Annotated in this window: 49 protein-coding genes and 1 tRNA gene (1 of these 50 only partly in view); 29 read left to right on the top strand and 21 right to left on the bottom strand. The window is 66.6% G+C overall.

What is annotated here, in order from left to right; translation table 11 throughout:
• Nucleotides 1-39: 39 nt before the first annotated feature.
• A complete protein-coding gene (locus tag BLS52_RS00475; RefSeq protein ID WP_051470441.1) occupies nucleotides 40-660 on the bottom strand; it encodes a TetR/AcrR family transcriptional regulator in 621 nt (206 codons plus the stop codon).
• Between the two features lie 168 nt (nucleotides 661-828).
• Here BLS52_RS00475 and moeB point away from each other — a divergent pair, with 168 nt between their 5' ends.
• The gene (gene moeB, locus BLS52_RS00470) at nucleotides 829-2019 is read left to right on the top strand and encodes a molybdopterin-synthase adenylyltransferase MoeB (protein ID WP_090584123.1); all 1191 of its coding nucleotides are present in this window, start codon (nucleotides 829-831) and stop codon (nucleotides 2017-2019) included.
• Between the two features lie 129 nt (nucleotides 2020-2148).
• On the opposite strand, the gene BLS52_RS00465 is transcribed toward moeB, so the two are convergent.
• Nucleotides 2149-3474: a glutamyl-tRNA reductase gene (locus BLS52_RS00465; protein WP_090584473.1), complete on the bottom strand. Its 1326-nt coding sequence runs from the start codon at nucleotides 3472-3474 to the stop codon at nucleotides 2149-2151.
• A 205-nt stretch (nucleotides 3475-3679) separates the two neighbouring features.
• Here BLS52_RS00465 and hemE point away from each other — a divergent pair, with 205 nt between their 5' ends.
• The 8 genes from hemE (at nucleotide 3680) to hemL (ending at nucleotide 12312) form a co-directional block, all read left to right on the top strand.
• A complete protein-coding gene (gene hemE, locus BLS52_RS00460) occupies nucleotides 3680-4747 on the top strand; it encodes a uroporphyrinogen decarboxylase (protein WP_026544179.1) in 1068 nt (355 codons plus the stop codon).
• Nucleotides 4744-6186, top strand: a complete 1443-nt coding sequence (gene hemG / locus BLS52_RS00455) for a protoporphyrinogen oxidase (RefSeq protein ID WP_090584122.1) — start codon at nucleotides 4744-4746, stop codon at nucleotides 6184-6186. The genes hemE and hemG overlap by 4 nt, the downstream gene beginning before the upstream one ends.
• Before the next feature lie 87 nt (nucleotides 6187-6273).
• Nucleotides 6274-6999, top strand: coding sequence for a hydrogen peroxide-dependent heme synthase (gene hemQ, locus BLS52_RS00450; RefSeq protein WP_026544177.1), 726 nt, complete (start codon nucleotides 6274-6276; stop codon nucleotides 6997-6999).
• Entirely contained in the window at nucleotides 6996-8198 is a 1203-nt protein-coding gene (locus BLS52_RS00445; RefSeq protein ID WP_026544176.1) for a ferrochelatase, read from the top strand. Before hemQ ends, BLS52_RS00445 begins: the two co-directional genes overlap by 4 nt.
• The gene (gene hemC / locus BLS52_RS00440; protein WP_026544175.1) at nucleotides 8195-9151 is read left to right on the top strand and encodes a hydroxymethylbilane synthase; all 957 of its coding nucleotides are present in this window, start codon (nucleotides 8195-8197) and stop codon (nucleotides 9149-9151) included. The genes BLS52_RS00445 and hemC overlap by 4 nt, the downstream gene beginning before the upstream one ends.
• Nucleotides 9148-10002 (top strand): uroporphyrinogen-III synthase, encoded by an 855-nt coding sequence (locus BLS52_RS00435; RefSeq protein WP_090584121.1) that lies wholly within the window; start codon nucleotides 9148-9150, stop codon nucleotides 10000-10002. Before hemC ends, BLS52_RS00435 begins: the two co-directional genes overlap by 4 nt.
• Before the next feature lie 3 nt (nucleotides 10003-10005).
• Complete coding sequence (hemB, locus tag BLS52_RS00430) at nucleotides 10006-10989, top strand: porphobilinogen synthase (protein WP_026544174.1); 984 nt, start codon at nucleotides 10006-10008, stop codon at nucleotides 10987-10989.
• Nucleotides 10990-12312 (top strand): glutamate-1-semialdehyde 2,1-aminomutase, encoded by a 1323-nt coding sequence (hemL, locus tag BLS52_RS00425; RefSeq protein WP_026544173.1) that lies wholly within the window; start codon nucleotides 10990-10992, stop codon nucleotides 12310-12312.
• A gap of 135 nt (nucleotides 12313-12447) precedes the next feature.
• Here hemL and BLS52_RS00420 read toward each other — a convergent pair whose 3' ends face one another.
• The 4 genes from BLS52_RS00420 to BLS52_RS00405 all read right to left on the bottom strand — a co-directional run bounded on the left by BLS52_RS00420 (nucleotide 12448) and on the right by BLS52_RS00405 (nucleotide 16135).
• Complete coding sequence (locus tag BLS52_RS00420) at nucleotides 12448-13290, bottom strand: MetQ/NlpA family ABC transporter substrate-binding protein (RefSeq protein ID WP_026544172.1); 843 nt, start codon at nucleotides 13288-13290, stop codon at nucleotides 12448-12450.
• Nucleotides 13291-13406: 116 nt separating this feature from the next.
• Nucleotides 13407-14162 (bottom strand): methionine ABC transporter permease, encoded by a 756-nt coding sequence (locus BLS52_RS00415; protein ID WP_035777897.1) that lies wholly within the window; start codon nucleotides 14160-14162, stop codon nucleotides 13407-13409.
• On the bottom strand, nucleotides 14159-15139 hold the full coding sequence (locus BLS52_RS00410) for a methionine ABC transporter ATP-binding protein (protein ID WP_026544171.1): 981 nt from the start codon (nucleotides 15137-15139) through the stop codon (nucleotides 14159-14161). Before BLS52_RS00410 ends, BLS52_RS00415 begins: the two co-directional genes overlap by 4 nt.
• 309 nt (nucleotides 15140-15448) lie before the next feature.
• A complete protein-coding gene (locus BLS52_RS00405) occupies nucleotides 15449-16135 on the bottom strand; it encodes a 3'-5' exonuclease (protein ID WP_090584472.1) in 687 nt (228 codons plus the stop codon).
• A 93-nt stretch (nucleotides 16136-16228) separates the two neighbouring features.
• On the opposite strand from BLS52_RS00405, the gene BLS52_RS00400 reads away from it, so the two are divergent.
• From BLS52_RS00400 to BLS52_RS00390, 3 genes are read left to right on the top strand one after another with little or no spacing between them, the layout of a single operon-like run.
• Entirely contained in the window at nucleotides 16229-16666 is a 438-nt protein-coding gene (locus BLS52_RS00400) for an MGMT family protein (RefSeq protein ID WP_216699025.1), read from the top strand.
• Complete coding sequence (locus BLS52_RS00395; protein ID WP_090584120.1) at nucleotides 16663-19977, top strand: ATP-dependent helicase; 3315 nt, start codon at nucleotides 16663-16665, stop codon at nucleotides 19975-19977. Before BLS52_RS00400 ends, BLS52_RS00395 begins: the two co-directional genes overlap by 4 nt.
• Nucleotides 19974-23453, top strand: coding sequence for an ATP-dependent helicase (locus BLS52_RS00390; protein ID WP_090584119.1), 3480 nt, complete (start codon nucleotides 19974-19976; stop codon nucleotides 23451-23453). Before BLS52_RS00395 ends, BLS52_RS00390 begins: the two co-directional genes overlap by 4 nt.
• Before the next feature lie 105 nt (nucleotides 23454-23558).
• On the opposite strand, the gene BLS52_RS00385 is transcribed toward BLS52_RS00390, so the two are convergent.
• Nucleotides 23559-24713: a macrolide 2'-phosphotransferase gene (locus BLS52_RS00385; protein ID WP_090584118.1), complete on the bottom strand. Its 1155-nt coding sequence runs from the start codon at nucleotides 24711-24713 to the stop codon at nucleotides 23559-23561.
• A gap of 131 nt (nucleotides 24714-24844) precedes the next feature.
• Between BLS52_RS00385 and nudC the strand changes: the two genes are divergently transcribed.
• The 3 genes from nudC to BLS52_RS00370 are packed head-to-tail and all read left to right on the top strand — an operon-like array spanning nucleotide 24845 to nucleotide 28494.
• Nucleotides 24845-25822, top strand: a complete 978-nt coding sequence (gene nudC, locus BLS52_RS00380; protein WP_245702635.1) for an NAD(+) diphosphatase — start codon at nucleotides 24845-24847, stop codon at nucleotides 25820-25822.
• On the top strand, nucleotides 25822-27927 hold the full coding sequence (locus BLS52_RS00375; protein WP_090584117.1) for an ATP-dependent DNA helicase UvrD2: 2106 nt from the start codon (nucleotides 25822-25824) through the stop codon (nucleotides 27925-27927). Before nudC ends, BLS52_RS00375 begins: the two co-directional genes overlap by 1 nt.
• A gap of 27 nt (nucleotides 27928-27954) precedes the next feature.
• Nucleotides 27955-28494, top strand: a complete 540-nt coding sequence (locus BLS52_RS00370) for a M48 metallopeptidase family protein (RefSeq protein WP_090584116.1) — start codon at nucleotides 27955-27957, stop codon at nucleotides 28492-28494.
• A gap of 10 nt (nucleotides 28495-28504) precedes the next feature.
• Here the strand turns inward: BLS52_RS00370 and BLS52_RS00365 are convergent, their stop codons facing one another.
• Nucleotides 28505-29926 (bottom strand): zinc-dependent metalloprotease, encoded by a 1422-nt coding sequence (locus BLS52_RS00365; protein ID WP_090584115.1) that lies wholly within the window; start codon nucleotides 29924-29926, stop codon nucleotides 28505-28507.
• Between the two features lie 294 nt (nucleotides 29927-30220).
• On the opposite strand from BLS52_RS00365, the gene BLS52_RS00360 reads away from it, so the two are divergent.
• The 4 genes from BLS52_RS00360 to BLS52_RS00345 all read left to right on the top strand — a co-directional run bounded on the left by BLS52_RS00360 (nucleotide 30221) and on the right by BLS52_RS00345 (nucleotide 35342).
• Nucleotides 30221-31333, top strand: coding sequence for a YlbL family protein (locus BLS52_RS00360; protein WP_400582296.1), 1113 nt, complete (start codon nucleotides 30221-30223; stop codon nucleotides 31331-31333).
• Between the two features lie 267 nt (nucleotides 31334-31600).
• A complete protein-coding gene (locus BLS52_RS00355) occupies nucleotides 31601-34546 on the top strand; it encodes a UPF0182 family membrane protein (protein ID WP_175460073.1) in 2946 nt (981 codons plus the stop codon).
• 57 nt (nucleotides 34547-34603) lie between these two features.
• Nucleotides 34604-34677, top strand: a tRNA-Met gene (locus tag BLS52_RS00350).
• Nucleotides 34678-34763: 86 nt separating this feature from the next.
• Nucleotides 34764-35342, top strand: a complete 579-nt coding sequence (locus BLS52_RS00345) for a DUF6328 family protein (RefSeq protein ID WP_139186208.1) — start codon at nucleotides 34764-34766, stop codon at nucleotides 35340-35342.
• Here BLS52_RS00345 and BLS52_RS00340 read toward each other — a convergent pair.
• From BLS52_RS00340 to BLS52_RS00330, 3 genes are all read right to left on the bottom strand, one after another.
• Entirely contained in the window at nucleotides 35257-36645 is a 1389-nt protein-coding gene (locus tag BLS52_RS00340) for a cryptochrome/photolyase family protein (protein ID WP_026544162.1), read from the bottom strand. The genes BLS52_RS00345 and BLS52_RS00340 overlap by 86 nt on opposite strands.
• A 200-nt stretch (nucleotides 36646-36845) precedes the next feature.
• Nucleotides 36846-37613, bottom strand: coding sequence for a PspA/IM30 family protein (locus BLS52_RS00335; RefSeq protein WP_026544161.1), 768 nt, complete (start codon nucleotides 37611-37613; stop codon nucleotides 36846-36848).
• 50 nt (nucleotides 37614-37663) lie between these two features.
• The gene (locus BLS52_RS00330; RefSeq protein WP_090584114.1) at nucleotides 37664-39772 is read right to left on the bottom strand and encodes a TPM domain-containing protein; all 2109 of its coding nucleotides are present in this window, start codon (nucleotides 39770-39772) and stop codon (nucleotides 37664-37666) included.
• Nucleotides 39773-40062: 290 nt separating this feature from the next.
• Between BLS52_RS00330 and BLS52_RS00325 the strand changes: the two genes are divergently transcribed.
• From BLS52_RS00325 to BLS52_RS00310, 4 genes are all read left to right on the top strand, one after another.
• The gene (locus BLS52_RS00325) at nucleotides 40063-41535 is read left to right on the top strand and encodes a S1C family serine protease (protein ID WP_035777895.1); all 1473 of its coding nucleotides are present in this window, start codon (nucleotides 40063-40065) and stop codon (nucleotides 41533-41535) included.
• Nucleotides 41536-41673: 138 nt separating this feature from the next.
• A complete protein-coding gene (locus BLS52_RS00320) occupies nucleotides 41674-42498 on the top strand; it encodes an electron transfer flavoprotein subunit beta/FixA family protein (protein WP_026544159.1) in 825 nt (274 codons plus the stop codon).
• Between the two features lie 41 nt (nucleotides 42499-42539).
• The gene (locus BLS52_RS00315; RefSeq protein ID WP_026544158.1) at nucleotides 42540-43484 is read left to right on the top strand and encodes an electron transfer flavoprotein subunit alpha/FixB family protein; all 945 of its coding nucleotides are present in this window, start codon (nucleotides 42540-42542) and stop codon (nucleotides 43482-43484) included.
• Nucleotides 43481-44245, top strand: coding sequence for a PIG-L deacetylase family protein (locus BLS52_RS00310; protein ID WP_090584113.1), 765 nt, complete (start codon nucleotides 43481-43483; stop codon nucleotides 44243-44245). Before BLS52_RS00315 ends, BLS52_RS00310 begins: the two co-directional genes overlap by 4 nt.
• Here BLS52_RS00310 and BLS52_RS00305 read toward each other — a convergent pair whose 3' ends face one another.
• The 5 genes from BLS52_RS00305 to BLS52_RS00285 all read right to left on the bottom strand — a co-directional run bounded on the left by BLS52_RS00305 (nucleotide 44246) and on the right by BLS52_RS00285 (nucleotide 48105).
• Nucleotides 44246-45046, bottom strand: coding sequence for an anti-sigma factor (locus BLS52_RS00305; protein WP_245702633.1), 801 nt, complete (start codon nucleotides 45044-45046; stop codon nucleotides 44246-44248).
• Between the two features lie 16 nt (nucleotides 45047-45062).
• Complete coding sequence (gene sigK, locus BLS52_RS00300) at nucleotides 45063-45683, bottom strand: ECF RNA polymerase sigma factor SigK (RefSeq protein ID WP_090584111.1); 621 nt, start codon at nucleotides 45681-45683, stop codon at nucleotides 45063-45065.
• A gap of 197 nt (nucleotides 45684-45880) precedes the next feature.
• On the bottom strand, nucleotides 45881-46678 hold the full coding sequence (locus tag BLS52_RS00295; RefSeq protein WP_090584110.1) for a methyltransferase domain-containing protein: 798 nt from the start codon (nucleotides 46676-46678) through the stop codon (nucleotides 45881-45883).
• Entirely contained in the window at nucleotides 46675-47169 is a 495-nt protein-coding gene (locus BLS52_RS00290) for a tRNA (cytidine(34)-2'-O)-methyltransferase (RefSeq protein WP_090584109.1), read from the bottom strand. Before BLS52_RS00290 ends, BLS52_RS00295 begins: the two co-directional genes overlap by 4 nt.
• Before the next feature lie 9 nt (nucleotides 47170-47178).
• Nucleotides 47179-48105, bottom strand: coding sequence for a J domain-containing protein (locus BLS52_RS00285; RefSeq protein ID WP_090584108.1), 927 nt, complete (start codon nucleotides 48103-48105; stop codon nucleotides 47179-47181).
• 106 nt (nucleotides 48106-48211) lie between these two features.
• Between BLS52_RS00285 and BLS52_RS00280 the strand changes: the two genes are divergently transcribed.
• Nucleotides 48212-48799: a pentapeptide repeat-containing protein gene (locus tag BLS52_RS00280; protein WP_175460048.1), complete on the top strand. Its 588-nt coding sequence runs from the start codon at nucleotides 48212-48214 to the stop codon at nucleotides 48797-48799.
• A gap of 75 nt (nucleotides 48800-48874) precedes the next feature.
• Complete coding sequence (locus tag BLS52_RS00275; RefSeq protein WP_090584106.1) at nucleotides 48875-49600, top strand: hypothetical protein; 726 nt, start codon at nucleotides 48875-48877, stop codon at nucleotides 49598-49600.
• Here the strand turns inward: BLS52_RS00275 and BLS52_RS00270 are convergent.
• Both BLS52_RS00270 and folP read right to left on the bottom strand, forming a co-directional pair.
• Entirely contained in the window at nucleotides 49597-50343 is a 747-nt protein-coding gene (locus BLS52_RS00270; RefSeq protein ID WP_090584105.1) for a pyrimidine reductase family protein, read from the bottom strand. The two genes, BLS52_RS00275 and BLS52_RS00270, sit on opposite strands and share 4 nt — an antisense overlap.
• Nucleotides 50340-51272 (bottom strand): dihydropteroate synthase, encoded by a 933-nt coding sequence (folP, locus tag BLS52_RS00265; RefSeq protein ID WP_245702632.1) that lies wholly within the window; start codon nucleotides 51270-51272, stop codon nucleotides 50340-50342. Before folP ends, BLS52_RS00270 begins: the two co-directional genes overlap by 4 nt.
• Before the next feature lie 147 nt (nucleotides 51273-51419).
• Here folP and BLS52_RS00260 point away from each other — a divergent pair, with 147 nt between their 5' ends.
• From BLS52_RS00260 to BLS52_RS00245, 4 genes are all read left to right on the top strand, one after another.
• A complete protein-coding gene (locus tag BLS52_RS00260; protein ID WP_090584104.1) occupies nucleotides 51420-52628 on the top strand; it encodes a cysteine desulfurase family protein in 1209 nt (402 codons plus the stop codon).
• A 16-nt stretch (nucleotides 52629-52644) separates the two neighbouring features.
• Entirely contained in the window at nucleotides 52645-53784 is a 1140-nt protein-coding gene (gene mnmA, locus BLS52_RS00255) for a tRNA 2-thiouridine(34) synthase MnmA (protein ID WP_090584103.1), read from the top strand.
• Nucleotides 53785-53844: 60 nt separating this feature from the next.
• Entirely contained in the window at nucleotides 53845-54207 is a 363-nt protein-coding gene (locus tag BLS52_RS00250; protein WP_090584102.1) for a chorismate mutase, read from the top strand.
• 73 nt (nucleotides 54208-54280) lie between these two features.
• Nucleotides 54281-55315: a uroporphyrinogen decarboxylase/cobalamine-independent methonine synthase family protein gene (locus BLS52_RS00245; RefSeq protein ID WP_245702631.1), complete on the top strand. Its 1035-nt coding sequence runs from the start codon at nucleotides 54281-54283 to the stop codon at nucleotides 55313-55315.
• A 30-nt stretch (nucleotides 55316-55345) separates the two neighbouring features.
• Here BLS52_RS00245 and BLS52_RS00240 read toward each other — a convergent pair whose 3' ends face one another.
• The 3 genes in view from BLS52_RS00240 to BLS52_RS00230 are tightly spaced (at most 49 nt apart) and all read right to left on the bottom strand, a layout consistent with a single transcriptional unit that may run on beyond the window.
• Nucleotides 55346-56020, bottom strand: a complete 675-nt coding sequence (locus BLS52_RS00240) for a DUF4166 domain-containing protein (protein WP_090584100.1) — start codon at nucleotides 56018-56020, stop codon at nucleotides 55346-55348.
• A 49-nt stretch (nucleotides 56021-56069) separates the two neighbouring features.
• Complete coding sequence (locus BLS52_RS00235; protein ID WP_090584099.1) at nucleotides 56070-57362, bottom strand: DUF58 domain-containing protein; 1293 nt, start codon at nucleotides 57360-57362, stop codon at nucleotides 56070-56072.
• Nucleotides 57363-57378: 16 nt separating this feature from the next.
• Nucleotides 57379-57671, bottom strand: partial view of an AAA family ATPase gene (locus tag BLS52_RS00230; protein WP_090584098.1) — the 3' portion only. The gene runs 757 nt beyond the window's last position; the window shows 293 of its 1050 coding nt (coding positions 758-1050); the start codon falls outside the window, past its right edge; its stop codon occupies nucleotides 57379-57381.

Here is a 57671-nt window from a genome sequence, read left to right as displayed (position 1 = left end):
CGCCCGTTGTCAGCGCCGCCAAACTAAGGGAAATGTAACTCAGATTTCCTTGGGGAATCGACTGATTCCGCGCCAAGCTAAACGGTAGATGAGCTCGCTTGCGGTATCGATGTCCAGGCCGCCGTCGGTTTCAAGCCAGTAGCGCGCGCTCACCTGGGCCATGCCGGCCATCGCGCGTCCAAGGAGGGTGGCTTCCAGATGGGAGAGCCTGGTGTCTCCCGAAATGACCCCCGCAATCTGGTCCGCAAAGTGCGCATTGAACGCCTCGAGGCGGCGGCTGACATCCGGATCGTTATTCAGGTCCGATTCGAACACGATCCGGTGCGCCTGGCTGTCCTGGGCAATGAACTGGAAGTACGCGCGCATGGTGGCGTGCACCCGCAGCTTGTTGTCGGACGTGGACTGCAGCGCCTCGACGAGCAGCTCCGTCAGCGAAGCCAGATGGCTCTCCAGGAGGGCAAGGTACAACTCCCTCTTGCCCGGGAAATGCTGGTAGAGCACAGGCTTGCTGACGTGCGCCACTTCGGCGATTTCATCCATGGCAGCACCGTGGTAGCCGTTGGCAACGAACACCTCATGGGCCGCGTTCAACAGCTGGCGTCGCCGCTCGTCTCGCGGCAGCCGAACGGCCTTTCCGCTCGCCGGTGCCTCTGAAGTCACGTGTCTGGGCCTTCGGTCGTGTGTCTGGTACTGAATCAGGTTGTCCCCGCCCCTACAACGGGGTTCCCAGTCTACCCGCGCAGCCCCGCACCGGGAGGCCACGCGCGCGGAGATTGCGGCTGAACCCGTGCATTGCGCAGTACCGCACTGCTGGGCATACATTGAAGCATGAGTGTTTTGACTCCTGCCCCCGGTCCGCTGGTGGAGCCGCACGCTGCTCTCAGCAGGGAAGAAACAGAGCGGTACTCCCGGCACCTCATTCTTCCCGAGTTCGGCGTCGATGCCCAGAAACGGCTCAAGAACGCGAAGGTGCTGGTGATCGGCGCCGGCGGGCTCGGTTCACCCGCGCTCCTGTATCTGGCGGCTGCCGGCGTGGGGACGCTGGGCATCGTGGATGACGACGTCGTCGACGTTTCCAATCTGCAGCGGCAGGTGATTCATGGGGTCAGCAATGTCGGCCAGACCAAGGCGGCCTCCGCGGAGCAAAGCATTGCGGACCTCAATCCGCACGTGTCTGTCGTGCGGCACGAGGTACGGCTGGACACCAGCAATGTCCTCGAGATCTTCGCCGGGTATGACCTCGTTCTGGACGGGACGGACAACTTCGCCACCCGGTACCTGGTCAGTGACGCCGCTGAAATCCTGGGCAAACCGTACGTCTGGGGTTCCATCCTGCGCTTCGACGGGCAGGTGAGCGTTTTCTGGGCCAAGCCCTCCGTCGGCGGACCCAGCTACCGCGACCTGTATCCGGAGGCCCCACCGCCCGGCGCTGTTCCCTCCTGCGCTGAGGGGGGAGTGTTGGGGGTGCTGTGCGCCCAGATCGGTTCGGTCATGGTCAACGAGGCGATCAAACTCATCACGGGGATTGGCACTACCCTGTTGGGGCGGGTGCTCATCTTCAACGCGCTGGACATGACCTGGCGGGAACTTCGGGTGCGGCGGGACCCTTCCGCTGCTCCGATCACCGAATTGTCGGACTACGAGGCATTCTGCGGTCTCAAGCCGGCTGAGGGCGGGGCTTTAGGCGAGCTTCCCTCGATCACCGCTGCGCAACTGGAGGAACTACTGCAGGAGCGTGCCTCAGGGGCCCGGGACTTCGATCTGATCGATGTGCGGGAACCCGGGGAATACGAGATTGTCCGGATCGACGGCGCCACCCTGATACCCCAGAACCGGATCCTCAGCGGAGAGACGCAGCTCGACGCGAAACGTGAGATCTACGTCCACTGCAAGGCAGGCAGCCGCTCAGCCAATGTTGTCCGTTATCTGCGGGAACAGGGTGCGCGGCAGGTGTACAACGTGGACGGCGGGATCCTGCAGTGGGTTCGTGACGTGGAGCCCGACAAGCCGGTGTACTGAGCGGGATCTACACCGAACGGGATCCAGTCGGAGCGAATCCCTGGTGAGCGGCATCCACACCGCGCGGATGCTTACTGAGCAGAATCCAGCGGTGCCCTGTCAGCGAGCTGGAAGTCCGAGAGCCCGCAGTCAGGCCGTCTCAGCGCGGGCCTGGGCACCATCGCTGACGGGACAGGACTGCTGGGGCGCGGCTTCGGCGGTGTCCTCGGGCTCGATCCCGTAGAGTGCCTCAAGCGCCGCAGTGTAGTCATCCTGGCGGCCCTCGGCGGCGAGCTGCCGGGCGCGGACGGTGGGCACGTGAAGCAGTTGCCGCACCATCCGCCGCAGCGCGAACTCGACTTCCTCGGCGGCGGCCGTGCAGCCGTGCTGGGCACGGACCCTTGCCATCTCCGCATCCAGAACCTGCTGGGTGTGCTTGCGCAGCGCGACGATGGAGGCGTCAACGGAGCGGGAAGCAATCCGTTCCTGGAAGGAAGCGGCTGCCGTGGAAACCAGTTCTCCAGCCTGCCGCAATGACTCCGCCTGTTCCTCGGGCGCGGCAAGGCGTACCGATTCCAGGGTGATGAGCTCGACGTTGTCCACGGAATCAACCGCGGGATCGAAGTCGTGGCTCAGGGCCAGATCGACGATCACCAGCGAGCGATCAACGCCCTCGCGGAGCTTGCGGATGTCATCGGCGCTCACCCGTTGCTCGCTGCCGCTGCAGCCAATGACGATGTCCGCGCGCGTGAGTGCAGCCGGAAGCATTTCACCGGTGAGCGCCGTTCCGCCCCGTGTGGCAACGAAACTCTCAGCGCGTCCGGACGGCGAGTAGACGGAAATATCAGTGCAGCCCCGCTCGCGGAGCAGCGCCATGGTGGCACCGGCATAGGCGCCCGTACCGAAGACAACCACTGACTTCTCCGCGAGGTCGCCTGTGCTCGAAAGGTCCGCAGCAAGATCGAGTGCAACCGAGACGATTGAGCGCCCGCGCGCGCCGAGGGCGGTCTGGGCTCCGACATCACGGGCGGTCCGGGAAGCCGCCTGGAACAGGCGGACAAGGCCGCCGCTTGCCGTGCCGACCCCCTGCGATTCAATGAGGGCCCGCCGCACCTGTCCTGCGATCTCCCGCTCACCGACGACGGCGGAATCCAGGCCCGCGCTGACGCTGAAGAGGTGACGCGGAACTTCATGGCCGGTCATGGTGGTGAAGGAATCCGACACCTTGCTCTTGGGCAATCCGGACTGGGCGCTGATGGCGGAGATGATGGAGGCGCGTGCCGCTTCAATGTCCGCCTCGGAAGCCGCTTCGCCGTAGATCTCGAACCGGTTGCAGGTTGCCAGCGCCACTGCTCCGGTGAGCGCTGGACTGTCCTGAAGCGCGGACGAAGCGACCTGGGACGCCCCGACGCTTAGGCGGGCCACGGTCTCCAGGTCGATATCCGAGTGGGTCGCAACCAGGGAAAAGTAGTTCACAGCCATCCCAGCATAGCCAACAGCGGCATCCAGACCCTAATAGGTAAACCTAAGTTCCAAGGTTCTTCCAGCGTCGAAAATCCGCGCCGTTAAGCCGAATTAGCGGCTGGGCCGTGAGTGCTGAGGGATCCCCGGCAGAGGTGATTTCTCCCACCCATGGACCGCCCGGTTATCCAAGCGGGTGGAACTTCGGCAGAATCGAGTCATGACCCTCAGCGAAACGCATCCCCTGACGGACGGTAGGACGTCGGAGTCTCCGCTCATTCAGGCCTACCGCGGGCGTACTCCCTCCCGCCGTCCGGTCTGGTTCATGCGGCAGGCAGGGCGTTCCCTTCCCGAGTACCGTGCGCTCCGCGAAGGCACCGCCATGCTTGATGCGTGCCTCGACCCCGCGATGGCCGCTGAGATTACCCTTCAGCCGGTGAGGCGCCATGACGTCGACGCCGCGATCTTCTTCTCCGACATCGTGATTCCGCTCAAGCTCGCCGGAGTTGACGTGGACATCGTGCCCGGCGTGGGCCCGGTTCTGGGCAGCCCTATCCGAAGCGCGTCCGATGTTGCCGCGCTTCCCGAGCTGACGGACGCCGCGCTGGAGCCGATCCGGGAGGCCGTGGCACGCACTGTCGCCGAGCTGGGAAGCACACCCCTGATCGGGTTCGCGGGAGCGCCGTTCACCCTCGCCGCCTACATGGTCGAGGGAAGGCCGTCCCGGGACCACCTCGGCCCCCGCACCATGATGCACGCGGATCCGCATACCTGGCGGGCGCTCACCGAGTGGGCAGCGGATGCTTCCGGGCTCTTCCTCCGTGCGCAGCTGGAAGCCGGCGCGAGTGCAGGCCAGCTCTTCGATTCCTGGGCTGGATCGCTGGGCCTTGCCGACTATGTGGAGCACGTGGCGCCGGCGTCGTCCCGTGCCCTGGACCATGTCCGCGACCTGGGCGCGCCCCTGGTGCACTTCGGAACGGGAACCTCGGAACTGCTGGTCGCAATGCGCGACGTCGGCGTGGACGTGGTGGGCGTCGACTACCGCCTCCCGCTGGATGAGGCGAACAAGCGGCTCGGAGGAACAGTTCCGTTGCAGGGCAACATCGACCCGGCGCTGCTCTCGGCTCCCTGGGAGGTACTGGAAGCCCATGTGCGGGCCGTTCTGGACGCCGGCTCATCGGCACCCGGGCACGTCGTCAACCTCGGTCACGGGGTCCCCCCGGAAGCGGATCCCGACGTGCTGACGCGCGTGGTCTCCCTCATCCATTCGGTGCCGCCGGGCCGATGAGCCGCGGCAAGCAGGTCGATCCGGCTCCCGCCGTCGTCGTTCTCGGCGGCGGCATTGCGGGACTGTGCGCAGCCCGGGAACTCACTGCCGCCGGTCGCCGCGTGACCGTGCTGGAGGCCTCCGCCACTTTCGGCGGATCGGTGGCCGGCCATGAACTGGCCGGCCTGACGCTCGACGCCGGCGCGGAATCGTTCTCCACCCGCTCCGACACTGTGCCCGCCCTGGCCCGCGAGCTGGGACTGGGGGCGCTGGTCCGCACCCCGAACCCCACCGGTGCCTGGCTGTATCTGCCCGGGCAGGATGGCCGGGGGCAAGCGTTCCCGCTGCCCGCATCGGGGCTTCTCGGCATTCCGGCCGACGTTCGTGATCCCGGCCTGACCGCGCTGATCGGCCGCGCGGCGACTGTGCGCGCCGGCCTCGACCGCGCGCTGCCCCTGGGCGGGCTGCTGAACCAGGAGCAGCTCAGCCTGGGTGCCGTGGTGCGGGCCCGCATGGGCGCGGAGGTGCTGAAACGGCTCGTTGCGCCGGTGGTCGGAGGTGTCCTGTCCGCTGACCCCGATGACCTGGACGTCGACGCCGCCGTTCCCGGTCTGCGCGCCATGATGCGCCGGCACAGATCCCTCGGCGCAGCCGTCGGCGCCATGCGGGCAGCCGCGCCGGCGGGAACCGCCGTAGCCGGCCTCGAGGGCGGCATGCACCAGCTGACCAGTGCGCTGACGCAGCGGCTGGAGCGCGACGGCGCTGCGCTGCATCCTTCGGAAGCTGCACGGAATCTCGCCCGGACACCCGAGGGCTGGAGCATCACCACATCGTCGCGGACGCTGACGGCCGATGCGGTGGTAGTTGCAACGGACGGTCCCACCGCCGTCGACCTGCTGGCTTCCACGGTGCCCCGGATCCAGGAGGACAGGCCGGCCGTGGTGCCGGCAGTGGCGCTGGTGAGCCTGGTGGTGGATGTTCCGCAGCTCGATGCGGCGCCGCGGGGGACCGGCGTCCTGGTGGCACGGAACGTCGCCGATGTACGGGCCAAGGCACTCACGCATGCCACCGCAAAGTGGCCATGGCTGGCAGCAGCGGCGGGCCCGGGAAACCATGTGCTCCGCCTTTCCTTCGGGCGGGGGGCAGACGGCGACGACACGGCCCGGCTTCCCGACGACGAGCTTCAGTCGATCGCACTGCATGATGCGTCGGTACTGCTGGGGGTCGATATCAGCCCATCGGACGTCGTCGACTGGGATGTGGTGCGGTGGACCAACGCGCTTCCGCACGCCACCCTGGGCCACCGGGACCGGGTGGCACGCATCCGCGCTGCAGCCGCGAATGAGCGCGGACTGGAAATCACCGGTGCCTGGCTTGCGGGCACCGGCCTGGTGTCGGTGATCGACAACGCGCGTGACCGTGGGGCGGCGCTCGCGAGACGGCTTCTCGCCGGGCGCTAACACTCTCCGCCCGAACGTTGATAATCTTCTACCAGCTGTAGAACCCACCAATTTTCATTTGCCTGTTGACAGGAGCAGACTGGATCCATGAGCGAGAATACGGGTTACGAACACGCGCAGGGCACTTCCACCGGCAGCACCCTTCAGGACGGCGACGACGCCGGGGCCGGCCAGTTCTACACGCTCTGGACCGTTTTCAAGCGGTCCGCCGGTGCGCCCGACGACGGCGGTGCACTGGACGCCGCAACCGCCGAACTCGCTGCGGCCGGGGTCACCGTCCGCGGTTTCTATGATGTTTCCGCCATGCGTGCCGAGGCCGACATCATGGTGTGGCTCCACGGCACCCGTCCGGAAGACCTCCAGGCCGCTGTGCGCACCCTTCGCCGGACGGCAACGCTGGCCGGGACGGACATCGTGTGGTCTGCGATGGGCGTGCACCGCGACGCGGAGTTCTCCAAGAGCCACTCGCCTGCCTTTTCACGGGGCGTCGCACCGGCTGAATGGGTATGCGTGTACCCGTTCGTCCGCTCGTACGAGTGGTACATCCTGCCCACCGAGGAACGCCGTGAAATGCTCTACGACCACGGCATGAAGGGCCGTGAGTTCCCGCAGGTCATCTCCAACACGGTGTCCTCCTTTGCCCTCGGTGACTGGGAGTGGATCCTGGCCCTTGAGGCGCCCGAACTCGTGGATCTGGTTGACCTCATGCGCTACCTCCGCGAGACCGAGGCCCGTCGGCATGTCCGCGAGGAAGTTCCGTTCTACACAGGCCGGCGGATCACCGCCCAGGAAGCAGCAGAGGTACTCCGATGACCACTCCAACCTTCCACCCCCTCGACGGAGTCAGTGACAACGGACGCATGGAGCCGAAGAAGTACGACGCCATTGTCCTGGCATCCTTCGGCGGACCGGAAGGCCAGGATGACGTCATTCCCTTCCTGCGCAACGTGACCCGCGGCCGTGGGATCCCTGACGAACGCCTCGAAGAGGTCTCGCACCACTACCGCGCCTTCGGCGGCATCAGTCCCATCAACCAGCAGAACCGGGAACTGAGGGCGGCCATGGAGGCCGAACTCGCCCGCCGCGGCATCGACCTACCGGTGCTCTGGGGCAACCGGAACTGGGCACCGTTCATCGCGGACACACTGAAGGACGCGTACGACGCCGGTCACCGCCGCATCCTCGCCGTCACCACCAGTGCCTACTCCTGCTATTCCAGCTGCCGGCAGTACCGCGAAGACCTCGGAATGGCGCTGGTGGAGACAGGCCTTGACGGCCGGCTCGAGGTGGACAAGGTCCGCCAGTACTTCGACCACCCGGGGTTCGTGGAGCCCTTCGTCGAAGGAGTCACCAAAGGTCTGAAGTCGGTGCGGGAACGCCTGGCTGCCGACGGTGAGTCCAACGCCCCGGTCCACATCATGTTCGCCACCCACTCGATCCCCACCGCCGATGCCGAAGCCGCGGGCCCACGGAACGAGGACGGCGGGCCTGCCCTGGAGGACGGCGCGTACGTGGCCCAGCACCTCGCCACAGCGCAGGCGGTGCTTGACCGGGTGCCGGAGGCCGCTGATGCCCAGTGGTCCCTGGTGTACCAGTCCCGCTCCGGCGCCCCGCACATCCCGTGGCTCGAGCCCGACATCAACGACGCGCTGGCTGATCTCGCGGCCACCGGAGTCAAGGGCGTGGTCATTGTGCCGCTCGGCTTCGTGAGCGACCACATGGAGGTTGTCTGGGACCTGGATACCGAGGCGATGGAAACCTGCGCCGAACTGGGCCTGGTCGCCGAGCGGGTCCCCACCCCGGGCACCCACGCCAAGTTCGTTGCCGGGCTCATCGACCTGGTCAGTGAGCGCACAGCGGACAACACCATCATCGAGCGCCCTTCGACCACCGACCTGGGCCCCTGGTATGACGTGTGCCGGCCCAATTGCTGTGCAAACCGCCGCGGCGAGAAGCCCACCATCGCGGGCGCCGATTCCACCGTCGGGCTTCCGGAGACAGAACAGGCATGAGCGGGACCGTCCGCGTCGGCACCCGCGCCAGCGCACTGGCGCTGACCCAGACCACAACGGTCGCGGAGTCGCTTGCCCGCCTGGGCGGAGTGGGGTACGAGCTGGTGCGGGTCAGCACCACCGGAGACGTCAACCGGGCGTCCCTGTCCCAGATCGGCGGAACCGGCGTCTTCGTCGCCGCGCTCCGGGATGCCCTGCTCGAGAACGCCTGCGACGTCGCGGTCCATTCCCTGAAGGACCTCCCGACCGGTGACGCAGACGGGCTGACCGTCGCGGCAATCCCGGAACGGGCTGATATCCGGGACGCCCTGTGCGCCAGGGACGGACTGAAACTCGCGGATCTGCCTGCCGGCGCCAGCGTCGGCACCGGGTCGCCACGCCGGGCAGCGCAACTGAAGGCCGCACGCCCGGACCTGTCAGTCATCGACATCCGCGGGAACGTCGACACCCGGCTGGCCCGCGTGGCCGGACTGGTCGAGGGCGGACCGGGTGACCTCGACGCCGTAGTGCTCGCCGCGGCCGGCCTGTCCCGCCTTGGCCGCCAGGAGCTGATCACCGAGTACCTCGAACCGAGTTTCATGCTGCCTGCGCCGGGGCAGGGAGCACTCGCTGTGGAGTGTCGGAGCGCCGACGCCGGATCCTCGCCTTTCGCCGAAGCACTCCGCCGGTATGACCACGCGCCCACCCGGCTGGCGGTCACCGCCGAGCGGGCCGTCCTGCGCCGGCTCGAAGCCGGCTGCACCGCGCCCATCGGTGCGCTTGCAACCGTCGACGGTGGCCTGCTGACCCTCGAAGCGGTGGTCTGCAGCCCCGATGGAAGTGCCCTGCTGCGGCGGACGCAGACGACGAGGGAGCTCACCGTGGACGGTGCTGCGTCGGTTGGTGTTGTGCTGGCCGAGGAGCTTCTTGCCGGCGGGGCAGCGGAGATAGCCGGGCTCGCAGTCACGTCATGACTGCCGATGCGGCCGCCGGAGACCTCTCCGGGATCACCGTTGCACTGCTGCGGAGTCCGGAGCGCGCGGCAGCGACGGCGGCAGTGCTGACCGCCCGCGGGGCCAACCCCCTGGTGGTGCCGCTGATTGACTGGGAGCTGCCGGCGGATACCCGGGAACTGGACCGGTTCTTGGGCGCCGCGTCCTCCTACGACTGGCTGGTGCTCACCAGTGTGACCACGGTGGCGGTCCTCGCACAGCGTGCCGAAGCCCGGAACGTGTCCCTGAGGTCGTTGGTGGGCAGCGCCAGGGTGGCCGCCGTCGGATCCGCTACCCGCGCCGCACTTGAGGCACTCGGCCTTGCAGTTGACCTCACTCCTGCAGAGGACCAGTCGGCGGAGGGCCTGCTGGCCTGCCTTCCGATTACGGAAGGAAGGCCCGCGCGGGCCTTCCTTCCGCAATCGGACCTTGCCGCTGACACGCTTCAGACCGGCCTGACCGGACACGGGTGGACCGTTGATGCCGTCACCGCCTACCTGACCGTCGACTACCCCGCCGCCGCAGGGCGGCGGGTAGGCGGGGACGTTCCCGGAACACCCGCAGGGACGTGCGGGCGGAAGGAACTGTCGGCGGCCATCCGGCAGGGGAGGGTTGACGCCGTCGTCGTCACCTCGCCCAGCATCGCGGTCCGCCTGCATGCCATGATGGGAGCGCTGCCTGAGTCCGTAGCGACTGTCGCCATCGGGCGGCGGACCGCGCGGGAAGCGTCCGCACTCGGGATGAGGATCGACGCAACGGCCGCGTCCCCCAGCCCGTCAGGCATCGCCGATGCGGTGCGCACCGCCGTCGTCAATCATCGGAAGAGGAACTAACACATGAGCTTTCCCCAGCACCGGCCCCGCCGGCTGCGCTCAACTCCGGCGATCCGCAGGCTGACCGCGGAGAACCGGGTCAACGCCGCAGAGCTGATCCTGCCCGCGTTCATCCGTGAGGGACTGAGCGAGCCGGTGTCCATCAGCTCGATGCCCGGAGTCGTCCAGCACAGCACGGATACGCTGCGGCGGGCGGCAGCGGAAGCCGCTGAACTGGGCGTCGGCGGCATCATGCTGTTCGGCATTCCTGCGCACCGCGACGCGACCGGCAGCGCCGGAATCGATCCCGACGGGGTCCTCAACCGGGCGATCGCGGACGTGCGCGCCGAAGTGGGGGATGCGCTCGTCGTGATGAGCGATGTGTGCCTCGACGAATTCACCGACCACGGACACTGCGGCGTGGTGGCTGATGACGGGTCGGTGGACAATGACGCCACCCTGGGCCTTTACGCGCAGATGGCCGTGGCCCAGGCCGACGCCGGTGCCCACATGCTCGGTCCATCCGGCATGATGGACGGCCAGGTGGCGGTGATCCGCCGAGCCCTGGACGACGCCGGCCACCAGGAGACCGCCGTCCTGGCCTACGCGGCGAAGTACGCCTCCGCGTTCTACGGACCCTTCCGCGAGGCTGTGGACTCCCAGCTGACCGGAGACCGCCGGACCTACCAGATGGACGCCGCCAACCGCCGGGAAGCACTCCTTGAGGTCCAGCTGGATCTGGAGGAAGGTGCGGATCTGGTAATGGTCAAGCCGGCAATGAGCTACCTCGACATCGTGGCGGACGTCGCCGCGATGTCGCCTGTCCCGGTGGCCGCGTACCAGATCTCGGGGGAGTACGCCATGATCGAGGCCGCCGCCGCGAACGGCTGGATCGACCGCCGCCGTGCCATCGAGGAGTCGGTACTGGGTATCAAACGTGCCGGTGCGCAGATCATCCTCACGTACTGGGCAACTGAACTGGCCACCTGGCTGAAGGAGAGCAACTAAATGACACGGTCCGAGGACCTTTTTGCCCGCGCACAGACCCTCATGCCCGGCGGCGTCAATTCGCCGGTACGGGCCTTCGGCTCCGTGGGCGGCACTCCCCGGTTCGTGGTTTCGGCGCAGGGACCGTATGTGACCGACGCCGACGGACGCCGGTACGTCGACCTAGTGTGCTCGTGGGGGCCGGCACTGCTGGGACACGCACATCCGGCGGTTCTCGATGCCGTGCACCAGGCAGCCGATCGCGGTCTCTCCTTCGGAGCGTCCACCCCGGCTGAAGCGGAACTGGCGCAGCTGGTGCAGGACCGGGTTTCCGCCGTCGAACGCCTTCGGATGGTTTCCACCGGCACCGAGGCGACCATGACGGCGGTGCGCCTTGCCCGCGGCTACACGGGCCGGAACCTGATTGTGAAGTTCGCAGGCTGCTACCACGGGCACCTCGACGGACTGCTCGCCGCCGCCGGGTCAGGCGTGGCGACGCTCGCCCTGCCCGGTTCCGCCGGCGTCACCGACGCCACGGCCGCAGAAACCCTGGTGCTCCCGTACAACGATCTTGAGGCAGTGGAAGCGGCCTTCGCCGAGCACGGCTCCTCGATCGCGGCGGTCATCACCGAAGCAGCTCCCGCGAATATGGGGGTGGTGGAGCCCGCCCCAGGATTCAACGCGGGGCTGTCCCGGATCACCTCGGACCACGGCGCGCTGCTGATCGTGGACGAGGTGCTGACCGGGTTCCGGGTGGGTCCGGGCGGTTACTGGGGACTGACCGGTAAGGGTGAAGGCTGGGCGCCGGACCTGCTGACCTTCGGCAAGGTGATCGGCGGCGGTCTTCCCGCAGCTGCGCTCGGCGGACGGGCGGACGTCATGGAGTATCTGGCGCCGCTGGGCCCCGTCTACCAGGCGGGCACGCTCTCCGGTAATCCGCTGGCCATGGCGGCGGGCGTGGCCCAGCTGACCCATGCCACGGACGAGGTGTACCGCTTCATCGATGCGCGTTCGCTGGAGCTCTCTGCAGCGGTGTCGGAGGAATTGGACCGGGCGGGCGTCGATCATTCCGTTCAGCGCGCCGGGAACCTCTTCAGCATCGCCTTCGGAACCTCCGAACGGGGCGTTTCGAACTACGCGGATGCCCAGGCACAGGAAACGTTCCGCTATGCGCCCTTCTTCCACTCGATGCTGGACTCGGGTGTCTATCTGCCGCCGTCGGTCTTCGAAGCGTGGTTCCTTTCCTCCGCGCACGACGACGCCGCGATGGAACACATCCTGGCCGCGCTGCCTGCCGCCGCGCGGGCCGCTGCATCGGCGGGGGCAACGCCACCGGGCGTCTGAGCGTTCCTTCGGGTTCTACCGGGAACACAGGAACGGCCGGCAGGACCCGTGGGTCTGCCGGCCGTTCCGGTGTGAGTGCGGTCTGCGTCCGCGGTTTCTCGTGGTCCGCCGCGGTTTCTTCGGAGTCCGCCGGTCCTAGAACGCGGGGGAGACGTCGCCGTTGGGCCAGGTCTCCTCGATGTACTGCTTGACCTCAGGGGAGTGCAGCAGTTCCTCGAGCTTGGCGATGCGTGCATCACCCTCGGACGAGGTGTTCCAGGCGAGGAAGTTGGCGTACGGGTTGCCCTCGACGGACTCAACCACCAGGGCATCGTCCGTGCTGAGACCGGCGTCGAGGATGTAGTTGCCATTGATGATCGCTAGGTCCACCGTGGGGTCCTGCAGATCATTGAGCAGCAGCTCCGGCTGGTTCTCGACGAACTCAAGACCCAACGGGTTCTGCTCATCGGTCAGGGACAGCACCGAAGCGTCCGCTTCGATGTTCTCGAGCAGGCCTGCTTCCTGCAGGAGGGTGAGCGCACGCGCCTGGTTCGACGGGTCGTTGGTGATCGCCACGCGACCGCCCTCGGGGATGGCCGAGGCGTCGTCGTGCTTCTCCGAGAAGGCTGCGTAGGGCTCGATGTGCACGCCCTCACCGTGGGCGAATTCGTACCCCTGGTTCTCGACCTGGCTCTCGAAGTAGGGCAGGTGCTGGAAGTAGTTGGCGTCCAGGTCGCCCTCGCTCAGCGCGATATTGGGGGTGGTGTAATCGTCGAACTCCTGGATCTCGAGCTCAATCCCGGTGCCCTCGGTGAGGTTGTCGCGGACAAACTCCAGAATCTGTGCGTGGGGCACGGGGCTGGCACCCACGGAAACCGTTGCGGGGCTCGCCGGATCGAGGGTCTCGACGGCGGCGGGAGCGCTGTCGCCTGCCCCGCAGGCGGAGAGGGTGAGAAGAGTGGCCAGGCCGGCTGCTGCCAGCGAGAACTGCTTACGCATGGAAATCGTGCGTTCCTTTCGTAGAACCGGGCCCTGAACGGATCAGGGGCACCGGGGAAGTGACAGCTGGCTGCTACCGGCTGTTGTGGCCCCGACTGAAGGCGGGGGAAGAATTTTTAGACGCCGACGACGTCGTTCGCTGCTGCCTGCCGACGGACGCGCCTGCTGCGGCCGGCTCCCGCGGTGGCGGCAGTGCGGTGGTCCACACGCTGTGCGAGCCGGTCGCCGACGATCTGGATGACCTGCACGATGGCGACGATGATCACGATGATCACCACCATGACCATGGTGTCGAACCGCTGCAGGCCGTAGTTGTAGGCGAGCCTGCCCAGTCCGCCGCCGCCGATGATTCCGGCCATTGCCGAATAGCCCACGAGGGTGACGAGCGTGGTGGTGAAGGCTGAGATGAGGGAAGGCAGTGCCTCCGGGATCAGGACCTTGGTGATGACCTGCAGCCGGGTTGAACCCATGACCAGGGCAGCATCGATCTTGCCTGATGAGACATCACGCAGGCTCGTCTCCACGAGGCGGGCGAAAAAGGGGATGGCACCGATGCTGAGCGAAACCGAGGCGGCCACGGGCCCGATCGATGAACCGGTCAGCAGGCGGGCGAGTGGGATCAGCGACACCATGAGGATGGCGAAGGGGATGGATCTCGTGATATTCACGACGACGTCGCTCACGATCCGGTTGGTGACAGGCATCGGCCGCAGCCCGCCCGGGCTGCTGGCATGGAGGAAGATCCCCAGCGGGAGACCGACCAGCAGGGTGAAGAAACCCGATATCCCGATCATCTGAAGGGTTGCGAGGAACTCCTCAGGCAGGGCCTCGGTGATTCCGGGATTCTGGAACAGGTCGTCGAACAGGCTCATGCTGCCACCTCCACATGGACGCCGGCGCCTTCAAGGTAGGCGGTGATTTCACTCAGCGGACGGGGGGAATCGACTTCGACACGGAGCCGGCCGAACCGTGACCCGCCGAGAGTCTCGACGGTTCCGGCAATCACGTTGACGTTGGCATCGAAGCGACGGGTCAGCTCGGACAGGACGGGCGCTGACGCGGTATCTCCGACCAGGAGCAGTTCCAGCTCGGGCAGACCCTCGCCGACGGTGCCGGCGGGCAGCGGCATCAGCGATCTCCCGAGGGATCCACCCCGCTGGCTGACCACCTCGCGGAGGGGTCCGTGTTCAATGATCCGGCCGCGCTCCAGCAGGGACACGGAGTCGCAGATGCGCTTCACGACGTGCATTTCGTGGGTGATGACCAGGACCGTCAGATTCAGCGTATGCGTGAGGCTGCGGATGAGGGTGAGAATGTCTTCGGTGGTGGCGGGGTCCAATGCTGACGTCGGTTCATCGCATAGGAGTACATCGGGATCGGATGCCAGAGCCCGCGCGATGCCTACCCGCTGTTTCTGTCCGCCGGAGAGCTGCGAAGGGTAGGCATCGGCGAATTCGGTCAGGCCCACCAGCGAGAGCAGCTCTGCCACCTTGCGGTTGACGTCAGTCTTCGGGGTCTTCACCAGTTCGAGCGGATGCGCAACGTTCTGCGCTGCCGTGCGTGAGTCCATGAGATTGGCGTGCTGGAACACCATGCCGATGCGGCGCCGCGCAGTGCGCACCTCCGAGTCCCGAACGGCGGTCAGCTCCCGGCCGTCGATGACGACGGCGCCCGAGGTGGGACGGTCCAGGAGGGTGAGGCAGCGGACAAGGGTGGACTTGCCGGCGCCGGAGTGCCCGACAATGCCGTGGATCGACCCCTTGGGTACCGAAAGGGTGACGTCGTCGAGGGCTGTGACGGTACGTTCACCCTGACGGTAGGTCTTGCGCAGGTTCGTGACTGTGATCATTTGGTCCTCAGGCTGTCCGGGGTTGCAGGATCTCTGCGAACTCCGCTGCTCAGGCGAGCAGGAAAGAAGTATCTTTGGACGCGCTGCCCGGGATATCCGTGGGTCCCAGCCGCCCGGGAAACCGGTGCGACGGGCGCGTCATGATGCCCATTAAGTGTGGCACGGGCGAAAGATTCGACTGAAGTTTAGTGCCCGGAATCACGTACAGGGCCCTGGCTCGGCCCTTTCAGGCCCCTGTGTCGAAGAATCTGCGATTCCGAGGGGTGGCTGCCGCTGCTTTTCGGACTGATGGATGATCCCGGCCGCACATCAGGAAGCGATTGCGGGCCAGCTGCCTTCCACTACCGCGTCGGGGTCCTGGCGGCGGAGGTACGCCTCAAAGCTCTGAGCCTGGCGAAGGGCCCAGGTCACCTGATGTTCGTGCAGCTCAGGTGCCGGACGGCGGAGCTGCTGAAACCGCTCGGCCAGCACTGCAGCGACTCCGAGGGTTGCCATCACGTCCGCGGCGGAAGTGTGCGCATTCTCCAGGAGAACGCCGTAGTGCCCGCACATGGCAGTAAGCGTGCGCTTTCCCGGACGGTACCGGTCCGCGTGCTTGTCCATCACATAGGGATCGAGAACGGGAAATGGGTTGGGAGTGAGCACGCCGTGCCGGAGGCCCTCCTGTGCGAGGACTGTGAAATCATAACGGGCGTTGAAAGCCAGTACAGGGATCTTTCCGCGGAAGTACCCGCCGAGAACCCCGGCGATCTGGTGCACCACCTGTGCCGCAGGGGCACCGTGCGTCCTGGCGGTGCCGGTCGCAATTCCGTGGACAGCCGTTGCTTCCGCGGGGATGTCCACCCCCGGGTCAGCAAGCCACTCGTGATGTTCCAGAATTCCACCGCGACCGTCAACCAGGATGATGGAGGCGGTGACAATCCGTGCGGTGAGCGGGTCCCGGCCCGTTGTCTCGAGATCAAAGGCTGCCCTGGGATGCATGTGCCAGCTGTTCATGGTCAGGACGCTATCGGCCGGCTGTGACATTTTTCCCTATTGCCGGATCCGGGCGCGGCGCGGCGGCCGGGTTCCCTTCGCTAGTCTTGGGTGGTGCGCGAGCGGGTTCTGGACTATGAGGAGGCGGTCCTGAGCATCGTCAACCTCATTCCGGCGGGAAAGGTGCTCACGTACGGCGACATCGCTGAAATTCTCGAGCGGGGCGGTCCACGCCAGGTGGGCGCGGTGATGTCCAAAGGAAGCGCGGACGTGCCGTGGTGGCGTGTGCTTCGCGCGGACGGCAGGCTGCCGCAGGGACTTGAGTCCACCGCCGTCGGGCACTACCGCGAGGAGTCAACCGCCCTGCGAACCGCCGGTCGTTCCGCGGGCGCCGACGGCACGCGCGTCGACCTCCGCGTCTCCCGGTGGAACCCGAATCCTGCCCAGCAGCGGGACCTGCAGCGTATCCGCGCGGCACTGGCGGCTGGGACCGCGGGTAATTCCTTCTCCCCGGCGGGACTGTCAGAGGCAGATGATGGGGTAGGACCATGAACCGTTCCCCGGCTGTTGCCCCTGCGTCTCCCTACGCCGGCCTGCGCCTGTCCTCCGGCATGGCAGAAGGCCCGCAGCGCCCTGTGCTGAGTGCGGAACAAGCGGAGATCGTGTCGCTCGGGGCAGGCTCCGGCCCGGTGCTTGTGCTCGGCGGACCGGGAAGCGGCAAGACACAGGTTCTCGTTGAGCTGGCGGTCAGGCGGATCCTGAACGGTGATACGGGACCGGACCGCATGCTCATCGTGGCACCCACCAGGCTGGCGGCGGCGCGTCTCCGCGATTCCATCACTGCCCGCCTCGAGCGCAGCCTGAGCGCTCCGCCGGCCCGGACCTGGTCGTCCTACGCCTTCGACCTCATCCGGAGGGCACGCGTAGCTGGACTGCTGCCCGAGCTGGCACGGTCCCCGCGGCTTCTCTCCGGTGCGGAACAGGATCTGATCATCAGGGAGCTTCTGGACGGACACCGCAGGCTCGGTCTGCTCGAGTCCCGTTGGCCGGACGGTCTGCGCCTCGCCCTCGGGACCAGGGGCTTCCGGCAGGAGGTCCGCGAACTCTTCGACCGCGTCAGTGAGTACAGCCTCCATGCGGATGACCTGACCGATCTGGGCCTCAGGTTCGACCGCCCCGACTGGGTGGCCGCGGCAGCGCTCTACAGCGAGTACCGGGATGTGCTGGATCTCCGCATGCCCGAGGCATTCGACCCCGCCGGTATTCTGACTGCCGCCCGGGGCATTCTCGAGACCGACCCCGGTTTCTGCGCAGAGGAGAGAAGCAGATATGAGCTGATCCTGATCGACGACTACCAGGAGTCCAACACCGCCATGCATGCTCTGTGCGGTGTCCTTGCGGAAGGAAAGGACGCCTTCATCACGGCCTGCCCGGACACCGCGGTCCAGGGTTTCCGCGGCGCACGCCCCGACCTCGCTGGACGCCTGCCCGAAGAACTCGGCCAGGTTCGCATGGCCCAGCTCACCGGATCACACCGTCTGACCGGGAGGCTTGCGACGGGGTGGGTGTCCGTGGCGGCGAGGACACCGGTGAGCGGAACACCAGTGGGCTACCGCAGGCTGGCGGAACCTGGCGGAGGTTCCGGTCAGGGTGAGCTCTCCGGAGGTTCCAGTCAGGGTGAATGCGGGCCCAGCCGGCCGGCAGGTGCGGAATTATCGGTCCACGTGGTGGACTCCGGCTATCACGAGCAGCGCTACGTTGCGCAGCGGATACTCGAAGCCCATGTGGAACAGGGTCGAAGTTTCAGTGACATCGCGGTCATCACCCGGACCGGTGCACAGGTGGCGGAGCTCCAGCGGTATCTTGCCGGCCAGGACATCCCGGTCAGTGTGCCGCCGGCTGAACGTGCAATCCGCGACGAACCCGCCGTGCGGCCGCTGCTGGACATTCTCGCCGTCGTCACCGGGGTCAGGGAGCTGGACGCCGAACTGGCTGTGTCGATCATGACCTCCAGGGTGGGGGGTGCGGGCCCGCTTGAGATCAGGCGCCTGCGCCAGTTGCTCAGGCAGGAGGAACGGCTCGCCGGTGGAGTCAGGGACTCCGATCAGCTGATCGTCGATCTGTTCAGCGGGAAGACCGTCGATGACTACAGGCCGCAACTCCGGCCGGTCCGGCGGCTTTCCCTGATGCTGAACGCCGGACGGGAAGCGATCGAGGATGACGCAAGCACTCCCGAGACGGTTCTGTGGGCAGTCTGGTCAGCCTCCGGGCTCTCACCGCGGTGGGAGGAAGCCGCGCTCCGGCAGGGGCCCCCGTCGGCACGCGCTGACCGTGACCTGGACGCCGTCGTCGCCCTGTTCCAGACGGCGGAGCGGTACGTCGACCAGATGCCGGGCGCTCCGGCGGCGGGCTTCCTGGAATACCTGCTCAGCCAGGAGCTCCCGATGGACACCCTCGCCGCCCGGGCGCAGAAGGGAGCCGCCGTCGAAATCCTGACGCCGGCTGCTGCGGCAGGGCGTGAGTGGCCCGTGGTACTGGTGGCCGGCGTACAGGAGGGCACCTGGCCGAATCTCCGGATCCGGGGTGAGCTGCTCGGTTCGGGGGACCTCGTCGCTCTGCTCGAGCATGGGAGTCAGTTCCGGCACCACCGTGATCCGCTGTCCCTCATGCAGCTGACCCGGGCTGATGAGCTGCGCACCTTTTCCGCTGCGGTCAGCCGTGCCTCCGAGGAGCTGGTGTGTATCGCGGTGTCATCCGAGGACCAGCAGCCCTCATCCTTCCTCGACATCCTTGATCCACTCCCTCCGGGCAGGTATGAGCGTCCACGCACGGAGGTCAAGCGGCCGCTGACGCTGCGGGCGCTGGTGGCGGAACTGCGCAGGTATGCGCAGCAGCCCGGGCGCAATGCAGGGGCTGCAGCGGAGGCGGTCCGTCATCTCGGCACAATGGTGCTGCACGAACCGCGGGTGCCGGGTGCCGATCCCGATCAGTGGTGGGGCCTGGCTGGACTGTCATCGACCGGACCGGTGGTCCCTCCCGAGGCTGCCATCCCTGTCTCGCCGTCGAAAGTCGAGGCAGTATTGGCTTCGCCGCTCAACTGGTTTGTCTCCGCGGCAGGCGGAGAGCGTCCCACCGACTTCGCCCGGTCGCTGGGGACGCTGGTCCACTCCATAGCACAAGACATTCCGGACGGCACCGGGAACCAGTACGTCGCGGAGCTGGTCAGGCGCTGGCCCAGCCTCGGCATGAAAGATACCTGGGAGTCCAAAGCGGACCTGCGCCGGGCCGGAGAGATGGTGCGGAAGCTGGGCGGATATCTGGTGGAAATGAGGAAGGCCGGCAGGGTCCTGGCCAGCACCGAGGTGAGCTTCAGTGTGGATCTGCCGGTCATGACGGACGGTGGAGCGCGGACGGCCCGGCTCCGGGGACAGGTGGACCGGGTGGAAATCACCCACGACGGCTGCCTCTTTATCGTCGACCTCAAGACCGGCAGGAACGCTCCACGGGACGCGGATGTTCCGGCACACCCCCAGCTTGCCGCCTACCAGGTGGCTGCGACCGCCGGGGGGCTCAGCGAGGTGGACGGCGATTCAGCCGGAGGTTCACCTGCTGCCCCGGGTAGCGGGGGAGCGGCCCTCGTGCAGCTGGGCACCAGCGCAAAGTCTCCCAAGGTGCAGAACCAGCCGCCGCTTGGCCCTGAGGAGTCCTGGGCACACGAAATGATCGGGCAGGCCGCAAGTCTCATGGCCGCTGCTGCTTTCGAGGCGGTCCATGACCCGGGGCGGTCCAGCCATGGCGGAGGGGGCTGCCGGCTCCCCGAGATCTGTCCGCTCTGTGTCGAAGGAAGGCAGGTGACCGAATGAGTGTGGAGACAACCCAGGCAGGCGCAGCGGCAGCCGATGGAACCGGCCAGCTCTCCGCAAGGGCCCTGACCCGCATGCTGGCCGGTGACGCCGGTTCAGAGATTCTGTTCCCCACGCCGGAGCAGACCCGCATCATCGAAGCGCCGCTGCAGCCGCTGCTGGTTATTGCGGGGGCTGGATCCGGCAAGACCAAAACCATGGCTGACCGCGTGGTGTGGCTGGTTGCCAACAAACTGGTTCGTCCTGAACAGATCCTCGGGGTCACGTTCACGCGCAAGGCGGCCGGAGAGCTGGCCGCCCGCATCCGGCAGCAGCTGCAGTTGTTGTACCGGACGCAGGCGGAAAGTGCGTCGGGCAGCGGAGAGGACCTGCTGGAACCCACCATTTCCACCTATCACGCCTACGCAAACGGCATAGTGCAGGACTACGGGCTGCGCATCGGAGTGGAACGTGACGCCGTCATGCTGGGCACCGCTCAGTCCTGGCAGCTGGCGGGCCGGATTGTCGAGTCCCACCAGGGGCCCTGGGAACACCTCTCTGCAGCCAAGGGGACACTGATCAGAGCGGTACTCACCATGGCCTCGGAATGCGCCGAGCACCTCGTGGATCCCGCAACGGTGAGATCAGTGCTGCAGGAACAGATCGACTCAATCAGCGCCCGCCCCTATCAGTCCGGAAAATCCAAACCTCCCACCCAGCGGGTTGGGTCGCTGTTGGACAAACTCCGAACCCGCGTCACCGTGACCGAACTGGTGGAGCGTTACGCATCCGCCAAGTTCCAGTCGGGTCACCTCGACTACGGTGACCTCGTGTCCCTTGCCGCGCAGATAGCCGGCGAGGTTCCGCAGGCCGTCGATGTTGAACGGCAGAAGTACACAGTAGTACTCCTTGACGAGTTCCAGGACACCTCCCACGCCCAGATGACGCTGTTCTCACAGCTGTTCGGCGACAGCAGGTCTGTTACCGCGGTGGGCGACCCCCACCAGTCAATCTACGGTTTCCGCGGGGCATCGGCGGGACAGCTCAGCACCTTCAGATCGCGTTTCCCCGTCCGCAACGGCACGGGTCTTCAGCCTGCCCCCATGGTGAACCTTTCCGTCGCCTGGCGGAACTCCACAAGCATTCTGCTGGCAGCCAACGCGGTGGCCGACTCACTCAACGTTCCGCCGCCCTGGCTCACCCGCGGCGACCAGCTGCAGGTCCCCGCCCTGCTCCCACGCCCTAAAGCACCGGTTGGCGAGGTGTACCTTGCGCGGTACCTGAGCGAGAGCGCGGCTGACCCACGGGATCCCTCCGCGCCGGACAATCCGCTTGCCCACGAGGCAGGGGCACTGACCCGGATCATCGAGGCACAGCGGCGCCGGTACTTCGACACGGACGACGACGGCCAGCCCCTGCGCCCCACCATTGCAGTGCTCTGCCGCGGACGGAAGCAGTTCGAGCCGCTCCGCCGGGAGCTGCAGGCGGCGGGAATACCGGTCCAGATCGTCGGGCTGGGCGGGCTGCTGCGCACCCCGGAGATCATCGAAATCCTGTCGGTGCTGCGGGTTCTTGGTGATCCGGAACGCTCCGACGCGATGCTCCGGCTGCTTGCCGGTGCCCGCTGGCGTCTCGGCACTGCAGACCTGATGGCGCTGGGTGATTGGGCGCGACAGCTGGCTTTCGATCGTGACGTCAGGATGAATGCGCTTCGGATCGGCACCGGAGACCAGCCGGAATCTGAAGGCGGGGCCGGCGGCGGCAACGAGCCCGGGGAAGGTGGGCATGCCGAGGCGACGGCGCCCACCGAGGACGCGGAACCGGCGAGCCTGGTCGACGCCGTCGATCACCTGCCGCCCGCAGGATGGATCTCCGGCAGCGGGCGCAGCCTTTCGGACACTGCGAGGCAACGGCTCGTCCTGTTACGCGACGAACTGCGGGTGCTGCGCCAGTCGGTCGGGGATGACCTGCACACCCTGATCGGCGAAATCGAGCAGACGCTGCTGCTGGATATTGAGCTTGCGGCAAAACCGGGTGTGAGCGTGCATGAGGCCAGGCGCAACCTTGACGCCTTCGCTGATGCCGTGAGCGGCTTCGTTTCGACCTCCGACCGCGTCGACCTGCCCGCTTTCCTGGCCTGGCTGGAGGCCGCGGATGCCGAGGAGGACGGGCTGCCCGTTACGGCCCTTGAGACCAGCCGGGAGGCGGTCCAGTTGCTGACAGTCCATGCGGCCAAGGGGCTGGAATGGGACGTTGTGCTGGTGCCGGGAATGAATGAGGGCTCCTTTCCCAGCGGAACCGGTTCCCGGTGGAGTTCCGGTGATGCCTCCGTGCCGTGGCCATTGCGCGGGGACGCAGCCGAACTTCCTCAGTGGGACTGGGACCAGCCGGACCAGAAGTCCTGGCTCGACAGCGAGAGCCTGTTCGCAGAGGACGCACTGACCCACACCGAGCGGGAGGAGCGGCGCCTCGCGTATGTTGCGCTGACCCGGGCACGCCACGTACTGGTGTGCTCATCCTCTGCGTGGGGTGGAGGGCGCTCACGGCCTACAGCTCCGTCGCGCTACCTCGAACAGCTGCGGGAACTGGCCGAGTCCGGGGCACCCGGATACCGGGAACTCGCCTGGGTTGGCGATGACGCAGTGGGGGACGAGAATCCGGCACGTGCCCAGAGCGACCGGGCACTGTGGCCTACTGACCCGCTGGGTGCGCGCCGCAGTTCCATGGAGCAGGCGGCGGAGGCTGTCCGCGCAGCGGCGGATGATCAGCGGCCGGGCGCCGTGAGTACGGCGGGCCGCACGGGCACCGGCGCGGCCGGGCGCTGGGACGAGGAGGTCAGCAAAGCCCTCGCGCGCCAGCAGGCACGGTTTACTGCCCCACCTGTTGAGCTCCCCACCCACATCTCCGCATCCCTGATGGTGGAGCTCACCGAGGACAGCGCGGCCGTGGCACGGCGACTGCGGCGGCCGGTCCCGCGCCGTCCCGGATCAGCCGCCCGTCGGGGCACGGCATTCCACGCGTGGATCGAGGAGTTCTATGGCACGACAGGAATGCTGGACTTGGGGGAGTTCCCCGGGGCAGCCGACGCTTTCGTGGACGATGGACTGAAGCTTGAACAGCTCACCGCTACGTTCCGGCAGTCGGTATGGGCTCAGCGCTTGCCCCATGGCATTGAGGTTCCGGTGGAGACCCGCGTTGGACCGGTGGTTGTCCGCGGCCGGATCGATGCTGTCTTCCGGGACGACGACGGCGCATGGGACCTCATTGACTGGAAGACCGGGAGGCCGCCCGCAGCCGCGGACCGGGACGCGAAAGCCATGCAGCTGGCGGTATACCGGCTCGCATGGTCGCGCCTCATGAACGTTCCGCTGGAGGCTGTGCGGGCCGCCTTCTACTACGTGGGCGAAGATCTGCTGGTGCGGCCGCACGATCTTGCGGACAGCAAGACGCTTGAGGAGATCATCCGCGCGGCGACGGGAGTCGGGCCTGCCGGCTAGGAGCAGTGGAACCTGACGGCCGGAGCAGTCGAACCCGCCGGCCAGGAGCAGCGGAACCTGACGGCCGGAGCAGTCGAACCTGAGGGCCGGGAGCGGAAATCAGCGTCAGCCGCGGGGCACCACGGGCAGCGCAGAGGTCTCCAGGTTTTCCCGCCCCTGTAGGGTCCTCACCGGCGGTTCGCCGGCCGCCCCGTCGGAAGCATCTCCGTCGGAAGCGTCGCCGTCGGCGTTGCCGGAGGGGGAGACCGCGCCCTCCCTGCCGGTCTCCTCATCATCCCAGGCACGGTTTCCATACCCCTCGCCAGTGGTGGTGTCTTCTGTCTCCGCCTCGGCAGCCAGCGCCGCTTCTTCCGCAGCAAGGTCAGCAGCGAGCGATCGCATCATCTCCTCAGCCTCATCGACCATCCCGTCATCACCCAACGCGAGACCGCGCACCATCCACTGGGCGAGGGCAAACTCGGCCGCCAGGGCGGCCCTGCGCAGCAGATGGTTGTCGGCCGCATCGGAACGCGCCGCGATATAAGCCTCGTGCACCTCGTCGGCGAAGTCTGCGTCCTGCGTAGCTGCAAGCCAGGCGAAGTCATCTGCAGGATCTCCCACCGAGAGATCGGTCCACCCGGTCACAGCGCAGACCCGTCCCGCGGTAAGCAGCAGGTTGTCCTCGTGGATATCCCCGTGCACCACCGTGGGGTTGAACCGCCAGAGCGAGACGTCCTCCAGTGCATGCTCCCACCGCCGCAGGAGCTCGGACGGGATCCTGCCCGTGGTGGCGGCCTGGTCGAGTTCGTTGAGCCGCCGCTGGCGGACTTCATTGGCCTCATACACCGGCAGGTCGGCTTCACTGACGAGCGTCCTGGGCAGTTCATGCACAGCCGCTATCGCTCGTCCGATTTCCCTTGCCAGCTCCCGCCCTCCGGCGGCCAGTTCGTCGAGCGAGCGGGTGGATCCCTCGATGTGCGAATAGACAAAGGTGCGCAGGTCGCCGATGCGGACCGTGCCTGCAACATGGGGGACAAGGAAGGGAAGCTCTGCGCGTACACCCGGCGTGAACGCTCGCAGCACCTGCAGTTCCGTTTCCAGCCTCATGCTCGCCTCGGTGTGGCGCGGCGCACGGACCCGCCACTGCTTGCCGGAATCGTCGATGAGCAGTGCGGACTCAAAATCGGCCGGGTCATCGGGTGCGGTGGATACGCCGGTCGGGGCGAGACCCGGCACGGCCGCACTGGCAAGGGCCGCAAGTTCCATTGGTGAGCGTTTCACACCATCCACCGTAAGGGCGGGAGGTCACCGGCCCCATTGTCCTCGGCGGCGAGTCGCCGCCCGCGCGCACTATTCCTCCAGAAACCCCCGTCGAATATCCATTTGGGGGTGCGGGACCGTACCGTAGAAATATGACCCAAGCCGTCGGCATGCAAGCAGCCGGAATTGCCAGCCTCCCTCCACTCGGATCCCTACCGCTGGCACGCGGCACGGCTGATCGGGGCTCCACCTTCCGCGCTTCGCCCGGGCTGTTTGACCGGCTGTGGGAACAGCCCGCCACCCGCGTTCTTCATCTCGCGCGGAAGCGCTCGCCCCTTCGGAGCGGCAGGCTGATGCTGAGCTCCGTGGCAGATGTTGCGCGGCCGGAAAACCCCATCTACCTCGGCAGCACGGCGGAAGCAACGGAGCATCTGCCCACCGGTACGCACATCGTGCTGGTGGAGCACGAGGACATCCAGGAAGGGTTGGCAGCAGAGGCGTCGTGGGTCGGACTCCGGGAAGCCGCCGCAGGATTATCGGCGCTGGAGGCAGGCCTTTTCGTGGAAGCCATGGCCATCTCGAACTGGCATGCCACCCACACCCACTGCCCCCGCTGCGGAGAACCCACCAGTCCCATCGACGGCGGCTGGGTTCGGCGGTGCCCGGCGGATGAGAGCCTGCACTTTCCGCGCACCGACCCGGCAATCATCGTGACGGTCACGGACGAGGAAGACCGGCTGCTTCTGGGGTCCTCTGCCGCGTGGCCGGAGAACCGCTTCTCAACGCTTGCCGGCTTCGTCGAACCCGGCGAGTCACTGGAGGCGGCGGTGGTCCGTGAAGTGGAGGAGGAATCCGGAATTGTGGTTCACTCTCCCACCTACCTCGGCTCACAGCCCTGGCCGTTCCCCGCGTCGCTGATGCTCGGATTCACAGCTAAAGCCTCCCATGCGCTTCCCGTGCCCGACGGCGTCGAAATCCGGGAGGTGCGCTGGTTCACCAGGGAGGACCTCTTCACCGGCCTGAAAGAAGATCGGATCTCTGTCGCGTCCGGCGCTTCCATCGCCCGCGCGCTCATCGAATACTGGTACGGCGGTCCCCTGGATGAAGAGCCGTCGGCCGGGAGGCCATAGTGGAGGGGACGGTCGAAGAACGGATCCTTGCCGGACTGGATGACGAGCAGCGGGCCGTAGCGTCCCAGCTCACCGGCCCGCTGTGTGTGCTGGCAGGAGCCGGGACCGGAAAGACGCGCGCAATCACGCACCGGATTGCCTACGGAGTGCATACGGGTGTCTACAAGCCGCAGCAGGTCCTGGCCGTGACCTTCACGGCGAGGGCCGCCGCGGAAATGCGGACCAGGCTTCGGGATCTCGGGGCTCATGGTGTGCAGGCGCGCACCTTCCATGCGGCGGCGCTCCGCCAACTGCAATATTTCTGGCCACAGGCTGTGGGCGGAACGCTTCCCGCGCTTGTCGACCACAAGGCGCAGCTTCTCGCGGAGGCTGCACGCCGGCTCAGGCTCAGTACTGACCGGGCAACCATCCGCGACCTCGCTGCCGAGGTCGAGTGGGCAAAGGTTTCAATGCTCACGCCGGACACGTATGTCGAGGCTGCCCGCGGGCGGGTGGAACCGGCCGGCATGGACGCCACCACGGTGGCCCGCCTCTTCAGCGCCTATGAGGATCTCAAGGTGGACCGCAACGTCATCGACTTCGAGGACGTTCTGCTCATTACGGTGGGGATACTTCAGGAAGACGCCAAGGTTGCAGCGACCGTCCGCTCCCAGTACCGGCACTTCGTCGTTGACGAATACCAGGATGTGTCACCGCTCCAGCAGCGGCTCCTGGATCTCTGGCTGGGGGAGCGGGAAGAGCTCTGCGTTGTGGGGGATGCCAGCCAGACCATCTACTCGTTCACCGGAGCCACCAGCGCCCACCTCCTTAAATTTACCGGGAGGTATCCCAACGCGCAGGTCATCAAACTGGTGAGGGACTACCGCTCCACACCGCAGGTCGTCCACCTTGCGAACTCTCTGCTTGCTGCCCGCACGGACGAGGCAGAACGCCGCGGGGGAACCGGAAGCTGGGCCACGCCGCTTCAGCTTATTGCGCAGAGACAGCCCGGGCCGGCGCCAAGCTTCACCGAATGCAGCGATGACGAGGCCGAGGCGGCTGATGTCGCCCGGCGCATCGGAACCCTGATCGCCGAGGGTGTGCCCGCGAGCGAGATCGCCATCCTGTACCGGACCAACGGGCAGTCGGAGGCCTATGAGCAGGCCCTGGCGGCCGCCGGAATCGGATACCAGCTGCGCGGAGCCGAACGGTTCTTCGCCCGGCGCGAGGTCCGCGAGAGCCTGCTTCAGCTCCGTGCCGCCGCACGCGCAGCCACGAACGAAGACGTTCCCCAACTGGTTCGCGACGTCCTCGCCTCCCTCGGGTACACGCGGGAGGCTCCGCAGAGCTCCGGTGCCGTCCGGGAAAAGTGGGAGTCGCTCGCTGCGTTGGTTTCGCTCGCTGATGAGCTGCACCAGGCCCGTTCAGGGCAGGGCTTCACCCTGCAGGACTTCGTCGCGGAGCTGGAGGAACGCGCTTCAGCCCAGCATGCGCCCACGGTCCAGGGCGTCACCCTGGCGTCATTGCATTCCGCCAAGGGCCTCGAATGGGACGCCGTGTTCCTGGTGGGACTGAGCGAGGGGCTCATGCCGATTTCGTTCGCGGACACTCCTGACGCCGTGGATGAGGAGCGCCGGCTCCTCTACGTCGGCATTACCCGTGCCCGCAAGCATCTGGCCCTTTCCTGGTCCACCTCCCGTACTCCCGGGGGACGCGCATCACGCAAGCCCTCCCGGTTCCTCGACGGTCTTCGCCCGGAATCCAGCGGCCCCCGCTCCTTCCGGCAGCCCACCGTGCGGAAGGAGCGGAAAGTTTCGGCGCCCGCACACTGCCGTACCTGCGGAAAAGTCCTGGGCACGGGTGCCGAACGCAAAATCGGACGCTGCGGGGACTGCCCTGCCAACTACAGTGAAGAGACCTTTGAGGCGCTGCGGAACTGGCGTCTGCAGGCAGCCCGGGAGACGGAGGTTCCGGCTTTTGTCGTCTTCACGGACGCCACGCTCGTGGCCATCGCGGAAGCGCGTCCAGACTCACTGGAGAAACTGGCACAGCTGGCGGGGGTAGGGCCGGCCAAACTGGACCGCTATGGAGAGTCGGTGCTCAATGTCCTCGCGCAGGGCCACTAAGCGCTTGAGCGGGGAAGGAGCACGCCGGTGAATACTGAGGGTGCCCCGCAGCCCGGACCCTATCCGGTGGAAGTGCGCAGGTCCGCGCGACGCCGCCGGACTGTGAGCGTGGACCTGCGCGACGGCGTGGCGGTGGTGTCCATCCCGGCTTCCTTCTCCGCCAGACAGGAAAAGCAGTGGGTGGAACGAATGGTGGCCAGGCTGCACGCCAAGTCGGTGCGGCCCGCCCATTCCGAGTCCGGATTGAGCGAACGGGCTGAAGCGCTGTCCGCGCAGTTTCTGCAGGGGCGGGGTCTTCCGTCGAGCATCCGCTGGGTGACCAACCAGAATTCCCGCTGGGGATCGGCGACGCCCGTCTCCCGCTCCATCCGGTTGTCCCACAAACTGCAGGGAATGCCCGACTGGGTGATCGACTACGTGATACTGCACGAGATGGCGCACCTGATAGAACCCTCGCACAACGAGGCGTTCTGGGCGCTGCTGAAGGGCTACCCGCAGACCGAAACCGCCAAGGCGTTCCTGCTCGGTGCCGCGTACGCCGCAGACCACGGCCTCAGCGGGCGCTAGACGCTCACGCTCACCGGGGGCCGCTGCCTTCGCCGGAACCGTCCGGACCTTCCTCCGGATCCTGCTCGTCAGCGCCGGCCGGTTCCTCCCCGGAGGGGCGTTCCTCGAACCCGCCGTCGAGGAGCTTCGCCAGGGCGGCATCCACATCTGCGTCATCCGACTCGGCCAGCTGGCGCCTGGCGAAACCGGCCGGGTCATCGAGATCCTCCGGCGTGGGAAGCAGGTCCGGGTGCTGCCAGATGGCGTCGCGCCCCGCGATCCCGCGCTCCTGGCGCAGCTGCTCCCACAGGACCGCAGCGTCGCGCAGCCTGCGCGGCCGAAGTTCCAGGCCGACCAGGGAAGCGAACGCATTCTCTGCAGGACCCCCGGTGGCGCGGCGGCGGCGGACCATTTCGCGGAGCGCTCCCGAGGATTCGAGTTTCGCCGTGGCTGCTGCGGTCAGCTCATCCACCCAACCCTCGACCAGCGCCAGCGTGGTTTCCAGACGGGCCAGGGCTGCCTCCTGCGCGGGGGTGCGTTCCGGCATGAACACGCCCTCCGAGAGTGCACTCTGCAGGGACTCCGGGTTGGACGGATCTATATCCCGTGCAACCTCCTCGATTTTGGACATGTCGATGTGGATGCCTCGCGCATAGCTTTCAATCGCCCCCAGCAGGTGGCCCGTCAACCACGGCACCTGGGTGAAGAGCCGCACGTGCGCGGCCTCACGGACGGCGAGGAACAGCCGCACGTCATAGTCGGAGATGTCGAGCCCCTCCCCGAACGCTGCCACGTTGGCAGGCAGGAGCGCCATGCTGTTTTCTGCGAGCGGGATGCCGATGTCGGTTGAACTCACGACGTCGCGCGACAGCGCACCCACCGCCTGCCCGAGCTGCATGCCGAACATTGCGCCGCCCATGTTCTGCAGCATGGAGGCGGCGCCGCCCATCATGGTTTTCATTTCCTCGGGCATCTGCTCGGTGATGGCGTTGGAGAGTGCCAGGGCGATGCTGGTGGCGACGGGCTCGGTCAGCCGCTTCCAGGTGGGCATGGTTGCCTCGACCCACTCTGCGTGGGACCACGCCTTGCCGAGCAGCGCCGTGGCTGGAAAATCGGTCACGGGATCCAGCCACATTTCCGCAAGGCGCAGCGCCTCGTCCACCTCGCGCTGCTGCGTGCTGCTCACCGAGGGATCACCGCCGGCTGACGCAGCCCGCCGTGCCTGGTCATGGGCGAGGGTCCAGTTAACCGGACCTTCGGACTGCGCCGAGAACATGGCTTGCACCTGCTGCATCATCATCGCCATGGCCTGGGGATCGCTCGGGAGGCCTGCTGCCTTCGCGATCTCCTGGGGGTCCATGCCCTGCATGTTTCCGCCCATGAGGCGCTCGAGCATCTCGGAGAGGGGGTCCTTGGGAGTGTCGTCGTCGTTATTCGACGGATTGGAACTCATCGATACCACCGGTCCTTTGGTCGAATCCTGCTCGAAAATCCTGGAGCCGCGGGACTGCCCCGCAGAAAGGGGAAGCTCTCCGGGCGGCTGGAATCCTCCACTGGCAAGTGGCGGTCAGGATCTCAAACGTTACCGGCAGCACCCCGGGATGTCCCGCACCCCCGGCGGGAGTTCGCTCTAGGCAAAGCAGCGGCCGCCGGCGCGCTGCGGCAGCCGGATCGGCTTGTACCCTTGGGGTGTGACGCCCTTGCGTCCCGCCAGGCGGCGGGTGTTCCGGGCTCCCCGATCCCGAAGGTGACACCGTTGACCCAGCCGCTCTCCCAGGATATGAACCGGCCAGAACACGAGGCCGCCAAACGGGACCCTCGCTTCACGGTGATGTCAGTTTCCGGGCTGCTTGCCCTGGGGCTCGGCGCCGCGGCTGTGCTGCTGCCTTCGCCCTACGTCGTTGAGTCACCCGGTCCCACTTTCAACACCATCGGGGAATTCAATGCCGAACCCCTGATCACCGTCGAAGGGCGCCAGACGTACCCCACAGACGGGGCACTGGACCTTACGACCGTCTTCGTTGCCGGCGGGCCAGGGCAACAAATCAGCATTTTCGACGCGTTTCGTGCCTGGGCGGATCCGGCCCAGGCTGTCACTCCCCGCGAACTGGTCTACCCGCCCGACATCTCCGAGGCGGACATCGAACAGCAGAACGCGGAGGCCATGACTTCCTCGCAGGAGTCTGCCGTTGCCGCGGCGCTCGGCCATCTCGGCATCGAGTATGAAGAGACGCTTTCCGTTGTCGGCTTCGCGCCCGACTCAGCAGCGGAAGGCATCCTCGAGGAGGGCGACCGGCTGGCCCGGATCAACGGCATGGAAATCGAGGCGCTGCAGCCACTGAAGGATGCGCTGAATGCGGCAGCGGGGGACAGCGTCGACATCACTGTGACCCGGGATGGAGAGACGGTCGTGGAAACTGTCGAACCGGTGCAGGGCGAGTCCGGCGACTATCAGCTTGGGGTGTTCCTCATGTCCGAATTCCAGTTCCCATTCGACGTCGACATCGCACTCAACAATGTCGGCGGACCCTCAGCCGGCCTGATGTTCGCCCTCGGTATCGTGGACACACTCACGGAGGGCCCACTGACCGGGGGAGAGCACTTCGCCGGGACCGGGACCATCGACTCGGCCGGCAACGTCGGGCCGATCGGAGGGATCCGCCAGAAACTCGTGGGCGCGCAGGAGGCCGGCGCCGAGGTCTTCCTCGCTCCGGCAGCAAACTGCGAGGAGGTGGTCGGCCACATTCCGGACGGCCTCCGGGTCATCCGCGTCGAAACCCTCGGGGACGCGGTCACCGCAGTCCGCACGCTGGGAGAAGAGAACGACGACGCCGCACGGCTCCCGTCCTGTGAGGACTGACCGCCCGTAACCGGACTGACCGCCGTAACCGGGTGAGGATGGACACGATTGGGACACGATTCAGGGGTGCTTACCCGCACGCGGAACTGAATTGTGTGGCCCGGACGTGCACAGGGCAGAATAAACAACAGTGGATCGTGCGCCGCTGAGCGCACCCAGCACACCCGTACCCCCAAGGATGAGGTAATAGTGACATCCGGACCAGACCGGCCTTTCAGCAGCAGGCCGAGCCAACCATATTCATCCCCAGGCCGGCGGCGCGGACCGCTGGTGCCGACGCTGATCGTTCTCGGGCTGCTCGTCATCGGCTTCGTATACTTCTCGCAGGTGTACGCAGACGTGCTCTGGTACAACCAGCTCGGCTTCCTCGAGGTCTTCGTCACCGAGAACCTGTCCCGGATCGGCCTCTTCGTGGCCGCGTTCCTGATCATGGCCGCCAGCGTGTACTTCAGCCTGCGGATCGCCTACAGGTCACGGCCCATCTATGCTCCGGACAGCAATGTGCAGGACAACCTGAACCGCTACCAGGCTCAGCTTGAACCGATCCGCCGGCTGCTGATTCTCGGCATTCCCATTGTGCTTGGAGCGTTTGCGGGTACCGCGGCTTCCTCCCAGTGGGAGCGGATGCTCCTGTTCTTCAACTCTGAATCGTTCGGACAGACCGATCCGGAGTTCGGCCTCGACATTGGTTTCTACGTCTTCACCCTCCCGTTCCTGAATTTCCTGCTCGGCTTCCTCGTCAGCGTCACCGTGATCAGCGGTATCGCAGGGGTGCTCACCCACTACCTGTACGGCGGCATCCGCCTTGAGGAGAAGGGCCTGTTCACCAGCAGGGCGGCGCGCACCCATATTGCGGTCCTCGCGGCCCTCTTCCTGATCCTGCAGGGGGTCAACTACTGGCTTGACCGGTACGCCACAGTCACCAGCAGCAGCGGCAAATGGGCGGGTGCTCTTTACACCGATGTGAACGCCGTCATTCCCACCAAGGCAATCCTCGCTGCGGCTGCCGTGATCGTTGCGGTCCTCTTCATCGTCTCCGCGGTGATCGGCCGCTGGCGCCTGCCCGTCATCGGCACGGCAATGCTCGTCATCACTGCCATCCTTGCCGGCGGCGTCTACCCCTGGGTGATCCAGCGCTTCCAGGTTGTGCCCTCGGAATTCAGCCGCGAGGAGCCGTTCATCGAGCGCAACATGGAGATGACGCGGGCCGCTTACGGGCTCGACGGGGTGCAGGTCACCGATTACGGCGTCGAGGAGGTTCCCCAGGAGGGGGCCCTGAATGAGGACGGCGAGACCACCGCCAACATCCGGCTGCTGGATCCGAACCTCGTCAGCGATGCCTTCAGCCAGCTCCAGCAGTTCCGCCAGTACTACCAGTTCCCGGAAATCCTGAACGTCGACCGCTATGAAATCGACGGCGAGATCGAGGACACCGTGATTGCAGTCCGGGAACTCAACACGGCCGGTGTGCCTGCCGGCTGGATCAACGAGCATGTGTACTACACCCACGGCTATGGCGTCGTCGCTGCGGCAGGATCGACAGTCCAGCCGGACGGTCGACCGGCGTTCATCCAGTCGGGTATCCCCTCCACGGGCCTGCTGGGCGACGAGAGCACGTTCGAACCCCGTATCTACTTCGGGGAAGAGTCGCCGGAGTATTCGATTGTCGGCGCACCCGAGGGCGCGACGCCGCTCGAGATCGACAGGCCCCAGACGGAGGAGTCGGACCAGGAGGCCCGCAGCACCTTCCAGGGAGACGGAGGCCCCGTTGTCGGGAACTTCTTCAACCGGCTGGTGTACGCGCTGAAGTTCCAGTCCACGGATCTCCTGCTCTCGGACCAGGTGAACGATCAGTCCCAGATCCTGTATGACCGCGACCCGGTTGACCGGGTCGAGAAGGTGGCGCCGTACCTCACGCTGGACAGCAACACCTACCCGGCGATCGTCGACGGACGGGTCAAGTGGATCATCGACGGGTACACGACTACCGCTGACTACCCATACTCGACGCAGCAGGAGCTCCAGTCGGCCACGGTCGACTCGCTCACCGCGACAGGGGTTTCCACGGCCCTTCCGGCTGAGCGGGTCAACTACATCCGGAATGCCGTCAAGGCCACGGTTGACGCCTATGACGGCTCCGTAGACCTGTATGCGTGGGACGATGAGGATCCGATCCTGAAGGCCTGGCAGGAGATCTACCCCTCCTCCCTGCAGCCGTACAGTGAGATGTCGGCGGACCTCATGGCTCACGTGCGGTACCCGGAGGATCTGTTCAAGGTCCAGCGTGAACTGCTGGCGAGGTACCACGTGACCCAGACCCAGCCGTTCTACAGCAACAACCAGGCCTGGGCGGTGCCGGTGGATCCCACTCTGGAGGACGGTGAGCGGGCGGTCAAGCAGCCGCCGTTTTACCTCTCCCTGCAGATGCCCGACCAGGAGTCGGCAAGCTTCTCGCTCACTACTCCCTTCATCCCGTTTGTTCCCGAGGGCCAGGAACCGCGGAACATCCTTTACGGCTTCCTCGCGGCGGATGGTGATGCCGGTACCGGAGAAGACGGCGTGAAGGCTGAGACCTACGGTGCCTTGCGCCTGCTCGATTCCTCCGGACAGGATTCCGCCGTGGGACCGGGCCAGGCCGCCAACCTGTTCAACTCCGATACCGAGGTTTCCCAGGAGCTTAACCTGCTGCGCCAGGGTGCCTCGGAGGTCATCAGCGGCAACCTGCTGACGCTGCCCATCGGTGGAGGTATTGCCTACGTCCAGCCCGTCTACGTCCAGTCCTCCGGTGATTCTTCCTTCCCCGTCCTGCGGCGTGTCCTGGTGAGCTTCGGTGAACAGGTCGGGTTTGCGCCGACCCTCGCTGAAGCCCTCGACCAGGTCTTCCAGGGCGATTCCGGTGCTGAAACCGGGGACAGCGAAAACGTCGGGGAGACTCCGAATGATCCGGCTGCGCCGCCTGCGGGCGAGGAGCCGACGGCGGAGCCTACGGAGGAGCCCACCACGCCGGCAGAGCCCGGCACCGGGGATCCCGCGGCTGACCTTCGTGCAGCGCTCGAGGAAGCAAATGCGGCGATCCAGGAGGGCCAGGATGCCCTCGCCGAAGGTGACTTTGCCGCCTACGGTGAAGCGCAGGAGCGTCTCGACCAGGCACTGCAGCGGGCGCTGGATGCTGAATCGCGGCTCTCCGGAGCGTCCGGCGACGCAGGCCAATAGGGGGAGATGGCCCCGATTTGGGATCCGACCCCGCGGCGGGTAAAGTAGTAATCACGCCGCGGGGTGGAGCAGTTCGGTAGCTCGCTGGGCTCATAACCCAGAGGTCGCAAGTTCAAATCTTGCCCCCGCAACAAAGGACAATGGTCCTGGAAGCCCAGCTTCCAGGACCATTGTTGTTCTCCGGCCCATTTCTCCCCGACTCACCTACACTATGTCCATGATCGATCAGGGCACGGTGGGCGGAGACCGGGAACGCGGGGAAACAGCGCTGCAGCGTGTAGACCGCAACTGGCTCGAATTGCTGCAGGAACTGCGTGTGCTTCAGACCGGTATCCAGATCCTCACCGGCTTCCTGCTCACCCTGCCCTTCCAGTCCCGTTTCACCGATCTCGACTCGTTCCAGATCACCATCTACCTGTCGCTGGTGGTGCTCTCCTCGCTGATCACGGCCCTGCTGCTGGGTACGGTGATCATGCACCGGACATTTTTCCGCCTGCGGATCAAGGAATCACTTGTCCGCAATGCCGACCGGATTCTTCGAGCGACCATGGTGCTGGTGGCACTCGTCCTTGTCGGAACAACCGGACTGATATTCGACATCGTGTTGAACCGCACGGCCGGAACCATTACCGCGGTGAGTCTCGCCGTCCTCATCCTCGTGCTCTGGATCGCAGTACCTGAAGTGCTCAAGCGGCGCTCCATGAAGGCAGCTAGGCCTGCCGAAGATCCTGATACGCGCTCAGGGCCTGATCCCTCGAGGCTTTCAGGTCCAGGAGAGGCGCAGGGTAGCCGCTGACGCCTTCCTTCCACGGCTCATGGACATTGCCGGCGGAGCGCAGCTCCGGAATCCACCGGCGAAGGTAACCGCCGTCGGCGTCGAACTTTTTGCTCTGCGTCACCGGATTGAAGATCCGGAAGTAGGGTGCCGCATCGGCGCCTGAACCGGCCACCCACTGCCAGTTCGCCGGGTTGTTTGCAGGGTCGGCATCCACCAGGGTGTCCCAGAACCACTGTTCGCCGACCCTCCAGTCCACCATCATGTTCTTGATCAGGAAGGATCCGGCTGCCATGCGTACCCGGTTGTGCATCCATCCGGTATGCCACAGCTGGCGCATGCCCGCGTCGATGAGCGGAAAGCCTGTGCGGCCGTAACGCCAGGCGTCCAGTTCCTCTTCGACGGGCTGCTGCCAGGGGAACGCATTGAATTCGGGACGGTAGTTCGCGGTGGCCAGATCCGGCTGATGATAGAGAAGCTGCCAACAGAATTCCCGCCAGCCGAGCTCCTGCATGAAAACCGTCAGATCACCTGCGGCTGCAGTCCCGGAATCGGCCCCGGCCAGCTGCCACACCTGGAACGGGCTGATCTCGCCGAAGCGCAGATGCGGTGACAGCCGGCTGGTTCCCTCGGTGTCGGGCAGTTCGCGTGCACGGGCGTACCCGTCAATGGTTTCAGCCAGGAAGTGCTGCAGGCGGGATTGCGCAGCGTGCTCGCCCGGATCCCAGGTTTCCCGCAGGCCGGCTGCCCAGTCGGGGGCGTACGGGAGCAGCCGCCACGACGCAAGGTCCTCAGACTCCGTCACCGGGCCATTCAGCGACCCCGGAACACCGAGAGGCGCCCGCGGCGCCGGCCGGTTCCGGCACGCGCGCCAGAACGGACTGAAAACCTTATAGGGAGTGCCGCTTCCCGTGGTCACTTCCCACGGCTCAAACAGAAGGTTCGCCTGGAAGCTCCGCACGGCGTATCCGCCGTCGCCCAGCGAGGCCTTGAGGGCAGCATCCTGTGTCCGCTCGGCCAGTCCGTACCGCCGGTTCCAGAAGACGGCATCCGCTTCACACTCTGCAGCCACACGGGGCACCACAGCCTGCGCAGGACCGGATCGCAGTATCAGCTCCATGCCGCGTTCCTTCAGTGACGCGCCAAGCGCGGTGAGCGAGTGATGGAGCCACCAGCGGCTTGCACCGCCGAGCGGCCGGATCCCCTCGCTGACCTCGTCAAGGACGTAACAGACCACTACCTCACCGCGTTCTGCGGCGGCGTGGAGGGCAGGGTTGTCGGCAAGGCGCAGATCGTCGCGGAGCCACACTACAGTCAGGGCCATGGTGCCAATCTACCGGCGGCCGGTTCCACCGCGGACGACGGCCGGCTGCGTTGATGCGCGGCGTGGTTCTTGAGAGCGGACGGTCCCGTTGAAGCGGACGGTCCCTTTGAGAAGCGACCGGAGGCGTTGATAGACGACGGCGTTAAAAGCGGACGACGGCGGCCTGTGGAAGACCGCCGTCGTACCGTCTGAGGGCAGGATCAGTATTTGGGGCTTTCCTCGCCCTGCTCGATGGCGGAGGGTGCGTTCGAGGCGGCGCTGCCTGACTTGAGCGCAGCGAGGCGTGCCTCGATCTCGCTCTGTTCCCCGAGGTCCTCAAGGCTCTCGAACTGGGAATCGAGGCTTGAATTGGCCAGTTCGGCCTGACCGAGGACCCGGGCTTCCTCGCGGCGGATTTTCTCTTCGAAGCGGCCCACTTCACTGGTGGGGTCCATGAAGTCGATGCTCTTCATGGCGTCATGCACCTGGGCCTGCGCTGCAGCGGTGCGGGACCGTGCGATCAACTCATCGCGCTTGCTGGTCAGCTCGTTGAGCTTGCCCTTCATCTGGTTCAGCCCGGCCTTGAGCTTGTCGACAATCTCTGTCTGCGACGCAATGGTCGGCTCGGCTCCCTTGGCCTCGTTTTCCGCAGTGATCTGGCGCTGGATGGCTACCTTCGCCAGATTGTCGAACTTCTCTGCGTCTGCGGTGTCACCGGATGCACGGTACTCGTCGGCCTTCCTGGACGCCGCCAGCGCCTTGTTGCCCCAGTTGCGCGCGTTCTCGCGGTCCTCGTTGTAATCCTCCTGCAGCATGCGCAGATTGCCGATGGTCTGCGCCACGGCGCTTTCCGCTTCGGCGATGCTGTTCGAGTAATCGCGGACCATCTGATCGAGCATCTTCTGCGGGTCTTCCGCCTGATCGAGCAGCGCGTTGATGTTGGCCTTCGCCAGCGTGGCCATACGTCCGAATATCGATTGCTTTACCATGGGATACCTTTCGATCTTCCTGAATAGTTCATTGCCTGTTGATCGCTCACCTAGAAATCTCCGAAGCCGCCCCCGAAATCACCGAAGCCGCCGCCGCCGGCGTCGAAGCCCCCGAAGCCGCCGCCGCCGAACATGCCGCCGTCTCCACCGCTGAATCCGCCGCCACCGCCGCCGAAGAGTCCGCCGCCGTGGCCGCCTCCGTTCAGAATGGAGCCGATCAGGATTCCGCCGAGCAGCGCGCCTCCCATGCCGTCTCCGCGGCCGCCGAACATGCCGCCTCCGCCGAAGCCTCCCATCCTGCCACCGAAGCCCTCCACATCACTCTGGGCGATCTGGCCGGCCTGCTCGGCAAGCGCCAATGCCTGCTGCGCATGGGAGAAGGCGGTCACCGGGTCATCCTGCTGGATGCGCAGCGCGTAGTCGAGATTGCGTTCGGCTTCCGCCAGGCGCGTCCTCGCTTCGCTGCCCACACCGCCGCGGCGGGCGCGGATGTAGTCCGCGGTGCCGGAAATCCGTGACTGGGCTGCCATGACGGTGTGCTGCAGGCTTTCGCGTGCACGCCGGGTCTGTTCCGCCTGGTCGCGGACTCCGCCGATCGCGGCGTCCAGTTGCGTGTGTGCGTTCTCCACGCGTTGCAGAAGGGCCACCGGGTCGATCCGGCCCGACGAGATTTCCTGCCTGACCGACTCCAGCGCCGCGCGTGCCCCCGCCACCGGCCCGGCAAGTTCCGGGTTGGACCCTGCCGCGACCATCGCCTGGGCCTGGGCGAGATCCTGGGCCGTGTCCGACACCGCCCGCTCCATCTCCTGTTCAGCGGATGAGAGCTCAGCGGCTCGGCGGTCGATGGCGTCCAGGAGCACCTTGGTCTGGTGCACGCCCTCCTCGGTGGCGCGGACGGCAACGACGGCGGCGCTGGTGTTTCCGTCCGAGAGGTGCCTCTGGGAGGTGGCGGCGGCATTGTCGACGAACTGCAGACGCTCACGTGCCTGCTGTACGTTGTCCTCGACCTGCGAGGTGGCTGAGGGTGCATACCGGTTCTGCAGTTGTCGCAGGGTTTCCTCCGCCGCGGTGAGCCGGGTTCCGACGTCGGCGGCCGCCGCCTGGGCGTCCGCCAGCGCTTGCGGGGCGTTGCGTTCGAGTTTGCGGAGCGCGTCGAAGTCAGCCTTGTGTTCCTGGAGGCTGGCGTTCACTGACTCACACCGGCGAATGATGTCCCCGAGCCACTTCCGCTGGTCTTCCTCGGTGTCCGGAATGTGGTCATCGAGCTGCTGCTGCAGTTTGAACGACTCGCTCATGTGCGCCTTCGCTACAGCAATGTCCTCGGCGAACGGCTTGACGGCGTCATCGCCGTACTGTGCCTGGGCGAAGCCAAGTTCCTGTTCACTTGACTTGATGGCGTCATCTGCGGCGATGAGAAGCGTTCCCGCACGCCGCCGCAGGTCCTCCACGCTGAGTGAGGCCAGCGGGTCGAGTACCTGCCCGTCAGCGCCGCGGCCGGGACCGAACTCTATCTCGGAGGCGTGCTGGGTCTGCTGGGGGGCGGGTTTTCCACGCTTTGACCGGAGATAGAAGTAGCCGCCCACCCCGGCAAGGACCAGCAATCCGCCAAGAAAGAGGAAAGAGCCTCCGCCTCCGGTATCCGCTGCAGTTTCGGCGGTACCGACAGAGCCGCCGTCGAGCACCTGGTCGACACCCGTGACGGCTGCCAGCGCGGCGCCCGTCCAGTCGCCGTCGCTCAGCTCCGGTCTGGCGAAGCTCTGGTAGATGGCGGCGGACTGACTGTCCACCTCGCTTGAGCTGTCCGCCAGGATGCCGCCCCTGCTTTCACCGACGCTGACCACAAAGATTGCGTCATCAGCCTGGAACGTGCTGGCCTCGGCGGAGGCGATAGCCCATTGGAGGGGATCTGAGGGATTGGTGAAGGAGTCGACATAGGCAACGTGGAGCGTGTATCCGTGTTCGCTTTGCAGCTGCTCGATTGACTGCTCGACCTGCTGCTCCTCAGTCTCCGAGAGGACATCGGCCTGATCGATAACCGTCGTCCCGGAGCTGAAGTCGACAGGATCGACGGCGTGGGCGGGTGCAAGGGCAAGCGGAACCATCAGAGCCAGGGCCCCAACACCCGCCGCGGAGCCGATGCGTGTGATGCTTGGCTTCATTCATGACCCTTCAGCAGTGTCCGCCGGGCGCTCCGGGAACCGGCGAACCACCGTCGCGCAAGGGCATATATCCCCAGGGGTCCGCCTGACTGCGATTCTATGGTGCCGTTTGGGGGCCGTCCACCGGGCTATGCCAGCAGCGAAACGCACGCGCCGGCGTCGTTGGTGATGCGGGACAATGGACGAGGGCGACGGCTTTCGGTTGGTTCACAGGTGCCGTACAGGGAACGTCATCCGCGGGCACAGACTGCTTTGGCATAGTTCAGGGAGCACCAGTGAAAGGACAACCGATGACCGAGAACAACCCCGGTTCATACAACGGACCGCTTCCGCCGCGCCCGCAGAATCCGCCGGCGCCTCCTGGAACCACGACGCCTCCCGCGGACTCCGGTCAGCCGGTCACCGATCAGCATCCGGGGCAGCCTTTTACTTCCCCGCTCCAGCATTCCGGCTACGCGGCCGATGACCACCAGGCGGATCGCTACACCTACGACGAGGCCAATACCTCTTACGGCTACGGACTTCCTTCTCACACGGAAGGGTCCGGTGAGAAGCAGTCCGGGGGGAAGAAGCGGATCGGCACCGGAACCTTCCTGGCCGGCATGCTGATAGCGGGGCTCGTCGGCGGCGGCGTCGCGGCCGGTACGGATGCGCTGCTTGAATCGGGCAACCCCGCGTCGAACAACGGCGCGGCGCAGCCCCAATCGGTGGTGGTCAACGACACCGAGAGCGTGAACCAGATCACGGGCGCCGCAGCCAAGGCGTCCCCCAGCGTCGTCACGATTTCCGTGAACGGAGGCGGCTCAGGCGGCTCGGGCTCCGGGATCATCCTCGATGCAGAGGGGCACATCCTCACCAACACCCACGTTGTCACCCTCGGCGGTCAGGTGGCGGATCCCGCTGTGGAGGTCCGCACCAATGACGGCCGGGTGTTCCAGGCGCAGGTGGTCGGCACGGATCCGCTCTCGGACCTGGCAGTGATCAAGATCGATGCGCCGGACCTTCAGCCGGCAACCCTCGCAGATTCCTCCGCCCTCAACGTCGGCGACGTCGCCATCGCGATCGGAGCGCCGCTGGGCCTGAGCGGCACTGTCACCGACGGGATCATCTCCACCCTCAACCGGACAATCAGCGTGCAGTCCTCGGCTGTTCCCGAGGAACAGTCCGACGCGCCGGAACAGGACCCGGGAGACGGCTTCAACTTCCTACCGCCGGACGGTTCCCAGGCGCCCCAGCCGGGCGGGCAGGGCTCCATCTATCTCAACGTCATCCAGACGGACGCCGCCATCAACCAGGGCAACTCGGGGGGCGCGCTGGTTGATTCAGAGGGGCGGATCATCGGTGTCAACGTCGCAATCGCTTCCGCAGGTACCGGGGAGAGCGCCGGCAACATCGGGGTGGGTTTCTCGATTCCGATCAACTATGCCCAGCGCGTAGCCGAGGAGATCATCGCCACTGGAGAAGCCTCGCACGGTTTCCTCGGTGTCAGCGTGGGAGCAGCAGCATCCGGCAACGCGGAGGGCAGCAGCTCCTTCTCCATCGGGGCGCAGGTCCAGACCGTGGAGGCGGGCAGCCCGGCTGAGGCAGCCGGGTTCCAGGAAGGCGACATCATCACCCGCGTCGGTGACCTGCCCATCGAAGACCCGCAGGCCCTGACCGCGGCCGTCCGGATGCTCGCCGAAGGCGAATCCGCCCAGGTCGAACTCGTGCGCGGCGGCGAAACCCTGACCCTTGATGTCACGGTGGGACAGGCGCCGGCGTAACCAGGCAGACCCCGGAATCAGCGAAGCAGCGGCCCGTGCACCGGCGGGCCGCTGCTTCGTCATATAGCTGCGGTAATCGGCACACCCGTGTGGTTAGCTTGTGTGCGGGCCAGCTGGAAGCCGGAGGAAAGGCAGCACATGGACGAGACCACTCCCGCGCTGAGAATCGCGGTGTTGGTGAAGCACGTACCGGATACGCAGTTCGATCGTCACCTCAATGGAGACGACCGCACCACGGACCGTTCGGAGAGCATCCTGTCGGAGCTCGACGAGTACGCCCTTGAGGCGGCGCTGCAGCTCGTTGAAGCGCATGGCGGGGACGGCGCGGGCCACCGCGTGACGGCAGTGACCATGGGCGGGGCGGGCGCGGTGAACGCAGTCAAGAAGTCCCTCCAGATCGGCGCCCATGAAGGTGTCCACCTCACCGACGACGCACTGGCCGGCTCTGACGCCTCCGGCACCTCGCGCGCGCTCGCCGCCGTTATCCGGCATCTGGGTGACGTGGACCTGGTGCTCACCGGCATGGCCTCCACTGACGGGGAGACCTCGCTGGTGCCGGCGCAGCTTGCGGAGCTGCTGGAGCTGCCGCAGGTAACCTTTGCGTCGAGTCTTGAACTGCGGCACGACGGCGGTGCGTGGCACCTTACCGCACGCCGCGAGAGTGACAACGTGGCGGAGACAGTGGAAAGCACCCTGCCCGCAATCGTCTCGGTGACCGACCAGATCAATGAGCCCCGGTACCCCAATTTCAAGGGCATCATGGCAGCCAAGAAAAAGCAGATCAGTGTCCTCTCACTCGCTGACGTGGGGGTGGACCCGTCGGAGGTGGGGCACGCCGGAGCATGGACCCGGGTCGAGGACGCGCAGCCCCGCCCTGCGCGGTCCCAGGGCGTCATCATCACCGATGAAGGCGATGCCGGGCGGCGTCTGGTCGATTTCCTCGCAGAACAGAAGCTGCTGTAGCGGCCGCGGACGCAGCGACACAACCTACAAGGAGCCGTTGAATGGCAAAAGTCCTCGTGTACATCGATACGCCCGGTGAGAACCTGCATAAGACCGACCGTGAGCTGCTGACCCTCGCGGCCACCCTTGGAGAGCCCGCCGTCGCGCTGGTGGGGGAGCTGGGAGACCAGGTTGCGGCCGAACTCGGCGCCTACGGCGTCGGCGCCGTCTACCAGCCCTCGAATGCAGGCCTGGACGAGCTGCTGGTCGCGGGCAAGGCGGCGTTCCTCGCCGCGGCGGCTGAGGCTGCCGACGCTGGGGCGGTGCTTCTCGGGAACACGTTCGAGGCGAAGGAAATCGCGGCCAGGGCCGGTATCCGGCTCTCATCGGGAGTGATTACCGACGCCGTCGCGGTGGATGAGAGCTTCGCGGTCACCAAGGCGGTGTTTGCAGGCTCCTACACTGTGAACGCCTCAGTGACCACCGGACGGCCCATCATTACGGTCAAGGCCAACAGCGTGGAGGCCGCCGCGCCGCAGGGCGGCACCGCACCTGCCGTCCACCCGGTTGACGTGGCAGCACCCGCCGCCGCACGGATCACCGGCCGGTCGGAGAAGGCACCCAGCGGCCGGCCGTCACTTGATGAGGCCCGCATCGTCGTGGCGGGCGGCAGGGGCGTGGACGGCGACTTCGGCCCGCTTGAGGATCTGGCGGATGCGCTCGGCGGCGCTGTCGGAGCATCGCGCGCAGCAACGGACGCCGGCTGGATCGACCATTCGGCCCAGATCGGCCAGACCGGCAAAACGGTCTCGCCGCAGCTCTACGTTTCCGCCGGCATCTCCGGGGCTATCCAGCAGAAGGCCGGAATGCAGACGGCCAAGATCATCGTGGCCATCAACAAGGACCCTGACGCGCCGGTCTTCGAGATCGCCGACTTCGGAATTGTGGGAGACCTGACCTCAGTGCTTCCGCAGGCAACTGAGGAGATCAGGAAGCGCAGAACGTGAGCACGGCCTCCATCCCCGAGGATCTCCAGGCGGGTGTGAGCCGTGTCCTGTGCTTCGTGGCCCACCCCGATGACATCGATTTCGGAGCCGCCGGTACGGTCGCGAAGTGGCGTGCAGCCGGCGTCGCTGTTGAATATTGCATCATGACCGACGGCGACGCCGGTGGTTTCTCGGATGAGCACCGTCCGGACATCGTGGAGCGTCGGCGCGAAGAGCAGCGCTCGGCGGCGCGGCTGCTGGGTGTGGACTCAGTGCACTTCCTGGGATACCGGGACGGCTACCTGGAACCGACGGTCGACGTGGTGGCCGGCGTCGTCGAACTCATCAGGCGCGTGCGGCCGCAGATTGTCCTGGCCATGCATCCGGAGCGTAACTGGGAGCGAATCCAGAAGAGCCACCCGGACCATCTGGCGTGCGGTGAAGCTGTCACGCGTGCCATTTACCCGGCGGTCGAGAATCCCTACGCCTTTCCTGAGCTGGCGGCCCGCGGCCTCGGCGCCTACCGGGTGCCGTGGCTCTGGTTCTTCGGTGGACCAACGCAGCTGGAGAACCACTTTGTTGATGTCTCCGACCATGTGGAAGACAAGATGCGCGCTCTGCGTTTCCACGCGAGCCAGCACCCTGACCTCGACCGCATGAATGCTGCCGTCCGTGGGTTCCTCGCAGCGAACGCTGCGCGCGGAGGACTGCCGGCCGGGTCCAGCGCCGAGGCCTTCCAGGTGGTCCCGGTGAACACCGAAGCCACCATTGCAGGGTTCTAGTCAGGCGTCAAAGGGAATCTCGACCACGATCGGCAGGGTCGGGGTCTCCGATCCGCCCTCGGGCTCGACGGTGATCGCCAGACCCCGGTACGCGTTGATTCCCTCAATCGCCAGCTCGGTGTGGGCGACGTCCTCGCCGGTCATGGTTCCCAGCGACTCCGGAGTTGCACCGTCCGCCGGAAGCCGCCACATCTGGTACACCTTCCCTTCGGGCGGAGCCGGGACACCGTCAAGGGTGACCACCGCTGCGTCCCTGGATGCGGAAAACGCCAGTTCAGCCGTGCCGCTGTCCCCGATCGTAACTTCTTCCCGCTGGACATCCACCGCCTGGAGGACCTGCTGCTCGATGGAGGACGGCTGCAGATTCTGGGCGACCGTCACACCGCCGACGACGACGACCACCGCGGCCGCTGCGGCAAGCAGCCACCGGCCTGCGGCGGACTGCGGGCGACGAGCACCGCGCCGGGCACTGAGCTCATCCCCGACCGGAGCAGCGACGGGACCAGCGGCCGGCGCCGCTGCCGGCGAAGCTTCGGAGGGGAGGCTCTCAACGATCCGTGCAAAGAGACCGGCCGGCGGTTCTTCCTCGGAGGTGGCATAAGCGGTGGCAAGCGTCTCCCGTGCAGCACGTACCCGCGCGTTGAAGGCGTCGCGAACCTCGGGAGCGGCGCCTGAGATGTAGTCCTCGAGTGTGGTGCGCTCCTCTTCGCTCACAGCATCCAGGGCGTACATCTCAGCCCACTCGGGGGCGAGGCCTCCCGCCAGGTCCTGCCGTAGATCATCTGCAAACTGCTTGTTCATATCCTTGTCCTGCATCTCAGTTCACCCCCAGACATGTTTTCAATCGAATTAATCCGTCTCTGATTCTCGACTTGATGGTCGGGACCGCCACATCGAGTTTTTCCGCCACTTCCCGGTAGGTCAGCCCGCTGTAGTAAGCGAGCCGCACCGATTCCTGCTGGGTCTCGGTCAGGGTTTCCAGGCACTGGACCACCGCCTCAGCCTCCAGCCGCTGGGTGACAGTGTCGACGACGTCGTCATGGTCCTTGACCTGCATAGCCGCCCCATAGCGGGCTTCACGGTCGGTGGAGCTTTGCTCGGACCGGACCCTGTCCACGGCCCGGCGGTGGGCCAGCGTCATCAGCCACGCCATAGGACTGCCCGCGTCCGGATTGAACCGCTCTGCCATATTCCACACCTGAAGGTAGACCTCCTGGGTGGTGTCCTCGCTCAGCTCCGGATCGATCAGGACACGGCGGGCGAGGCCGTACACCCGGCGGGAGGTCTGCGCGTAGAACTCAGCGAACGCGCCCTGGTCTTTCTCCGCGATCCGCGCGAGGAGGCCGGCAAGGCCAGCTGCGGCATCCGAGGATTCACCGGCAGCATGATCAGCAGCTGATCTCGTGGGGGTTATCCGGCTTACACGTGGCGTATCCATAGGTTTCAAGCATAAAGCGCCGGGCTGCCTATACCGAACAGGATGCGCCACGGCGCGGTTCAGCACGCTCCGCCCGAGCGACGCTCCGCCCATGGTCCACCACCAATTCTCCGAAGATCGGGTGCCTGATGCACCGCAACCGCTGACACCTCTTGTTCGCGGCCGAGACGGAGAAGGATGGGTCCCGAACGGCCCCCTTATTGACGCACAGCCACCGCAATGAGGGAGTCGGCATTGAGGGTCGGCTCGCTGCCCAGCCTGTCGAGGAAACGGCTGCGGATCCGTTCCCTGGCCTCGGCATCATCCGGCAGCAGGAAGCGGTATCCGGTGCCGAGCACCAGGGTCCAGGCGAGCTCGCCGTCCAACGGCACCTGGAGCGGAGTTTCATGGACCTCGATAGCCCCGAACCCGGCCTCCTCAAGGAAAGCGCGCAGCTTTCCGGCTGTCGAGATGTCCTCCATTTGCCGGTTGGCAGCCGAAACCGGCGTGTCCCGCAGGGACGGCTGCTCCTCGAAGCAGACCTCGCGCAGGATTGTTCCGAACGGCTGGTGAGCGTGTTCCTGCCAGGTGCTCATCGCCAGCTTGCCGCCGCCGCGCAACTGCGCTGCCAGATGCGCAAGGCCGGCTGTCATATCCGGAAGGAAGTAGAGCCCGTAGCCGCACAGCAACGCGTCATAGGGCTCATCCGATGTCCACACCGCGGCGTCCGCCTGAGCGAACCGCACGTTGCCGATGCCGAGGGCGGCGGCCTTCGCGCCGGCCAGGGCGAGCAGTGCGGCGGACAGATCGACGGCGTCAACCCGGCCCTCAGGGCCCACCTCCTGGGCTGCCGGAACGGTGCTTGCACCACTTCCGCAGCAGGCATCCAGTACAGAGTCGCCCATGTGCAGGTCTGCGGCCGCAACCACTGCGTTGCCCATGGTGTTCCAGAGAACGGGCGACAGGCGCTCGAAATACTCGGCGCCGTCGTCGAACAGGCTGCCTATGTCGGTCACGAGTACTCCTTCACGGTGGGCTGGCGGAGGCGGGCGCCTTCGAATCCCTGCTGGCGCCAGGCCTCGTAGACCACGATGGACGCAGAGTTGGCAAGATTGAGTGACCGCCGGGAGGGCAGCATGGGTAAGCGCACCGTCGAGGTGACGGCCGGGTGATTCTTGACAGCGGCAGGTAGTCCGACAGACTCGGGCCCGAACAGCAGCACGTCCCCCGGACGGTACCGGATGTCGGAGTACGTGGTGGTTCCTTCGGCGGTATAGGCAAAGAGCCTCTCCGGCTGAAGGGCACCAAGCGCCGCGTCGAGGTCGGGGTGGACGGTCAGGACCGCGAGGTCGTGATAGTCAAGTCCCGCCCGCCGCAGCTTGGTGTCATCCAGGTCGAAGCCGAGCGGCTCCACCAGGTGCAGTTCCGCGCCGGTAACCGCGGCCAGGCGGATGGCGTTGCCGGTATTGCCGGGAATTTCGGGTCTGAAGAAGAGAATGCGGAACACTGTGCAATCCTAGCGCCCGGCTGCGCCGAGCAGACGGGCCAGCACCGGGACCTGCACGGTGTTCGGCTGCGGCCCCTCAGAGAGGAACCGCCGGACCTCGCGGAGCAGCGTTCCGGCGTTGGCCACGTGAACGGAAACCAGAGCGGAGCGGTCCAGGGACGGCGGATAGTCCACGATCGGCTCAAAGGGATTGTTCTGCCTGCCGTGCAGCACCAGCCAGCCGCGAACGTTGCACTCAGGGAACAGATCCTGGATCCGCCTCACCGTCTCGGCGATCCGGACATCCCCGGCTGGGCGCCCATGGTGCCTCAACCGGTGCCCGTCCCACGAATAGTTCCCGGGGGGAGCCATCAGGGAGTCGACGACGGCGATGCGGTACCCGGCCAGTACGGCGTGCCCGACGTCGGTCCCGCCGCCGAAGGCCAGCCCGTTAATCAGCCGGGCGGCCGGGAAACCGGGCAGCAGGCTGCTCTCCATCAGGCGGGCGGTGGCGCGCTCGCCGTCGTAACGGGCCGCGGCGCCCGGCCGCAGCCGGGTGAGCGCGCCTGGCCGGCGGGCCGTGCCGTGGACCTGCTGGGCGGCCAGGGCGGGCGGGATGGGCGCGGTGCGGGGGTCGTCGTAAGCGGGCTCGTAACGGGGCGGCTGGGAATAGGCCTCGGCGGCAGGCTGCCGCGCCGGTCGCCGCGCCGCGGAGGCCGGACGCCCTGCCCCGGGCAGGGGGTCCTCGGTACCGAGGGTCCGGTCGTAGCGCCGGCGGCGCTCGGGATCGGAGAGCATCTCATAGGCCACAGCCACCTCATGGAACAGCTCGGCGCTGCCGCCCTGGTCAGGGTGTGCGGTCCGGGCAGCCTTGCGGTAGGCGTCCTTGATTTCTTTCGCAGTGGCGCTTCTGGCCACCCCGAGCACGGCGTAGTACGTGCGGTCGGGGGCTGCCATGAGGGCCTTTCGTCCGAGACGGGATCCGGAACGTTCTTCGCAGGTTCCGCGCTTGACTGTAAACGGTGTGTCCACCACCGGCAAATGGGCGGATAGCATCAGGGGCATGGCAGGCGTCGGTGAGGTACGGAGCGGGCTGGACTGGTATGCGGCCGGTATCGGGCGCGAGGATTTCAGCGGGCTGCGTTTCGTCGACTGCGACTTCACCGAACTGCGCAGCGAAGGCAGTATCTTCAGCGGCTGCGTCTTCCGGAACGTGCGGTTCAACGTGTCGAGCCATGTCAACAGTGCTTTCGACAACTGCCGCTTTGAGCACTGCAACTTCTTCGATGCGGGCTTTGACGCGTGCAGGTTCACCGGCAGCCTCTTCAGCGACTCATCCCTGAAACCGGTCCGGGTGGAGGGCGGTAACTGGTCCTTCGTCTCACTGGCGGGAGCCGACCTGCAGCGCAGTTCCTTTTCGCAGGTCAACTTCACCGAGGCCGACTTCAGCAACGCGGACCTCCGGAACGCCACCCTGCGCGATTGCCGCCTGACCAGCATCTCCTGGAACGGTGCCCGCCTGCGCGGGGCGGACCTCCGCGGGAGCACCCTCGAGGGAATCGATGCCGCTGAATTCAACGTCCACGGCGCCGTTGTCGACGTTGCCCAGGCCCTGACGGTGGCCGAGGCGCACGGCGCGGTGATCCGGTGATCCGGTGATCCGGTGAGACGCGGGCGCAGGGCTGCGCGCTCGCTACAGTAGACGGGCAGGACGGAAGGTTCGACGATGGGGGAGCACACGGTGGCGGCATGGCGGGTTCGGTTGCTCCTGACCTGCGCCCTGCTTGGTTCCCTCGCTGTCCTGGTGACCGGGTGCCGCATCGAAGTGCCGGTTCCGCCGGGTGCCGGGGGACAGGACCCGACTGTGACGGTGCCGGCCGCGCCCTTGCCGAGCTCCCCAGTTGCTGACCCTGCCGGCCCCGGGCTGCCGCCGCTGCCGCGCTCGGAGATCGTGGGTAATGACATGACTTTCGACCGCGGTGGATACATCGAGCCGGCCGAAAAGGTTGCCTTCTCCGAAACTCTCTCCCGGGCGCCCGGCTGGACCCCGGCCGGCCTGCTCGTCCAGGGCGAGTCCGTCTACGTCAGCGACGCCGGCTGCACAGTATCGCTGAGCCACACGCCCAGGCAGGGCCCCCTCCTCGTCAGCGGCGACGACCGTGCCTCCACCGAGGCCCTGTTCCGTTACCTGGATCCGAGCATCCTGCCTGAATACCTCGAGGGCAGCACATGGTTGTGGGGAGAGTCGCCGGGGAATGCGACGGCGTCTGTCGAGTTCCTGGCCTACCGGCAGGAAGCGGCGGCGGAAACTCCCGCGAGCGTGGTTTCGCTGCGGCTTTTCCACACCACGGGCACCGCGCTGGCGTTCATCGTTTCCTGCCCGCGTGATGAGCTGCTCACCGCGGCCCTGTCCGACCTCCGAAACCACGTGTCGGTGGTTCCTCCCCGTTAGCTGTCTGCGGCCCGCACCCACCGACCGTACAGAGCGGAATCGGATTCGAGCAGCGACTCCAGCGTCACGCGGCGCAGGTCCGGACTGTCTGCACCGGCAGCGATGCGCCCGCCCCCGCCCCCGGTCAGCAGCGGGCTCAGTGAGAGGCAGAGTTCATCAGCGGCATCCTCGGCGATGAAACGGCCGAAGATGCTGGGACCGCCTTCGCAGAGGATCCGGCCCAGGCCCCTGACCTGGAGTTCTTCCGCACAGGCGCGCGTCCCGACGCCCTCCCCGTCCATGACGACGACGTCGGCAACCTCCGAGAGGTTCCGTACGCGCTGTGGGTCTGCCGCCGTCGTCGTGAAAATCAGCGGACGCACCGGAGAGAGCCGGAAGAGGTCACTGTCCGGATCGAGGTCGAGGGTACCTGAGATGACGGCCAGTGCCGGGTGCCCGGCGAGTCCGTGGGCTGCCCGCCATTCCGCTTCTTCCCCGTTCACCAGCGGGCCCGAGTATCCTTCGGCGCGCACCGTGCCCGCGCCCACCAGGATGACGTCGCACAGCCGCCGGATGAGTCCAAACAACCGGCGGTCGCCGTCGTTGCCGAGCGGTGCGGACACGCTCTGGTGCGTTGCCGACCCGTCGAGGCTGGCCACGAAGTTGAACCGCACCCAAGGGCGCGCGGCCGGGTAGGCGTACAGCGCGAGCAGGTCCTCGTCGGAGAGGTCCGGCGCGGAAGACGGGAGCAACGAGTTGATCATGGCTGGTTGCTCTCTCCCATGTTGTGCTTCAGGTACACCGGCTCCCGCCACCCCATCGCTGCTTCCACCATGGTGATCGCCGAGCGCGCCGCGGCGACATTGTGCATGCGGAGGATCCTGGCACCTCCCAGCGCGCACATGACGGCAGCCGCGATGGACCCGTCCACCCGCGCGCTCTTCGGCAGATCCAGCGTCTCCCCGATGAAATCCTTGTTGGACACGGCCGCGAGCGCGGGGTATCCCAGCTGCGCGATTTCGGAAAACCGGCGCGTGATCTCCAGCGAGTGCAGGGTGTTCTTGTTCAGGTCATGGCCGGGATCCACGATGATCCTGTCCTCCCGGATTCCGAGGGCCGCAGCCAGTTCCACCTGCCGCACCAGGAAGTCCGCCACCTCGGTGACCACATCGGTGTAGACGGGCCGTCCAAAAACGGTCCGCGGTTCGGCCAGGCTGTGGGTGATGACCACATGGACGCCGGTCTCCGCGATGACGGCGGCGAGGTCCCGGTTGCGCAGCCCGGTGGTGTCGTTGACCACGTTGGCTCCTGCCCGGATGGCTTTCTCCGCCACTTCCGGAAGGAACGTATCCGCGGAGATGACGACGTCGGAGGCCGCCCTCACCGCTTCGATCACCGGAACAATCCGGTCGGCTTCCTCGCCGGCCGGTATGGCCGGACCGGGTGCGAAGGGTGCCCCGCCGATGTCCACCCAGTCGGCGCCGTCGTCGGCTGCCTGCAGTGCGGCATCCACGGCGGCCTCCAGCGCAAAGGTGCGGCCGCCGTCGTAGAAGGAGTCCGGTGTGCGGTTGATGATCGCCATCAGGGCGATCCGGCGGTTGAAATCGAGGGTGCGTGGTCCGAACTCATGCGTCGGGTGCAGCAGGCGGGGAAGAAACTGCGGGGAGCCGGTACGCACGGGGGTTTTTTCCACAGCTCATTTGTATCAGTCCATCCTGACAGCGGGCCGCGCCCGCCGAGTTGGCAGGATACACCCCTTCTGGAGGTGGGAAAGCGGCGTGTCCTGACAATTCAACGGGCTGCGTTCGGCTTTGGAGACCGCCAACGATAGAATCGATGGGTGCCCGTGTACCTTGATCACGCGGCGACCACGCCCCTCTCGGCGCCCGCGCTCGCCGCACTCACCACCGAACTCAGCCGCAGCGGCAACCCCTCGTCGCTGCACGGCTCCGGCCGGCGTGCCCGCAGGGTGGTCGAGGACGCCCGTGAAACCCTTGCCCGCGCGGCAGGTGCGCACGCTTCCGAGGTCATCTTCACTTCCGGGGGGACCGAGGCTGACAACCTTGCTGTGAAGGGCCTTTTCTGGGCCAGAAGCGATGCCGACGCGCGGCGGACGCGCATCCTGTGCAGCGCCGTCGAGCACCCTGCGGTCCAGGATGCCGTCGAGTGGCTTGAGCGGCATGAGGGTGCGGACGTCATCTGGCTTCCGGTCACCGAAGAGGGCATCGTCCGGCTGGACGTCCTTGAGCAGGAGCTCGACGCCGGCGCAGACCGGATCGCGTTGGTCACCGTGATGTGGGCGAACAACGAGGTGGGAGCGCTCCAGCCGGTTGCGGACATTACCGCGCTCGCTGCCCGGCACGGGATCCCGGTGCACTCCGATGCGGTCCAGGCCTTCGGCTCCGTGCCGGTCTCCTTCGCCGACTCCGGGCTTGCCACCATGGCCGTCAGCGGACACAAAATCGGAGGACCCGTCGGCGTGGGCGCACTGCTGGTGGGGCGGGCCGTGAAGCTCACCCCCGTGCAGCACGGCGGCGGACAGGAGCGGGACATCCGGTCCGGCACCCTGGACACCGCCGGCATCGCCGCGTTTGCCGCGGCAGCGGAGGGCGCCGTCGCCCACCTTCCGGCAGAGTCCCAACGGCTGGTGGACCTGCGGGATCAGCTGATCGCCGGCGTCGGGCGTGTTGTGCCGGAAGCGGTACTGAGGGGGCCGCGCGTCGACCGGCTGCCGGGTAACGCGCACTTCACCTTCCCCGGCTGCGAGGGGGACTCGCTGCTCTTCCTGCTCGACATGGCGGGCGTGGAGTCCTCCACCGGGTCCGCCTGCACCGCCGGAGTACCCCGGCCATCGCACGTGCTCCTGGCCATGGGACTGAGTGAAACGGAAGCCCGGGGCGCCCAGCGGTTCAGCCTCGGGCATACATCGACGCCGGAAGACGTTGACGCCTTGGTGGCCGCACTGCCTGAGGCATACGAGCGTGCCCGCAAAGCCGGCATGTCCGGCCAGGCATCATCCATCCAGACAGCAGGAACAGGTTTTAGCTAAGGGAGAACGCACGACAATGAGAGTACTCGCAGCCATGAGCGGCGGAGTCGATTCGGCCGTCGCGGCGGCCCGAGCGGTCGAGGCGGGCCACGACGTCGTCGGAGTCCATCTGGCGCTCTCCCGCATGCCCGGCACGCTGCGCACCGGGAGCCGCGGATGCTGCACCATCGAGGACAGCCGGGACGCCTGGCGTGCCTGCGACATCCTCGGCATTCCTTACTACGTCTGGGACTTCTCGGAGCGGTTCAAGGAAGACGTGGTGGACGACTTCATTGCCGAGTACGCCGCCGGACGCACTCCGAACCCGTGCATGCGGTGCAATGAGCGCATCAAGTTCGCCGCCCTGCTCGAGAAGGCCCTCGCCCTGGGTTTCGATGCGGTCTGCACCGGGCATTACGCGAAGGTCATCGAGAACGCTGACGGCAGCCGCGAACTGCACCGTGCGGCGGACTGGGCCAAGGACCAGTCCTACGTGCTCGGAGTGCTGACGCACGAGCAGCTGAAGCATTCAATGTTCCCGCTCGCTGAGACACCGTCCAAGGCGGAAGTACGGGCCGAAGCGGAGCGGCGGGGACTCTCGGTCGCCAACAAGCCGGACAGCCATGACATCTGCTTCATTCCCGACGGCGACACCCGGGGCTGGCTGGAAGAGCGGATTGAGCTCAGCGAGGGCAACATCGTCGATGTTGACGGCGAGACGATCGGCACCCACCCGGGCGCCAACGCGTTTACTGTCGGCCAGCGGAAGGGTCTGAAGCTCGGACGCCCCGCTCCGGATGGCAAGCCCCGGTTTGTCCTGGAGATCCGTCCGAAGGAAAACACCGTGGTGGTGGGCCCCGAACGCATGCTTGCGGTTGACCAACTGCGCGGCATCAAGGTGTCCTGGGCGGGCCTGCCCATTCCCGCCGTCGACACCGGCGAGGAATTCGACTGCATGGCGCAGGTGCGCGCCCACGGCGACCCGGTCGACGCGCGCGCCCACGTCGAGAGGGACGAGGACGGCCGCGAACACCTGGTGGTGCGGCTCATCGAACCGATGCGCGGGGTAGCTCCCGGACAGACCGTGGTGATCTACCAGGGCACCCGGGTACTGGGCCAGGCGACCCTGGATTCGGCCCGGTCCCTGGAGCGCCCGGATCTGGCGCCGGCGCGTTAGCACCCGGCCGGTTCCGGACACAATGCGCTGTGCCCCTGCGCAGTCTGCTTAACTGGAACCATGACTGAGAAACCCCGCCGTTTTGATCCCTCAGCGAGTTCCCTCGCGGGTGAAGTTGATCCCGCAGTCATGGAGGAGCTTCTCTCAGTCCGGGGCAGTATCGACAACATCGACGCCACTCTGGTCTATCTGCTCGCCGAGCGGTTCAAGGCCACCCAGCGGGTGGGCCATCTGAAGGCCGAACACAAACTGCCGCCGGCGGACCCTGACCGCGAGGCAGCCCAGATCACCCGGCTGCGTGCCCTCGCGGAGGAAGCGAACCTTGACCCGGCGTTCGCGGAAAAATTCCTGAACTTCATCATTTCCGAGGTCATTCGCCATCACCAGGACATTTCACAGAACCACGTCGCACGTGATGCCTGACGACGCAGCGGTCCCTCGTCCGGGTTCGCGGCCTGACGCCGCCCGGCCTGAGTCTGCGTTGCCCGGCTCCGTCTTGCCTGACTCTACGTTGCCTGACTCCGGCGCGGTGACGGTCACGGCGCTCGGGGACTGGCCCGGTCAGGACCCCGTCGAAGCGCTCCGGGTCATCCGCGGTGAACTCGGCAGCCCCAACCTTCCCTTCCTGCCTTCCCTGCCTGAACGGGGAGCAGGAAGCGATGAGATCGGCAGGACTGCGGCGTTACTGTCCGAACTGCCTGTCGACCTCCAGCCCCACGGCTGGAGGCTGGTGGACCGGCCCGGCAAGGATCTCCGGCGGGCGGTCTCCGCGCTGTCCACGGATATCAACGTCCTCGCCGACCTGGTGGGTGAGGAAGAACGCCCGGCACACGCGCTCAAGGTGCACTGTCGGGGACCGCTGTCGCTCGCCGCGAACCTGCACCTGCATAACGGTGAACGCGCCCTCATCGATTATGGGGCCCGGCGCGATCTCCGCGACGCGCTCCTTGACGGCGTCGCATCGCTACTGCACCGCGCGGCCGCCGCCAGTCCGGGAGCGAAACTCACGCTGCAGCTGGACGAACCGGAGATCGCAGGCGTGCTGGGCGGCGGCATACCCACCGCGAGCGGGTACCGAACCCTGCGGGCCATACCGGAACAGGAGGCAGTGGAAGCCTGGACGCTCCTGGCCGATGGCGCCCGCAACGCGGGAGCATCCGCCGTTATGCTGTCACTCCGGACGCCCGAACAGCTCGCCCTCGTGCAGCGGGTGCCCGGGCTGGGAGTTGCTGTTCCGGTCGGCGGTGTATCCACCCGTCAGTGGGAGATCCTCGCCGAACTGATCGAAGGAGGCAGGACCCTCTGGGCCGGCGTGCGGCTTGCCGGCGGCAGTGCTCCCCGGGTGCAGGAGACAGCCGACGTGCTGCTGCGGCCCTGGCGGGGGCTCGGACTGGCATTGGCCTCACTCGGTGCCGTTCGACTGGTACCCGCTGACGGATTGTCTGACCATGGGCCGGACCACGCGCGGAGGGTCCTGACACACCTCCATCAGAGCGCCGATGCACTCAACCAGGCGATCGCGGACGCCTGAGGCGCCGCCGTCCCTCAGATACGCCGTTCCTCAGGTGCGCCGTTCCCAGCGTGCCGGCGCCTCATCCCCGGGCAGCACGCCGTCGTACCGGGTGAGTTCATAGCTGAACCAGCCGGCGTAGACGAGCACCGGACCGAGCTGTCTGTGCAGCACGTTGGTCTTGATGCGGAAGCGGCCCTCATCCTCGTCCCACCACTGCTCCATGTAGGCCTGGGCGCCGACGACGTCGGGCAGCGGCAGCCTGAGCGGTCCGGCAAACAGGCGGGTGGCGGACGAGATCATCCGCATGCGCCCGTCGGCTGTTACTTCACAGGTCAGGGCGGTGGCCATGCGGCGATGGGAGCCCAGATAATCGACCAACCGGTCCCCGGTCCACGACGTGGTGTCCTCGAACACCCGCGTGGCGCTACTGAAGGAAATCCCACGCCGCGCGGTCAGCGAGGGCCTGCCGAACGGGTCGCGGTGCGCCCAGTTGCGCACGGTGAAGTCCACGTTGTTTTCGTATTCCGGGAAGAACGAGTTCTCCCTTGCGGCGAGCGCGAACAACGGACGCAGGAGTGCAGCAGGCGCGCCGGCGACGCCGAACGTGCCGCGTCCGGTTCCGTACTCCTTCGAATCCTCGTGGAGGCTGAAGTACTCCTGAAGTTCAGGTTGCAGGCGGCTGAAGTCGGCGCCGAGGGCGCGCTGGTAGATCGAGAGTGTCATGTATTTCTCCTGGAGGCGGGCTGGTGGAAGTCATTCGGCGCCGCCGCCGTCACAGCCGGCCCGCGGCTTTCAGACGGATGTAGAGATCAGCCAGCCTGGACGGAAGCTCATGCGGGGGCTCGTCCACGACCTCGGCGCCGAGCCGGTGAATCCGGTCCTTGATAGCGGCCCGGTCCAGGAGGGCACGTTCCGCTGCGGCCGCACGGTAGGTTTCCGCCGCCGTCCCGCGCCGGTGGCGCAGCTCGTCGAGGTGCGGATCGCGGACCGACGCCACCACCACCACATGCTGGGAGATGAGGGAGGGAAGCATGGGCAGCAGCCCTTCCTCCACGGCACCTGAGTCGAGTGCGGTGAGGAGCACCACCAGGCTGCGATGGGCCGAGATGGAGCGTACCTGTGCGGGGATGCGCGAGAAGTCTGCTTCGATCAGCTCGGAGTCGAGGGGCGCCATCGCAGTGACGAGGCTTGCGAGGAGGTTGCCTTTTCCCGCTGACTGGACCCGGGCACGCTGACGGCGGTCGAAGGCCAGGAAGTCCACGCGGTCACCGCCGCGCTGGGCCAGTACCGCGAGGAGGAGAGAGGCCTCGATCCCTGTGTCCAGGCGGGGTTCGTCCTCGATGCGGGCCGCTGAAGTCCGCGACGTGTCCAGCACGATCACTACGCGGCGGTCCCGTTCGGGCCGCCAGGTGCGGACAACGGTGTCGCGCCGCCGCGCGGAGGCACGCCAGTCGATCGACCGGACGTCGTCTCCGCGAACGTAGTCGCGGAGTGAATCGAACTCGGTTCCGGCTCCCCGGATCTGCACTGCTGCCCGTCCGTCGAGTTCACGAAGGCGCCGCAGCTTGGAAGGCAGCAGCCGTTTGGAACGGAACGGCGGCAGGACCCGGAGCATGCCGGGCGCAGGGATGGTGAGCTGGCGCGCGGCCAGACCCAGCGGACCCGCGCTCCGGATGGTCACATGGTGCACCCGCAGGTCGCCGCGGCGGCGGGGAACCAGCTGTACCGATACGCTGCGGCCCTCACCGGCCGGAACACTCAGATGGCGCACCGGGTTGTGCGCGCCCGCGGACGGCTGCCAGCCTTCACGGATCCAGCCCCGGAAGGAACGCCGGGAATGGTTCCGCACCGTGAGCGTGCTGATGGTCCCCTCAGTCAGCCGGACTGTCTCCGGCAGCTGGCGCTGGACTCCCACCGCCCGGGGGGAGGCCGCAAGCAGGAGGTCCAGTGCGGAGCCGAGAACCAGCAGGGCTGCCCACAGGGCGATGGAGACAGGGCCCGGGTAGAGGAGCACCGGGACAACGCCGAGGAGCGCAAGGAGGACGAGGCGACCGGTAACGCTCATGCTGCGATGCCCACTGCTACCTCGGCACGGGAACGGTGCTGAGGATGTTAACCAGGACGTTGTCGACGCTGAGTCCGTCCATCTGCGCCTCGGGATGCAGAGCCACACGGTGCCGCAGGGCGGGCATGGCCAGAGCTTTCACGTCATCGGGGGTGACGAAGTCACGGCCGGAGAGCCACGCCCAGGCTCGCGAGGTGTTCAGCAGGGCCGTGGCGCCGCGGGGAGAGACCCCGAGCTGGAACGACGGCGCGGAACGCGTTGCACGCACCACGTCGACGATGTACCCGAGCACCTCGGGAGCAATTCCCA

Source organism: Arthrobacter subterraneus, assembly GCF_900099735.1.
Classification (GTDB): Bacteria; Actinomycetota; Actinomycetes; order Actinomycetales; family Micrococcaceae; genus Arthrobacter_D; species Arthrobacter_D subterraneus.
The sequence above is the reverse complement of the archived record's forward strand: the minus strand, read 5'-3'. Positions and strand labels throughout refer to the sequence as shown.

Excerpts from the sequence above, each read along its gene's own strand:
- BLS52_RS00270 (WP_090584105.1), bottom strand. The coding sequence starts at position 50,343 with ATGATCAACTCGTTGCTCCCGTCTTCCGCGCCGGACCTCTCCGACGAG.
- BLS52_RS00250 (WP_090584102.1), top strand. The coding sequence starts at position 53,845 with ATGACTGAGAAACCCCGCCGTTTTGATCCCTCAGCGAGTTCCCTCGCG.
- BLS52_RS00235 (WP_090584099.1), bottom strand. The coding sequence starts at position 57,362 with ATGAGCGTTACCGGTCGCCTCGTCCTCCTTGCGCTCCTCGGCGTTGTC.
- BLS52_RS00240 (WP_090584100.1), bottom strand. The coding sequence starts at position 56,020 with ATGACACTCTCGATCTACCAGCGCGCCCTCGGCGCCGACTTCAGCCGC.
- BLS52_RS00390 (WP_090584119.1), top strand. The coding sequence starts at position 19,974 with ATGAGTGTGGAGACAACCCAGGCAGGCGCAGCGGCAGCCGATGGAACC.
- BLS52_RS00340 (WP_026544162.1), bottom strand. The coding sequence starts at position 36,645 with ATGGCCCTGACTGTAGTGTGGCTCCGCGACGATCTGCGCCTTGCCGAC.
- hemG (WP_090584122.1), top strand. The coding sequence starts at position 4,744 with ATGAGCCGCGGCAAGCAGGTCGATCCGGCTCCCGCCGTCGTCGTTCTC.
- BLS52_RS00365 (WP_090584115.1), bottom strand. The coding sequence starts at position 29,926 with ATGAGTTCCAATCCGTCGAATAACGACGACGACACTCCCAAGGACCCC.
- BLS52_RS00330 (WP_090584114.1), bottom strand. The coding sequence starts at position 39,772 with ATGAAGCCAAGCATCACACGCATCGGCTCCGCGGCGGGTGTTGGGGCC.
- mnmA (WP_090584103.1), top strand. The coding sequence starts at position 52,645 with ATGAGAGTACTCGCAGCCATGAGCGGCGGAGTCGATTCGGCCGTCGCG.
- BLS52_RS00435 (WP_090584121.1), top strand. The coding sequence starts at position 9,148 with ATGACTGCCGATGCGGCCGCCGGAGACCTCTCCGGGATCACCGTTGCA.
- BLS52_RS00410 (WP_026544171.1), bottom strand. The coding sequence starts at position 15,139 with ATGATCACAGTCACGAACCTGCGCAAGACCTACCGTCAGGGTGAACGT.
- hemC (WP_026544175.1), top strand. The coding sequence starts at position 8,195 with ATGAGCGGGACCGTCCGCGTCGGCACCCGCGCCAGCGCACTGGCGCTG.
- BLS52_RS00275 (WP_090584106.1), top strand. The coding sequence starts at position 48,875 with ATGGGGGAGCACACGGTGGCGGCATGGCGGGTTCGGTTGCTCCTGACC.
- BLS52_RS00280 (WP_175460048.1), top strand. The coding sequence starts at position 48,212 with ATGGCAGGCGTCGGTGAGGTACGGAGCGGGCTGGACTGGTATGCGGCC.
- BLS52_RS00320 (WP_026544159.1), top strand. The coding sequence starts at position 41,674 with ATGGACGAGACCACTCCCGCGCTGAGAATCGCGGTGTTGGTGAAGCAC.
- sigK (WP_090584111.1), bottom strand. The coding sequence starts at position 45,683 with ATGGATACGCCACGTGTAAGCCGGATAACCCCCACGAGATCAGCTGCT.
- BLS52_RS00315 (WP_026544158.1), top strand. The coding sequence starts at position 42,540 with ATGGCAAAAGTCCTCGTGTACATCGATACGCCCGGTGAGAACCTGCAT.
- BLS52_RS00305 (WP_245702633.1), bottom strand. The coding sequence starts at position 45,046 with ATGAACAAGCAGTTTGCAGATGATCTACGGCAGGACCTGGCGGGAGGC.
- hemQ (WP_026544177.1), top strand. The coding sequence starts at position 6,274 with ATGAGCGAGAATACGGGTTACGAACACGCGCAGGGCACTTCCACCGGC.
- hemE (WP_026544179.1), top strand. The coding sequence starts at position 3,680 with ATGACCCTCAGCGAAACGCATCCCCTGACGGACGGTAGGACGTCGGAG.
- BLS52_RS00345 (WP_139186208.1), top strand. The coding sequence starts at position 34,764 with ATGATCGATCAGGGCACGGTGGGCGGAGACCGGGAACGCGGGGAAACA.
- BLS52_RS00325 (WP_035777895.1), top strand. The coding sequence starts at position 40,063 with ATGACCGAGAACAACCCCGGTTCATACAACGGACCGCTTCCGCCGCGC.
- BLS52_RS00395 (WP_090584120.1), top strand. The coding sequence starts at position 16,663 with ATGAACCGTTCCCCGGCTGTTGCCCCTGCGTCTCCCTACGCCGGCCTG.
- BLS52_RS00335 (WP_026544161.1), bottom strand. The coding sequence starts at position 37,613 with ATGGTAAAGCAATCGATATTCGGACGTATGGCCACGCTGGCGAAGGCC.
- hemL (WP_026544173.1), top strand. The coding sequence starts at position 10,990 with ATGACACGGTCCGAGGACCTTTTTGCCCGCGCACAGACCCTCATGCCC.
- BLS52_RS00420 (WP_026544172.1), bottom strand. The coding sequence starts at position 13,290 with ATGCGTAAGCAGTTCTCGCTGGCAGCAGCCGGCCTGGCCACTCTTCTC.
- hemB (WP_026544174.1), top strand. The coding sequence starts at position 10,006 with ATGAGCTTTCCCCAGCACCGGCCCCGCCGGCTGCGCTCAACTCCGGCG.
- moeB (WP_090584123.1), top strand. The coding sequence starts at position 829 with ATGAGTGTTTTGACTCCTGCCCCCGGTCCGCTGGTGGAGCCGCACGCT.
- nudC (WP_245702635.1), top strand. The coding sequence starts at position 24,845 with ATGACCCAAGCCGTCGGCATGCAAGCAGCCGGAATTGCCAGCCTCCCT.
- BLS52_RS00285 (WP_090584108.1), bottom strand. The coding sequence starts at position 48,105 with ATGGCAGCCCCCGACCGCACGTACTACGCCGTGCTCGGGGTGGCCAGA.
- BLS52_RS00445 (WP_026544176.1), top strand. The coding sequence starts at position 6,996 with ATGACCACTCCAACCTTCCACCCCCTCGACGGAGTCAGTGACAACGGA.
- BLS52_RS00415 (WP_035777897.1), bottom strand. The coding sequence starts at position 14,162 with ATGAGCCTGTTCGACGACCTGTTCCAGAATCCCGGAATCACCGAGGCC.
- BLS52_RS00405 (WP_090584472.1), bottom strand. The coding sequence starts at position 16,135 with ATGAACAGCTGGCACATGCATCCCAGGGCAGCCTTTGATCTCGAGACA.